This window comes from Polyangiaceae bacterium (genome assembly GCA_020633235.1).
GTDB lineage: Bacteria > Myxococcota_A > Polyangia > Polyangiales > Polyangiaceae > JACKEA01.
In genome coordinates this window covers 1-44,090 of sequence record JACKEA010000013.1, presented here as the reverse complement: position 1 = coordinate 44,090, position 44,090 = coordinate 1, and the positions used below count along the sequence as shown (strand labels likewise).

Sequence of the window (44,090 nt, the reverse complement as noted above, 5' to 3'; positions counted from 1 at the left end):
ACGACCGATCCCCCCTGATCGGCGAGCTCGAGCGGGGCCGGAGAGAGAGCCTGAAAGCGAAGCTCGAGCACGCCCAGGATCTGATGAGCCACGTGAGCCGGGAGCTGGAGGTGGTGGTCGAACGGGCGCTGGATGCGCTGATCCGCGAGCTTTCGAACAAGCGCTGGGGCAAGACGGACAAGCCGCGCCGCTCCCGGGGACGAAGCCTGCGCGCGGGCTGATTCCGCGCCGAACCGACAAGCTGCCAGGTGGGAAGATGCTCCGCTGACCCAGCCGCCGCTTTGCGAGAGGACCGATTCAGGCGAGCACTGGGATTAGAGCCCGGAGCTCGTGATCCCGTGGTGCACCGGCGGTTTGCCGGTGGGGGTCGGCGCAGCGGTGGTCGGCGGTTTGTCGGCGGTGGTCTTCGCGACGGGCGGCTTCCCACTGTGCGGCTTCACCGTGGACGGCCTCGCGCTGGGCGGCGCCACTTCCGCGCTCGCCGTCGCGCTCGTGTCGCTGTCCGCCGACGGCTCCACGCTCGGCGCCGGGGCTGCCGCGTCCGGCGCGCTCGCCACCGGGGCCGTCGTCGTCGCGACGAGCGCGGCGGCATCCGCCGCCCCGCTCGTGCCCTCGGACTCGGGGCCCGCGGGCGCGCGGTTACGCATCCACGCGAAGCCCCCCACCGCCATCGCCCCGAACACCCCCAACACGGAAATCGCCAGCACGGCGCGGGACGCTCTCCGCTGCGGAATGTGGATGCTCTCCGGCATTTCCCGGGTCTGCTCGGCGCTCGTCGCGTCCACCACCCCCGGCGTGCTGCGCGGCACTTCCATCGCCCCCGTCGTGCTCGATCGGGGACGCGGTCCGACGGGTAGCGGCTTGCCCGCGAGCAGCGCGAAGAACTGTGCGTCTCCGCTGCGCTCGCTCAGCAGCGGGCGATGGCCGAGCTCGGCCATCACCCGCTCCAGCGCATCCGCCAGCTCGCCGGCCTCCGCGTAGCGCTGCCCGCGCTCTTTCGACATGGCGCGCTGGACGATGTCGCACACGCTGGCCGGCGTCCCCGGCGCGGCATCTGCGAGACGCGGCCGCGCCTCTTGGATGATCTGCACCATGAGCAGGCCGTACGTCTCCGCCAAGAACGGCGGCTTGCCCACCAGGCACTCCCACAACATCACGCCCAGGGAGTGCACGTCGCTGCGCGCGTCGATGGTCTTGTCCCCGGCGGCTTGCTCGGGGCTCATGTACAGCGGTGAGCCCATCACGGCTCCGGTGCGTGTGGTCACACCCAGCGAGGGAGACTCCGTGAGCACCTTGCTGATGCCGAAGTCGAGCACCTTGGGCACCAGCGCTCCGGTGCCGATGCGATGCAAGAACACGTTGGACGGCTTCAGATCGCGATGGATGATGCCCTGGGCGTGGGCCAAGGCCAGCGCGCGAGAGATCTCCGCGATGATCTCCACGCTCAACCCCACGGGCAGCTTTCCGGCGCGGGCGATGGCGTCGTCCAGCCCCACGCCGTCCAGGAGCTCCATCACCAGGTAGGGCGAGTCGTCGAGCTCGGGGTCGGTGCCGGCGTCGAAGATCTCGACGATGCTCGGATGCCGCAGGCGTCCCGCGACCTTCGCTTCCTGGAAGAAACGCTTGAGCTGCGCTGCGTTCGCCGCGCCGGGGTGCAGGAACTTGATGGCGAACTCCCGCTCCGTGACCTCGTTGCGGGCCAGCCACACGGAGCCCATGCCGCCCTCTCCCAGCTTGCCCAGGATGCGGTACTTGCCCCCCACCACGAAGCCGACCTGCACGGAACGTAGGGTAGTCCAGGGCGCGGTGCGCGTCATGCACGCCCGCCCGGAAGCGGTGGTAGCCTGTCGGCGATGCACGCGGTTCGAGGGATTTTCGTCGCGCTCGGCCTGTCCCTGGTCAGCTTCACCCTGTCCTCGCCGGCGCGGGCCCAGTCCGCCGAGGCCATCGCCGCCGCCAAGAAGGACTTCGCCGACGGCATCGCTCTGGAAGAGCAGGGGAAGTTCGCCCAGGCCCTGGTGAAGTTCCGGAGCGTCGCCAAGGTCAAGGAGACGCCCCAGATCTTGTTCCACGTGGGTCTTTGCGAGTCGAAGACCGGCGCGCTGGTGGAAGCAACGCAGACGCTCCGGCGCGCCGTCGACACCGCGCACGCCGAAGGCAACGACAAGGTGGAGAGCGCCGCCCAGGGCGAGCTCGACGCCGCCACCGCGCGCCTGCCGCGCTTGGTGCTCGCCGTCGTGGGCCAGCCGACGAGCGTGGAGGTCGACGGCCAAACGGTAGTGATCGATCGCCCCGTGCCGCTCAATCCCGGATCGCACCAGATCGTCGCGCATTACGCTGACGGAGACGTGACGACGAACGTGACGGTGGCCGAGGGCGCCACCGCGAAAGTCGAGCTCGCGCCGCCCGCGGCCGGTGGCACTGCCGAGCCGACGGGCCCCGTCGTTTCCGCGCCGAGCCAACAAAATCAAAATCCGGTCGCGGCGCCGCACCCTGCCCAGGTAGATCGCGGCACGCCGAAGACTCACGACGACACTCTTGCCTGGGTGCTCGTGGGTGGCGGCGCGGCGCTGGTGGTGGGCGGCTTCGTCACCTGGAAGCTCCGGGGAGATCAGATCGACACGTTGGATTCGATCTGTCCCGCGTCCGACCAGTGCCCACGGGCGCGCGAGTCGGAGGTGGAAGACGCCAAGAGCAAGGGCAGCTTGTACAGCACGCTCAGCGTGGGGCTGTGGGGCGTGGGCGCAGCGGCGCTCGGCACCGGCGGCTACTTGTTGCTCGGCAGCTCGAGCGACAGCGCGCGCGTCGCACCAGCGGTGGCCCCCGGTGTGGCCGGCGCTCAGCTGAGCGGACGGTTCTAAGCGAAGCAACGCGCGTGCCGGGCAGAATCTGCTCTGGTGTGCTCGGTGTGCGCAACTCTGGCGCGGATCACCTACATGCGTGATGCCGTAAGTCCATGAACCTGTGAGAGAAGCCGCTGTCGCAGGCGTGCGGCATGGCTCTTGAACGGGTTTTGACAGGAGTCATCAGGAAGGGAGGAGTTTCATGGCCGCCCTCGCTACGCCGCAAGAAAACTTCGACGCGGAGATCGCAAAGTCGATCCGCACCATCGAGCATCAGCGCAACACCAAGCGCGTGGCCGTGTTGGCCGCGGTGGTGTTGGCCCTCATCGCGGGTCTCGCCGCGACCTACCTCGCATACAGCGACACGCCGGAAGCCGCCAAGACGCTGCAGATGTAGCTACGGCTGCTTCACGGTGCGCACGCACCGAAAGCCGGCGTCGTTGAAGAACTGGTCGGCTGAAAACTGGTCGGGCACGTCGTTGCGCAGCTCTTGGGCGCCTTTCACGTGGATGAACGCGCCGCCGTTGCGGAAGTGTTCCTGGTTCAGGGAGGTGCTGCCCGTCGCCAGCGCGGGGCCCGTGTAGTCCACGGAGTCGTCCGGCGGGGCGTCCTCCCAATGCGCGTCCCACGCCCACTCGAAGACACTTCCGGTCATGTCTTCGACGCCGTCCACGGATGCGCCGTCGGAGGCCGTGCCGACGGCCACGGGAAAATTGCACTCGTCGTAGATGGCCGTGTCGCAGGTGGGCTCGGAGCTGCCATAGGAGTAGGGAAACTTGGTGTAGCCCTCGCCATCGCCCGTGGCGGCGTACTGCCACTCGGCTTCCGTGGGTAGGCGGCGACCTTGCCACGCGCAGTAGGCGACCGCCTGCGGCCAACTGACGCAGGTCATCGGCAGATCGTCGTTGTCGATTTCGAACGTGTTTTTCTGCAGTTGAACCACGCCGTCGCAGTCGTTCGCTCCGTAGTGCGCCTCACGCGTGGCGGCGGACCACGTTGGTTGCCACACCATCTGCTCTTCATAGGGACCTCCCGGGTCCAGCGAGCAGGTGGTGGTGCCGTCGTCGCAGGGCAGCGGCATCCCCGCGTCCAGCCATGCACGGTAGCGACCGACGGTGACCTCGTGGCCGTCCATGTCGAAGCTGTGCGTGAAGCTCACCGTGGCCGTCAAACCCTGAACGCTGACGTCGAAGGCGTCCTTCGCGGAGTACACGCGCTCCGTATCCGGGGCGATGGGCTCGTGCTCCGAGTACGAGTAGTCCGGAAAACAGGCGCTGGTGAGTGCCAGCACCAACGCTCCCGCAGGCAGGATTCGACGTTGCATTGCCCTTCGTTGGGTTTTCGCTCGCGCGGGTCGGCGCGTCAATGCGAACGGATGGACCGATGATATCCTGCGTCGTGGCAGCCCATGCCGCGACCCAAGCACAGTGACCCTGCCAAGACCTTCGCGGCCATCGTGGATGCAGCGGTGGTGGTGCTCCAAGAGCAGGGCCCGAACCACGTCTCCCTCCGGCGCGTTTCGGAAGCGAGCGGCCTCAGCATGGGCACGCTCACCTATTACTTTCCCAATCGTCAGGATCTGGTCGAAGCCTGCCTGGACGTCCACTACCAGCACATCTCGGCCGGCATTCTCGAGTTCCACGCGGCAGTGACGGAGGGACCCGTGGATGCGGCCTTGATTCGACACCACGTGGGCCGGCTGGTGGACATCGCCTTCGCCGATCGGAGCTTCCTCCAGCTCCGCGCGCTGGTGATGGCCGAGGCGCAGCAGTACCACCCGGGCCGTCTGAACGAGCACTTGCTGCCAACCCTGGACCTGGCCGTGAAGAGCTTGGCCGAGGCTGTGGGCGTGGAGCCGCAAGAGGTTCGCCTGGCCGCCCTCACGTACAACTACGCCGTGGCGCGCTACGCGGTGCTCACCGACGAAGAGCTCACGGCGTTCACGGGCATCGACACGCTGGACAAGGCGCGCGCCCGGGTCCGCGAGCACATCGCGGAAGGCGTGTGTCGCGCCTTCCGCTTGGCGTAGCTTGCGACGCCCTCGAAAGGGCGCCGCAAGCCGCCGCGCGGGTCACGGGCTCGTGATGTCCAGCGTGTACGAGCCGGTGGTGTTCGACGTGTTCGACCAGCCGTCCACGAAGATGTAGTACGTGGTGCCGGCGGTGAGCGAGGTGGTGATCGTCTCGGTGCACGACGTGCCGCAGTCGTCCACGCCGGCCACGCACGTGCTGTCGATGTTGCCGCAGTCAGTGGCGATGTACAGCGTCGCATCGAAGCCGGACACCGAAACCGTGTAGCTGCCCGTGGTCGATGGTGTGAACGCGTAGACCACGTCGCCCGAACCATTGCCCGCCTTGCTCGTGTTGCCTGGGCAGGAGTTGCTCGAGTAGCCGTAGTCCCCGCTCGCGAAGGTGGTCGCACCAGCGTCAGTGTACGGAACGCTGGTGACCACCGTGGCGCCGGCGCAGGTGTCGTTCGCCGGTGGCGTCACCGTTTCCACCACCAGATCGAAGCTGCCGTATTCGTAGGAATCGTAGCCATCCACGATGATGTAGTAGGTGGTGCCGGCCGTCAGATCCACCAGCAGGTTTTCCGAGCTAGAGGTGTCGTTGGCTCCCAAACAGGTGTTGTCCTCGTCCGCACAATCGGTGACCAGGTACAGAGTGCTGTCGAAGGACTGATTCGAAAGCCCGATGTGATACTTGCCGGTCGTGCTGGGGGTGAACGAATAGGCCACGTCCCGTGCACCGCTACCCGCTGAACCGCTCTTGCCCGGGCAGGTACCCGAGCTGAAGGAGTAGTCCGAGGTGGCGAAGGTCGTGTCACCGCTGGTGTTCCAGGGCAAGGCGCCTACGACCGTCGCGGTGCCACAGGTGTCGTTGGTCGGTACGGTGACCTGGTCCACCGACAGATCGAACGTGCCAAACTCAGTGGCGTCGTAGCCATCGACGATGATGAAGTACGTCGTTCCCGCCGTCAGACTGACCTGCAGGCTCTCCTGCGCGATTCCGTAGGCTTCGTCAGCGCCCACGCACGTCGTGTCCTCGTTTGCGCAATCCGTGACCAGATACAACGCGCTGTCGAAGGTCTGGTTCTTGAGCTGGATGCTATACGCCCCGGTGGTGGTGGGCGTGAACGCATACGCGAGATCGGACGCCCCGGTGCCGGCTCCGTAGGTTTCGCCAGGGCACGCGTTGTCGCCGTACTCGTAGTCCGACGTTGCCCACGTGGTGTCGCCACTCGTGTTCCAAGGCAGAGTCCCGACCACAGTGGCCGCACTGCACATGCTATTGGCGGGCGGTGGCGGAGCCGCATCCACCATCAAATCGTAGGTGCCGTAGTTGGTATTGCCAGCACTGTTCGAGTAGCCGTCGACCACGATGTAGTACGTCGTACCGGCGGTACCGTTGAACATCAGCGATTCATTGCCGCTGAAGGCTTCCTCGTTGGCCACCGCGCAGCTGTTGTCGACGTCGGCACAGTTGGTGATTACGTACAGGTTGGAGTCGTAGTTCGCGTCCAACGTCACGACGTACGTGTCGGTCGAAGTGGGCGTGAAGGCGTACACCTGGTCGTTCGCCTCGTTGCCCCAGCCGCTGCTCTCACCGGGACATGCGCCGCTGGAATAGCCGTAGTCATTGGTGGCGTTGGTGGTGTCGCCGCTCGCCGTGAAGGGCAAGCTGCCGATGACGAACGCGTTCGCGCAGGTGCTGCCGGTGCTTCCACCCGCGCCGCCCGCGCCCGCCATTCCGCCCGCGCCCGCCATTCCTGCGCTACCGGCCATGCCGCCGCTGCCCGCCATGCCCGCGGTGCCGCCGCTACCGGCCATGCCCGCAGTGCCGCCACTTCCAGCCATTCCGCCGCTACCGGCCATGCCCGCGGCGCCACCGCTGCCCGCCATGCCCGCGGTGCCGCCGCTACCGGCCATGCCTGCAACGCCGCCGCCGCCTGCAACGCCGCCGCCGCCTGCCGCGCCGCCGCCACCGGCCAGGCCGCCGCTGCCCGCCGCGCCGCCACCGGTACCCGCGGCGCCGCCGCCAGTTCCGCCGCTGCCGCCGGTAGCGCCCGTTCCGCCGGTCGCGCCAATACCGCCAGTGTTTCCGCCGCCGGTCGCGCCGAAGCCGCCGGTATTGCCGAATCCGCCGGCGTTTCCGAATCCGCCGGTCGCTCCGCTACCTCCGGAGCCACCGCCGCCAGTGTCGTCACTCCCGCAAGCCACCACGCCCAGGGACAGGGCGCAGACGATCGCCAAACGCTTCATTGAGCACCTCCCCTTCGGGGAGTACAGGGAGGCTGGACGCAGATCAACCTACAAATTCCCACATACACCTACGCGGACGTATCCGGACGGCGCACATTGCGGGATTTTCACGAGGTTCCGCGGCGGACCGACAAGCCCCTGCTGATGGCTTTTCTTTTGTTGGCGCAGCGCGGAACCTCGCGGTCAGAGCGCATGCTGCGTGCGCGGCGACGTCGTAGCCCCCAGGTCGTAGATGCCAGCGCTCGGGGCGTCGAAATCCAACAGCACGAAGCACGGATGCTGATCACGAACGAGGGTGCCGGCGTTCAGCAGCCTGAGCTCTGCGAAGGTGTGCAGGTGCGCGTGGTGCGTGTGTCCGCAGAGCACGAGCTCGTGCGAGCTCGCGCGGAGACCTTGTAGGGCGTCGTTCGCCTCCAGCGCGTAGCCGTAGTCGTCGATTCCGACCCTGGCCATGTCGTCGCTTCCCAGGCCGTGACAGAGGAGCACGGACCCCAGCGTCGACTCGAAGGCGAGGGTCGGTGGGAGCACGCGCAGGTAGTCGAGAGTGCGGTCGCTCAGCTCCGCTCGGCGCGTGGCGTTCGGAAGCGTGCGGAGCGTGCCCTTCGAGATCCAACGGTCGTGATTGCCACGTACCGTGAGCACGTTCCGCGCTTCCAGAAGCTCGCGGCAGCGCTCCGCGGAGCCTTGGCCATCCACGATGTCCCCCGTACACAGGATGGTTCGGGCGCCGAGCTTCGTCAGCTCGTCGAGCGCACGCTCGAGCAAGACGTCCTCGGCGTGGACGTCTCCGATGAGCCCGACGCGGCCGCCAAGCTCAGTCGCTGGAGGCATCCGTCGCGGCGTCGGCCGCTGCGTCCGTGGCGGCATCCGCGCTGGCGTCGGTGCCCGCCTCCACGCCGCCGTCCGTGCACAGTGGCGGCAGCGGAACGCACAGGCAGTTGGGGCTGCATACGATGTCGCCGGGATTCACCGCGTCGCTCGGGCACGCGAAGCAGGCGAAGACGTTGAAGCAGAAGCCGATCTGAAATGGCTGCGAGCTCTGCCCGTCGATCTCCGCTTGCGTGACGCACGCGTTGAAGCCGGAGGCGCTGCCGGCTTCGGCTTCCGGCGCGGCGTCCTTCACGCCGCCGTCGCTGCCGCCGACTCCGGCGCTGCCGCCGACGCCAGCGCTGCCCCCGGTGCCGCCCGTAGCGGCCGTTCCACCGGTGCCGCCGGTGCCGCCCGTAGCGGCCGTTCCACCGGTGCCACCGGTGGCGCTGCTCCCGCCAAAACCCCCGGTGCCGCCGAAACCGCCGCTGCCCCCGAAGCCGGAAGTGCCGCCCGTGGCGCCGCTCCCGCCGCCGACGTCATCCTCCGTGCTGGCGCAGCCCACGATCGCGGCGCACACCAAGAGTCCGACTGCGACCACCCGACGCATGACATCGTTTTACCATCGTAAGCCAGGCTTGGGGAGGATCACATGAAGACGCTTTCGGAGCTGCGCGGAGTGCGGTCGGCCCTGAGCGTCACTCGAACTCGAGGCGCCAGCGGATGTCGGCGCCGAGGTTGCCGAGGCTGGAGCTCGAGATGTCGTTCACGTTGTCGTAAGAACCTTCCACGCTGACGCGATTGGAGAGGCGCCACTCGATGTTGGAGCGGATCTCCCGCGAGTCTGCCAGGCCGCTGGTGACGTTGGCGCGGATGCGCTCCGCCAGCCGCTTGCCGATGGTCACGGTGGGCTCCGTGCGGCCGGTCCTGGACGAATAGGCGGAACCGAAACGGAACTCGTCGATCACCGGTACTGCCTTGGTGACGGCGCGGTCCGCGCCGCTCAAGGTGCCCAGCGCCTCCAGCGCCACGCTCTCCCCCACGCTGGCACTCTGTGCCTGGTCCAGCTCCGCGCGGGTGAGCCCCACGGTGAGCAGCAAGAAGATGTCGTCCTGCGCCAAGGCCGGATCGCTCGTCAGATCGATCTTGAGGTTCTCGGCGTCGCCGTGGGCGTGCATGGAGATGTGCCACAGGCCGCCCTGCGCAGCGGTGCTGCCGCTGCCGGTGCTGTCCGCGGCACCTCCGCCGGAGCCACTGTCCTTGCTGACGGACTCGGAATAGCGGCGGTAGTCGGTCACGGCGGTGACGTCCACCTGCGGTGCGATGCGGGTGACGTCGTCGAAGCGAACGAAGCCCTGACGGACCTCGAACTCGTTGCGGCGCAAGCGAATGCGTCCGCCCGGCTTCACGCGCACTTCGCCGCGCATTCCGAAGCGCTCGTTGGTGCCCGCCAGCTGGAGACCGGTGCGGTCCAGCGTCAGCTCCGCCTCGACCAGGTTGTTCTTGATGCTGAGGGCGCGGTTGGCGCGCAGCGTGACGTCGAACTCCACGAAGTCGTCGGCGGGGTCGTAGGCTTCGAACTCCGTGCGCTTGCCGCGCTGGGTGAGGGTGTTGATGTCCGCCGTCATGGTGATCGGGCGGGTGTACTCGAAGGAGCGAAACGTCACGTCGCCCGTCACCCGGGGCAGCGGAGGCTTTTCGGCTCCGTCGCTGGGCGGCGTGTAGGTGGCCACCAGGTTCGCGTCCACCGCGGCGCGCATTCCCTGCTGCAGCGGGAGCGAGAGGTCCCGAGCGGTGATCACCGCTCGGCCTTGCCCCAGCTCGAAGCCCCGAAGCGGTGCGCTGCCGGTGACGGAGAGCGTGCCGTTGCCGATCTTGGCCGTTGCGCGGCTGAGCCTGAGCTCGTCGTTGCTCAGGTCCAGCGCCACGTTGAGGTCCGACACCGGGGAGGGCATGCCCCGCACGAAGATCTCGCCGCCGCTCAAGGCGAAGCCGCCTTCGTAGCGTGGAGAGGCGAGCGGGCCGCGGACGGCGAGCTTGCCCGCCAGGCGCCCCTGCACTCGCTCCACCCGGGGCATGGTGCGGGCGAGCGTCGCCAGGTCGAGGGGACGCAGGGTGAGGTTCGCGTCCACCTCGGGCTTCTTCCCCAGCTTGCTCACCGTGCCCTTGACGTCGAACACCGCGCGCAGTCCGCGCGGCATGCGTGCCGACACCGTGAGGGTGGGGAACTTCAGCTGGCCATCCGCGAGGGCGATGGTGTGCGACCCAGGCAAGAGCTCCAGCGTCAGACCGCTCTTCTCCACCTCCAGCTCTTGGATGGCGAGCTTCCCCCGCGCCTTGGACGGCGTTTCCATCGGCAGCTCGTCGATCACCAGGCTGCCGCTCAGCGTGCCGTGGGGCTTGTCCCCGGAGAGCGCCACGCTGGGAGACAGCTCCGCCAGGGAACCGACGTCGAGCTCGTCGAACTCGATGGTGCCTTTCACTGTCTTCGCCCGCTGCCGGGTGATGGACAGATCGTTCATGCGGATCTGGCCCCCAAAGGCGGCGCCGCTGACCAGGAACGTTCCTTGGGACTTGTCCTGATCGTACTCCGCGCGCACGAAGGGGGGCGTGATGGCACCGCCGCAGCGCGTTCGGCCGATCACCTTCAACGGCCGCTCGATGGGCTCGAGCCGAACGCGCACGTCACTGGCCGGCAGGGTGGCGGTGCCCATGCGCACCGGAGACACGTGCACCTGCGCGGCGAGCTCCAGGGCGTCCACGGTGCCGCTCACGTCCGCGGTGCCGTTGGCCTTGCCGTCCACCATCATGCCCAGCGCACCGGCGCTGTCGATCTTGGAGATGGGGACTCCGGACGCCACCACCTGACCGGTGAGCACGCCGCCCTTCTGCATGGCGAAGGAACCGAGCATGGTTCCGGTGCCTTTGGTCAACGTCACCGAGGGAACGTCCAGCTCTATGCCCAGGTAGCTCGCGTCCCGATCCAACCAACGAAAGTCGAAGTCGGCCCTGGCGGAGTCGTAGCGCTCCTCGAACAGGTTCACCTTGCCGAGGTCCATGTCGCCCTTGACCAGCAGCAAACCGCCGCCGCAACGGTCCTTCTTGCCGCCCAGGTCGTAGTGGACGCGCGCATCCACTTTGCCCACGCCTTCGATCTGATCGAAGCGCGGGTCGCCGTCGAACAGGAACATGGAGAAGAAGTCGCGCACGTCGAAGTGATCGCTCCGCACTTGGGCGTCGGCCCGTACGGAGGAGTCCGTGTCGAAGTCGAGGCGCGCGGTGCTGACGCGGAACTCGCTGCCGTTCTTCTTGCCGACCACGTCGAAGAAGTCGACCTTGAGGGGGCTGAAGCGAACCTTGCCGCTCTTGATGTCCCCCAATGGGAAGCCGCCGAACACCAGCTTGGAGATGCCCAGGTCTCCGGTGAGCAGGGGGTTGCCCGACTTGCCGTGCATGGCCACCTCCAGGTCCGCCAAGCCGGACCAGGGGATGTCGATCAGCGGGCTCACGTCCGCGAGATCGATGTGCGAGCCCTTGCCGATCTCGAGATCGATGTCGTTGGAGAAGCCGATGCTCACCAGCTTGGCGATGACCGCGCTCTTCCCGAAGGTCGAGCGGGTGTCGTAGAACTCGAGGGCGTTCGGCCGGACGCCCAGGCGTCCCCGCACCGTGGCCGCGTGGACGCCGATCATGTGGCGCCGCGCGGGATCACGAAACGACTTGTTGGTGACTTCGAAGTTTCGCGTCTCGGCGTAGAGGTCCGCGTCGATCTTGAGGGGGCTCAGCCGCCCATGCACTTTGGTGACCTTGGTCACGTCCAGGTCCCAAGCCACGATGGTGTCGTTCGTCACGCCCAGGTCGCGCATCAGGCCTGGAAACCGAACACCGCTGCCGTCCACGCGTTCGGCGGAGATGCTGCCGCCCTTCGCGAAGGGATCGATGCGGGCGTTCTTGACCACGATCTTCCCGTCGGCGAAGCGGTTCTCGAGCTTGGGAATGGTGATCTTGTCGCCGCTGACCTCCACGTCGGCGTCCAGCTGCTTGGCCAATGCGTAGACGTCGAGCTGGAAGTTCTCCGCATGCAGCTTGCCGCGCACCTCGGGTAGCCGCGCCCGGGCGTCGTAGCGAACGTCCCCGGCGAAGCCCACCCAGCCGGACATCTGGCCCATCTTCACGTAGCGATTCGCGATGGCGACGGGAGCTCGGAGCACCACGTGGCCATCGACCAGCAGCGGTTCGCCCTTCTTCACCGCCAGCCGCACCTGAGACAGCCGTAGCGCTACCTTGGCGGGATCCTCGTCTCCGGTGACGGTGCACGAGGGATCCGTACCTTGGGCGGGATCGAAGTCCGTGCGACCGAGCAGCGATAGCCGGCGCACCAACACGCTGCCGGGCTCCACGCGCGCCCGCAGGCTCAAGCGGCACACGACGTCCTCGTCCCAGGCGTCGAAGGTCACCGAGCGTTCCGGAGACGATTCGATGGCGCTCTTGTGCCCATCCGCCGTGATGGTCACCGGTCGCGGCTGGACGATCCGCGTCTCTGCCGCGCGCACGCCGATCTCGAAGCTTTGCCCGGTCTCGGCGAACACGTCCAGGTCGATGGGGCCGGCGTTCACCCGGCGGCCGTCGATGTCGAGGGAGATCTTCGCGTCCGTCACGCCCAATGAGGAAAACGGTGCGCGCTCCATCTTGGGCGCCGGGCCTTCGCGCTTGGGCAGGCGATAGCTGAGGTTCGCGAGCTTGCCGTCTCGCAGCACGATGCTGATGGTGGGCTTTTCGATCTCGATGTCGCCGACGTCCAGGCGCCCGGCGAGCAGGGAGAACACCCGCGGCTTCACGGACAGGTGGTCGGCGACCAACACCGGCGGACCGCCGTCGTTGGCGGGTACGACCACGTCGTCCAGGCCGATGGCCAGCGGCCACAGCTCCATGCGCACCTGATAGCGAGCTTCGACGCCGAGCTCCTCGTGCAGCACCCGCGCGGTTTCCGCCGATGCCCAGCGCAGCACGGGCTTCGAGCGCACGAGCAGACCGGCGGCGAGGGGCAGCGCACCGATGAGCGCGAACACCGCGCACAGCAGGCGCGCGAATAGCCGCCCGAAATCGCGCCGTGGGCGGCGCTTTCGCGGAATGTCGCCAGTCACCGGTCCCCAAATCGTATCGCGCCCCGCAAGAAAACGCCCGTCCCCAATAATTTCAAGGGCTTAGCGTCGCTCAGTTCACGAGATACGTGGCCAGCACCGGGGAGTGGTCGCTCAGGGCGTTCACCGTGCCGGAGTGGAGGATGTTCACCTTTGCGGGGTATTCCGCGTCGAGACCCCCAGCGGCGGTGCTGTCGATGATCTGGTCGTCGAACAGCATCTTGGAGCCGTAGTCCACGCTCCAGCGATCGGCGACAGGGATGATCTCCGTCGCGCTGACCAGGTCCGTGCCCTTCAGCGCCGCCATCTGTGGCGTGTCCTTGTCGGAGTTGAAGTCACCGAGAACGATGGAGAAGGTGGTGGGGTCGTCGAACTCCACCTGCTGGACGATCTTCTTCGTCTGCTCCGCTTCGGCGATGCGCTTGAGCTGGCTGTCTGCGTCCGTTCCGCTCTTCCAGTGGACACCGAAGAACACCACCTGCCGGCCGTTGATGACCATGTGGGCCTCGAGCACGTCTCGGGCGAAGACGAAGGTCTTGCTCGGATCCGTGCTGGCCTTGAAGAACTCGTCCTTGTGGGAAACGACCGAGGTGATGGGAAACTTGCTGAGGATCGCGATGTCGATGCCGCGGGGATCGTTGCCCTGGGTGATGTGGCGGTTGGGATAGCCGCCGAGGGCGTCGCCCAGGTCATCCATCACCGCTTGGTTCTCGATTTCCTCGATCACGATCACGTCCGGCGTCAGGCTGGTGAGCACGCCGGCAATTCCGGAGAGCTTCTGTTGATACTCCTGGGACGTGAGGATGATCTCGTCCGCGACCGGCACCTCGAGGCTGTCGCGCTTGTCGTTGTAGAAGTTCTGGGTGTTCCAGTTGACCACGCGCACGGGCACCGGCGGGCCGGCTTCCACGTTCACCGCAGCGTCCGGCACCGGCGTGTCCGCGTCCTTGTCGGGCACGCTGAAGTCGCGTGCGGTGCCTGGACAGCCCAGAAGGCCGAGGGCGGCCAGCAGCCCCAGGACGGCGATTTTGCGCATGGTCCCGCAGCATGACAAACCTCGTCTCCAAGGGCGAGGGTGGGGTGCAAACCTCTCAAATTCCCGACGACCTGTGCTAAGAGCCCCGCCTCCCAGCGGCCCTGAGCGTCGGGCTGCCACCATCACCATGCCTGAACGCTCCACCGCCCCTCAGGGGGACAAGAACCGTGCGATGAACGCCCTCGAGCGCGCAGCGGAGTGCGCCGAGCGCGGCGTCACGGCTCGGCCCGTCACGTTGGTGGATCCCGCGGACATGGAGCTGCTCAGCCCCGCGGACATGCGTCCCTGGCTCGACCGCGTGATGATGGGAGATCACCCGGACGAAGGGCTCGACGCGCTGCTCACCACCGGCGTGCTGGACGTGTTGTTGCCGGAAGTGAAGGCCCTGGTCGGCTTCGGAGATGGCGAGTGGCGCCACAAGGACGTGTGGAAGCACACCAAGCAGGTGGTGCTCCAGGCGGTGCCTCGCATCGAGGTGCGTTGGGGCGCGCTATTTCATGACATCGGCAAAGTGCGGACCCGCACCATCTCGCCCACCGGTGAGGTGCACTTCTTCGGTCACGCCGAGGTGGGCGCCCGCATGTTCGACAAGCTGAACCGGCGCAAGAAGTTGTTCACCGCCGACGAGACGCTGCTCAGGGAAATCCGATTCCTGGTGCTGCACCACCTGCGGGCCAGCCAGTACGACGGCAGCTGGACGGACAGCGCCGTGCGGCGCTTTGCCCGGGAAATGGGACCCTACCTGGAAGATCTGCTGTGCCTTTCTCGCGCGGACATCACCACCAAGCGACCCGAGAAGAAGCGCCGTGGCATCGCCATGATCGACGAGCTGGCGGTGCGCATCACGGAGCTGGCGCAGGAAGACGCCAAGGTCCCTCCGCTCCCCACCGGGCTCGGCAACGCGCTCATGGCCACCTTCGGCATTCCCCCGTCCAAGAAGCTGGGGGACATCAAGCGCGCGCTGGAGGCGGCGGTGGAGGCGGGGGAGATCCAGCCAGAACAGGACAGCGGCTACTACGTTCAGTACTTGGCGGAGAACAAGGAACGCTTCGGCATCGACTGATTGCCAACTCCTTGAGCTGGTGACCCGCGCCTGTCAAAATCGGCGGGTGAAGAAGAGCTTAGCGTTCTGGGTGCTTTTGGGTCTGGCTCCGGTCGCGTGCGGACGCGCGGGACTGGAGGACGATCTCTACGGAACCGGAGGCACCGGAACGGGCGCTACCGGAAGCGGCGCCACCGGGGGCGGAGCGACCGGAGGCACGGGCGGCATCGGTGGCATCGGCGGTGCGCCCGGCGGTAGCGGCGGCATCGGTGGCGGACCGGGCGGCAGTGGTGGCATGGGCGGCACGGGGGGTCAGAGCAGCTGCTGCATTCCCTCGCAGACGCCGGGCTGTGTCGATCCCAACGTCTCCTCCTGCGTGTGCGCGACGGACAGCTTCTGTTGCGAGCAGAGCTGGGACAACTTGTGCGTCGACGAGGTCACCAGCCTCGGCTGCGGCAACTGCGGCACCGGCGGCAGCGGTGGCTTCGGTGGAGGTCCTGGCGGCAGCGGCGGTATTGGCGGCTTCGGCGGAGGCCCTGGCGGCAGCGGCGGCATTGGCGGCTTCGGCGGAGGTCCCGGTGGCAGCGGTGGCATCGGCGGCTTCGGTGGAGGTCCCGGTGGCAGCGGTGGCATTGGCGGTTTCGGCGGCAGCGGTGGCACCGGCGGTGGGCCGGCCGGCGACTGCTGCGTCCCCACGCAAGCGCCCTCCTGCCTCGATCCGCAGATCGCCCAGTGCGTGTGCGCGACCGACGGCTTCTGCTGTCAGGTGTCGTGGGACTCGTTGTGCGTGAGCGAGGTCGATAGCCTCGGCTGCGGCAGCTGCGGCGGCACTGGCGGAACCGGTGGCATGGGTGGCAGCGGCGGCACCGGTGGCGCGCCCGGCTTCTGCGGCGACGGCATTCCCCAGCCCGGTGAGCAATGCGACCTCGGCCCCGGCAACGAAGATCGGCCGGCATTCCAGGCGCAGCGCGGCAACCTGGTGTTCGCCGTCACCCCGCTGGACATGGCGGCCACGGTGCAGAGCTTCTACGCCTACAGCTCCGCCAGCAGCCACACCGGCTTCGAGGCCTTGGGCGCCAGCCGCGCAATGCTCCAACGCAACGTGAACACCGGCCAGCTCAGTCTTGTGATGGTGCACGGCATCGATCAGAACAGCTCCGGTCAGAACCAGCCGCCCTCCGCGGTGAAGTGCCAGATGAGCGGACTTCCCTCGTCCACCTTCGTGACCGTCGCCGACGACACGCTCTCGGAGTTCAACAAGAACAGCGCCACTACCGCCATCGGTTCGTGGCAGTTCCAGTCCAACTCCGACGGCGGCGCCATCAGCTCCTTGCCAGTGCCCGGCAACTGGACGGTGACCGTGGACATGGGCTTCGGCTCCGGCATCAGCAGCTTCGCCTTCGTGAACGGCAACAAGGCCATCGTTGGCCTGGGCAGCGTCGCTTCACCCGCGCCGCTGGTGATTCGCGCGTTCAACACGCCGTCCAAGTGCCGCACCAGCTGCACCATCCCCAAGTGCGGAGACGGCATTCTGGATGGCGGCGAGGTGTGCGACGACGGAAACAACGTTTCCGGCGATGGCTGCTCTGCCAACTGCAAATCCTTGAACTGATGGATGTCGGGGCGGCGCGGAAACACCGCGCCGTGCGGCCCGCCGTCGGGCTCGTGTGTCAGGTCGTCGCGCTCGACAAGGCCTAGTTCGACCCAATTGTCGGCACGCTCTCGCGTCGGTCGCGCAAGGCGCTGGACGCCGGCCTGAAGCTCGTGCTCGATTGGACGTAGTCATGACGATGAGCGTGGAATGGCTGGGCGCCCTCGCCCGCTACAACCGGTGGATGAACGAAAAGCTGTATGGCGCCGCCGCCACGCTCAGCGACGAAGCGCGCAAGCGCGATGCTGGCGCGTTCTTCAAGTCCATACACGGCACGTTCAACCACATCTTGCTCGCCGACAGGGTTTGGCTCGCACGCTTCACGAACGTCCCCGTCCCGGACGGAGACTTCGGACCTGGGGGCATTCGCTCCCTCGATCAGGAGCTCTATTCCGACTTCGAAGAGCTCCGAAGGGAGCGTGCCGTCACCGACGACGCACTATCGGTCTGGATCGCCGAGCTCACGTCCGAGCAACTCTCGGGCGCCCTGGTGTACATGCGCCGCGGTCGACAGGAGCAGTTTCCGCTGTGGTGGGCGGTCTCCCACGTCTTCAACCATCAGACCCATCACCGCGGTCAGATCACGACGCTGCTCGTGCAGCAGGGATGCGACCCTGGGGTCACGGACCTGGTCGCCATGCTGCGTGACGAAGCCAGCCGTACGACGAAGAAGCTAAAACTGACGCCGTGATCGCGCTGTCGGCGCCTTGCGTCACATGCTTCGCGCCCGTCGCGGAGCCGAAACACCGAGGTGTGCCGGGGCGACAACGCTTCGCGTCACACCTGCGGCCAAGTATGCGAAATCACGGGTGGCACGCCGGCTGCACCAGGGCTTGTCATGAACATGAAGAAACTGCCTTTGGCTTCGCTCTTGGCTCTCGGTGCGCTGAGCTCGGCTTGTTCCGTGGGGGACTCCACCCGCGGGGATCTCGGACGCGTGGACTTCAGCTACGGCGCGTCGTGCTTCTTCGGATGCGGGACGGATCAGCCCGTGCTCAGTGAGTCGAGCGAGCGCATCGACGTCACCGGTCCCGGCAATGCCGAGGGCGTGTCGGCCATCTCCCTCGATCCCGCAATCGCGGAGATCGCCGTCCGTCGCAGCTGCGGGTGCGAAAAGCAGATCAGCGACTCCGAGGCGGAGGGCACCACGCTGCCCGCGAGCGGCGTGTGTCCGGAGGGCTTCGACGAGGTGTGCGACAACGCCTTCGATCTCACGACGCACGCTGCGGGGAACGTGAAGATCGAGCTGCGCGACGCAGCCGGGGATCTCGTCGATTCCACGACGCTGCACGTGCGTAGCGCGGATCGCCTGGAGCTGACTCAGCTGCAAGAAGGGACGGCCGACGAGACGCCGGTTTCCGCCCTCGAGGTGCCCCTCGGCGAGAGCGTCGAGCTCCGCGCGACGGCGTACGCCAGTGACGAGAAGCTCCTGGGTGCCGATGGCTTCGCGTGGAAGAGCGCAGAGCCGAGCATCGCCGCGGTGCACAGCGGCTCGCCCGTCGCTTCCGTGACGGCCAAGGCCGCCGGTTCCACGACGATCACCGTCGTGGCGGGCGAGACGAGCATCGAGCTGCCCATCGTGGTGAAGTGACGACGCGAGGTACCGCGCCGCCCCGACAATCAAATGCCCAAGGCTCGGACCAGGGTGGCCACGGCGTTGCGCAGGCCCAAGACCTCGCGGCGCGTGCCCCCTGGTCGAGCGATTTCTCGCGGGGGAAGCCAGCGTTCGGGGCCGCCCTGTTCGAGCACGCCGTCGAGGCTGTACACCCTGAGGGATTTGATGCCGGCGGCGCGGGCGGCGGCGGCGTCTTGGCGCAGGGTTTCGGGATCCGGATAGCGGCGGCCGGGATCGATGCCGATGCCGGCGCTGCCCACCACGCCGAGATCGAGACCCGCGCGCTCGCCGAAGCGAGCGATGGCGTCTTCGGCGTAGCTCTGTACCAGCGCGGGGCCGAGCCACTCGCCGACGAGCTGGGCGAACGCGGTCTGGTACACCATGAACGAGACTTCGTCCCACGGGATGCCGCTCACGGGAATGTCGAGAGCGTCTTCCAGGAGCGTGCTGCCCTCGGGTTGATCGAGCACCAGCGGCAGCGTGACGGCGTGGGCGAAGACATCCGCCTGGTGTAGGCGGTCCACGGTGTCGCTCAACACTTGCTGCGCTCGCGTGAACTTGTCGGCATGCAGGTGCTGCTTCATGAGCGGGAGCCAGCGAAACACCGGGGAATGTCGCAGCGTCTCGGCGTACTCGAAGTCCGGCTCCAGGTCGAAGGAAACACCACGCAGGGCGACGCCGTCGCGAGCACTGCGCCAGCGCAGGAGATCGAGCACGGCCTCGCGCACCTGCTCCGCGTTGGTCTCTCCGACCCAATAGCCGTGGGCGCGATCCAGGAGCAACCACGCGAACACGTCCACACCGTGGTCGGCGGCCTCACGGGTGAGCGCCGCGAGCCCGGCGTCGCCGAGGCGCGCGGCCGGCAGCGCCAAGTGGAGCCGAAGGCCCAGGCGACCGAGCTCCGGCAGCGCCCCGCGGACGGTGTCGTCGTCCGCGAACTCCGACCACAGCCCGAAGCTCATCGCCCGAAGACCACGGCCTTGCGCGTGCGGGACAGGGGTGCGTCGTCGCGCAGGCGCACGCCACCGTGCACGGGCACGACGCCCAAGTCGTGCCACAACCGCGGCAGGCTCACGTGCTTGCCACGATGCATGCGCGGCAGGGACAGCTTGGAGAGCGCGTCGTCCTGCGCGCCGCGATCGCAGACCTCGATCACCTGCGTCAGAGGCCACACTTCGCTGGCGTTGCCGCCGGCGGCGAGCACCGCGCGCAGGCCGTCTTCCAAACCGCGGGCGCCGCCGGAGTCCTTGCGCACCGAAACGTCCGTGAGCAGCGTGACGATGGCGCCGCCCCAGTAGATGTCGCGATAGCTCTCGCTCTCTTCCAGCCCCAAACGGGTCACGGCGCGCAGGCCCTGCGGCATCGCTCGCGCGAACTCCGCCCACACGTCGCGCTCGCTGATGAACCCTGCGCGCGCGCGGATCAGCGGCTCGTAGTAGGTGGCCAGGCCCTCGTCGAGCCACTTGCCCTCGCCGCTGAACGACGGCACGCCCAAGTGGAAGAGCTCGTGCACCAGCACCCAGTCGTCGTAGAGGTCCTTCTTCTCGGTGTGCTCCCCGATCAGGATCACGATGCCGGGTGAGCTCTCGGGCAACACCTTGCCGAACAGCACCCCGCTGCGATCCTTCACCGGCAGCACGCTGATCATCACCCGCCGCACAGGAAAGCCGTGCCAGAACTCGCCCACGGCCTTCACGGAGTCGTGCACCCAAGCGCCGACGACCTCGCGAGGCGTGTCGAGATCGCCGTCGGCAAATTCCAGATCGATCTCCGCCTGTGGGGCGTTTTCTTGTTGGTCCGCCGCGAGGGCAAAGGGTCCGGGCACGCGCTCCACGTGGGACGACAGCTTCCCGAACAGGGCGTAGGTGGCGACCGGCAGCTCGTGGCCCCGAAGTCGATATACGTCCCCCACGCGCTCGAGCCCGGTGGCAAAGCTCTGCCCGGGCGGCGTGGTCACGCTCAGGGAAAGTCGCGTCTCGGAGCCCGACGGCTCCGGGCTGAGCATCCAGGTGGACGCCGGCGCGATGATGCTGTCGCCATAGCGCGCCGCTACATCGAAGCCATCCACGTCCCGGGCCACGCCGTCGAGGTCCACGCGGTAACGGAGCTCCACGCTGGACGGCGCGCCGTCCAGCACCCAGCGCGCGCCGTCGTGCCGCAGCGCGTGGCCGTCCGCCCGCACGGCGGAGATGTACCCCACGCTCTTCGGCTCCGTCGCGCGGAAGTGCGTGAGCCGCGCGCCGCTGCAGTGCACTTTCACGTCCAGCGTCGCGGGCGTCATGCTCGTCAGCTTCACGTCGTAGTGGCACGCTTCCACGTGCGCTTGCTTGCCCTGGGCCGCGGACGGCTCCGGCGGCCGTGCACAGCCGCACATCAGACACGCGAGGACGAGCCCACGTCTCATGACGGTGGCGGGCTCGGGCTCGCGGTGGACAGACCCCGCGCAAAGGCCTGCGACGCGTACGGCAACACCAATCCCGGCAATCCTGCCTTGGGCGCCAAGGTACCCACCAGACCGAAGAGCAGCACCAAAGTGCGCTCCACGTAGAAGTACCCCTCCGGATACTCCACGCTGCGCATGATGTCCCGAAGCTGCCCGCGGATTTGCTCGTAGCCGGAGAGCTTCTCGATGGTGTCGCGATCCAGCTGCGCGAAGTTGGTGATGTTCACGCTGGCCAGCACCTTGAGGTACTCGCGCCCCACCTTGGCCAAGAGGTCCCGATCGCCGTCGGCGGCCACGAAGCCCATGCGCTCGAGCCCCGACAGAATCTGCTCGTCGTCCCGCGTGATGGCGCCGAGCACGACCATCTTCATGCCTTCCGCCAGCGCGTCGGTCACTTCTTCCACGGCGCCGTAGTCCAAGATCACCAGCGTGGGGCCCGGCCGCACCAGGAAGTTCCCGGGGTGGGGATCCGCGTGGAACACGCGGTGCTCCAGCAGCATGTTCACGTAGCACTCCACCAGCAGTCGGGCGACGGCCTCCCGGTCGATACCTTCGCGCTCGAGCGCTTCCACGTCGGATATCTTCACGCCCTCTTCGAAGGTGAGAGTGAGCACGCCGGCAGCGGTGAGCTCGCCGACCACGCGGGGCACCACCACGTTTTCCTTGTCCGCGAACACCTCGCGCATGCGTTCGATGTTCCTGCGCTCGTTCTCGTAGTCCGTCTCTCGCGAGAGCATGGCTTCGAGCTGGTCGAGCACGCGCTCCATGCGGGAGATCGGGAACAGGCGGCGCACGACGGGAACGATCGAGCGGATCACTGCCAGGTCGCGACGGATCAGCGTTTCGATTCCGGGGTACAGCACCTTCACGGCGACGGGCTCGCCGTCGCGGGTGGTTGCGCGATGCACCTGCGCCAAGGACGCGGCGGCCAGCGGCTCGCGATGAAACGTTTCGAAGTGCGACAGGGGATCGTCCCCGAGGGCCTCGGTGAGACGCCCTTCGATCTCCGAAAATGGCCGCGGGGGAACCTTGTCCTGCAGCGATTCGAGAGCCTTGCCGTAGGCCGCCGGGAGGAACGTGCCGATCACGCTCAGCACTTGACCGACCTTGATGAACACACCGCGGAGCCGCGTGAAGCCCTGCGCCAAGCGGCGCGCGTTCTTGACGTGCACGCGCTCCATCCGCGCGGCGAGACGCTTCTGCCCGAACACGTGGGCGAGCAGCCACTGCACCCCGTACGACGCGAAGATCGTCCAGAACATGAGCAGGGCGCGCAGCGATCGAATCACGAGGGGTTCATCAGGGTAGCTTGGTTGGCGCGAGACCGGGGCGGCGAGAAATTCCAGTGAAAACGAAATGTGACCTCTGGCATTTCCATTGGCCTGCCGATCACTACACTTGGGCCCGTGACCTCGCCGCGGAAGACGTCGGGGCCCAGCGACGGTGCAATCTACCGGCGGGCCCTGAGCATCGGTCTCGCGGGGCTCGGCTTGGTGGCCGTGCTCGTGGGCATGGGCTCGCGCTCGAAAGGTAGTGAGCGACTCGAGCGCGTGGCGGCACCGACGGTGGATGCGGAGCTCATCAAGCCGGACGTTCCGGAGCTCGAGCCCGCGCCGTTGACGGACGCGCTGCGCAAGAAGGGGTTTCACGAGTGCAACCCCCACGACCCCATCGGGCTCGGGCCCTACACGGCCTACAAGAACCTGTACATGGGGCGCATCGCCATCCCCCAGAAGGGCGGCCACACCGACGACATGGGGTACGACGTCGTCATTCACTTCCATGGTCACTCCGCCGTGCGCAAGACGGTGGTGCAGGTGGCGCGGGGCGTGGCCTACGTGGGGATCGACAAGGGCCTCGGTAGCGGCAAGTACTCCAACGCCTTTCAGCGGCCGGACATATTTCCGAAGCTGTTGTCGTCCATCGAGAGCGCGCTCAAGAGCTACACCCACGACGACGGCGCCCACATCCGCCACGTGCTGCTGTCCGCCTGGAGCGCGGGTTACGGCGCGGTGAACGAAATCTTGAAGCACGGTGACGATCGCGTGGACGCCGTGGTGCTGCTCGACGGACTACACGCGGCGTGGAACCCGGCGCACCCCAGGCACGATGGCACCATCGCGTCGCTCTCGTCTCAACCCCTCGAGCCCACCTTCCGTTTCGCCAAGAAGGCGTTGGAAGGGGAAAAGATCTTCATCTTCACTCACTCCGACGTGGATCCAGTGCAATACCCGTCCACGCACGCCACGGCGGATTTGCTGCTCTCCGAGCTGGGCCTCACGCGCACGCCGCTGGGCACTACGGACGATCCCTTCGGTGAGGTGGCGCGCGTGGATCAGAATGGCTTTCACCTGTGGTCCTACAAGGGTCGCAACGAAGCCGCCCACTGCAGCCACATCTCCCACATCACCGAAGCGCTGCACTTGATTGAAGGCGCGTGGGACACGCCGGCCATGGATCGCAACGTGCCCTTCACGCCTGCGCCCAAGCTCGGCCACGGTAGCTCCGAGGAAGAAGAGGGCACCCCCGCCATCGAGCTCGAGCCGGTGGCGGAAGAGGGCGGCGACGCCGGGGTAGCGCCCACCGGCATCGAGACCATCGACAAGCTGGCGAACCCGGCGGCGGCGCTTCAGGTACCGGAAGCGGTCGAGCTGCTCAAAGGGCCGGCGCCGAAGGCAGAGCCCACGGCTCCGCCGGCGCCGCCTCCCGCGCCGTCAGCTCCCCCGAATGGCATACAGCCAGCCCTCCCCCGAGCCAACGAATAGCGTGCCGTCTTCGGCCACGGCGGCTGGCGAGTACAGGGGGAAGCCGCTGGGGACGTCCCACTCGCATCCCGACCCTGCGGCGCGCTGTGCTCGACCGGCGGACTTCTTGTCGCCGAGATAGAGATCCCAGAGCTTCTTGCCGCTGGCCGCACGCACCGCATACACGCTGCCGCCGAAGCGCGGTACGTACACCACGTCGCCGGCAGCAGCGGGCGAGGACCACTGGGGGAAGTAGCAGGGACCGACGGTGTGTCGATACACCATGCGCCCGGTCGACACCGTGATGCCCACGATGTCGCCGGAGTAGGGCTCGGCGTACACCAACATGCCAGCCACCAACGCCGGCGTGGTGCGTACGTTGCCCCAGTCCCCGGGACCTTTCGCCCGCCAGCGTTCCCGGCCGTTCTTCTTGGCCAGGGCGACGAAACCCGGGACGTCCTTGTAGTAAGTGTCGCGAGAGAACGGCAGGATCAGGAGATCTTGCGCCACGATCGGCGGAGCGTAGATCTCGGTCGGCAGCGGGCGACCTTTGCCGCCCCAGGGGGGGCGCATCACGGTTTGGCGCCACGCCTCCTTGCCGTCGTGGGTCAGGGCCACCACCTCGCCGCCTTGAGACGCCGCGTAGATGAAACGCTCGTCCGCCGAAGCTCCACCGCGGATGGCACCCGTGAGCTGCGTCTTCCACCGCTCCTTGCCGTCGGCCTGGGCCAGAGCGTAGAGGTAGCCCCCCGCGTCGCCGACGATCACGCTGTCGCCCACCAGCAGTGGGTAGCTGTACACCTTGCCCTTGCCGGCCTGCTTCCACACCACCTTGCCGGTGCGCAGGTCGAGGGCGTAGGTGTTGCCGTCGTCGCTGGTGGCGAACACGCGACTCTGAGTCACGGCCACGCCGTTGGCGTCCTGATCGAAATGCGTGAACCAGAGGCGCTTGCCGGTCTTCTGATCCAGCGCCACCACGCCGTCTTTGGGGTCCGGTTGGTTGTGTGCCTTGCCGGAGCTCGGGACGATGACCAGCTGGCCGCCGATGGCGACCGGGCCATTCAGGTAGCCTTGGATGCCGACCTCCGCAGACCACGCGATCCGGGGGTTGGTGATCGCCGGCGCGGATACGGTCCCCGTGCGTGTGTTGTCGCCGTGGAAGGTGAGCCAGCCCGTGTTCTGGGTGACCTCCACCGCGGCGACGGTGCCGGGATCCTCTTCCTCCGCCACCGCCGGGGGCACCTCCACGGTGTTGGGCTCGCCGGTGGCGATGACCTGAGGCGTCGGTGTGGGCGGTGGTGGTTCGGGCGGCGGAGCCGACCGCGGAGCCGGTGCGGGTCCACAACCAAGAATGGCCAGCGACACGAGAAATACGGCGCGTCTCATTTCGTGCCAGAGAAGGACTGCGGGTAACTCGCGTCAAGGGTGACGGTCAGGGAGTCCGGCGCTATCCTAATCGCTGGCCGTGAGGGGTCGGCTGACATGTACACGCTCTGCGGAAGCGGTGCCTCGACCGCATCGGATACGAGGAAGGCGGTTGCGGAGGCGCTGGAGCAGGCGCTGGCCAAGTTCGGCGGTCGCACGCCGTCCCTCGGCTTCCTGTTCGTAGCGCCGGAGCGCGGCGTCGCCGGGGCCCTGTCCGTCGCACGAGAACGCTTGCGCGGGATCGACTTCGTCGGTTGCAGCACTGCGGGTGAGATCACCGAACGCGGCTTGTCCCACGGTGGCGTGGCCTGTCTGCTCGTCGGTTGGGGCAAGGCGCGGCATGAGTTGTCGATCGTCCGTAAGATGGACGCTCCCGCGAAGGACATCGCGCAGGAGATCTGCGATGCCTTCGATGCCAGTGCGGAGGGACATCGCGTGTCCGGGCGGGGCGTGTCCACCTGCCTGATCTTGGGGGATGGTCTCTCCCCCAACTTCGAGAAGCTCGTCGTCGAGATCCGCCGCAAGGTCCCTGAAGAGCAGCTGTTCGTCGGCGCCGGTGCTGCGGATGAAGGGCATCTGGCGCGCACCGTAGTGGGGGCCAACGGCCTGGAATTCAGCGGTGGCGTCGTGGCGCTCCACGTCTACTCCCAAGATCGTTGGGGTGCGGGGGTGGAGCACGGTCTCGAGGTGGTGTCGCCGCGTATGACCATCACCAAGGCCGCCGGCAACGTGGTGATGGAAATCGACGGAAAGCCGGCCCTCTCCGTGTACAAGAAGTTCGCGCGGGAGCGCGGCGTCGAGCTCAAGCCGGAAGACGTGCCGCGCTTTTTGATGGAGCACGAGCTCGGCGTGCTGCTCTTCGAGCAGGTAGTGCGCGTGCGCGCGCCCATTCGCGTGGAGCCGAACGGTGCGTTGTTCTTCGCTGGCGAGGTCCCCGAGGGCTCCAACGTGTGCGTCGTCCGCGGAGAGCCGGACGCCATGACGGAAGGCGCGCGCGTCGCCGCACGGACGGCAAGAGAAGAGCTGGGAGCGTCCGAAGCCGCCGGCGTCTTGGTGTTCAGCTGCATCTGTCGAGGCACGACCTTCGGTAGTCGCTACGACGAAGAGATCGCGGCCATTCGCCAGGTCTTCCCGGAAGCGCCCATCGCCGGGTTCTTGAGCTACGGCGAGGTCGCACGCAGCCCGGGCAAGCTCGATGGCTACCACAACAATACTGTCGTGGTGGTCGCCATCCCACGCGGCGCGTGAAGCCACGCGCGCGCGGGCCTACACTGCGTGGTGGTGGTCGACGATTCGAACGAGCCGGTGACGCTGTACGACGTCGAGATGGAAGATCTCGACGCCGACGATCTCGTCGGCCTCTCCCTGCGGGACACCTACACGCTGACCCGTCTGCTGGGCGAGGGCGGCATGGCGCGGGTGTACGAAGCTCGCCATACCCGCATCCCCGCCAAGCGCTACGCGATCAAGGTGCTGCGCATCGACATGACGGCCCACGGGGAGATCGCAGCGCGGTTCGAGCGCGAAGCGCACGCCATCGCCAGCGTGGTCCACCCGAACATCGTCGACGTCATCGACATCGGGCTCACGCCCAGCCGCCGGCCGTACATCGTGACGGAATATCTGGATGGTACCGATCTGGCGGGCCTGTTGCGGGAGGTCGGGACCTTGCCGCCGCCGCTCGCTACCCACATCGCGCGTCAGGTGTGTCGAGGCATTTCCGCGGCGCACGCCTGCGGCGTGATCCACCGCGACCTCAAGCCGGAGAACGTGTTCCTCACCGGTGATCGCAAGGCGCCCCGCGCCAAGGTGTTGGATTTCGGGCTGGCACGCATGGTCGAGACTCGCGACATCACCCTCACGCGCAGCGGCATCGTGATGGGGACGCCGGCCTACATGTCCCCGGAGCAAGCCCGCGCGGAGCGCGCGGACGAAAGGAGCGACGTCTACGGCATCGGCGCGCTCCTGTACGTCATGCTGACCGGCAAGCAGCCGTATTCCGAAGCCACTCCCCAGGCCACCGTCCTGGCGGTGATGGCCGGAGAGCCTCCCCGGCCGCGGTCTCTCGTGTCGTCCATTCCGCAGCGCTTGGAGGGCATCGTGCAGCGCGCCATGGCGCGGGATCCCGCGGAGCGCTTCGCCACCGCACTGGAGTTGGAAGCCGAGCTCACGGCCTACGATGTCGACACCCACGCCGCCGAGCTGCGCATGTCGGCGCCCCCACCCTCGCTCAGCGGAGCCACGCAGGCCAGCGAGCACGACCGCACGCGCTTGGTGGCCGTGGCGGCGTTGGGCGCCGGGCTGCTCTTCTTGTGGCTCGCGATGGCCGCGAGCACCGGGCTCCGGATGTACGTGCTGCACCGTACGCCAACTGAACTGGAGCTGTTGCTCGTCGCGCTCACCATCCTCGGCACCGTCGCGACCCCCGCGTTGCTCTTGTTGCGCCACTTCCGCCGCCGGATCTGGAACAACAGCGCGCGGATTGCCGAGCTGTTGATGAGAACCCGCGCGGTCGTCTACTCGGCGATCGTGGCGTACGGCCTCTCCGCGCTCGCCGTCCGCGCTCACGATTTCTGGCGCCTGCCTCGCGCCGCGACCGGCGGCGCGGCCTGGGACGTGCTCCTGTGCGGGGTGGCAGTTCTCGTTGGCGCTGCTGCCGCGCTGCGGGGCGTGGTGCTGGGCAAGCGACCTGGACGGTTACGGCGTTTCGTCGCCGGTCCGGTCATCGGCGTCGCCACCTTGACGGCGGCGGTCTTCATCGTGCGGGCCGGCTTCATCGCCACGCCCGCGGCCAGCTTGGCGCCAGCGACGGCGCCGCCTCCACCAGCGCTCAGCACGGCGCCCCCACCAAACACGCCCCCGACGCCCAGCTCACCGCCGAGTGCGAGCGCGGTGCTCGAAGCGCCGGACGCCGCACCGGAGCCCGAGCGCGCGACCATCGCAGAGCTGGAGGCCGCCAAGCAGAGCGGCTTGTCCGGCTGGCGGCGGCTCGTCCAGCGCTACCCCGCCGACCCCCACGTACTGCTGCCGCTGGCGCTGGCCTACGGCGAGAAGCCCGACAGCTACGCGGACGCCGTTGGCACTTTGAAAAAGCTGTTCGCCGTGGACCGCGTGACGGCAAAAGACGAGAAGGTCCGCACCTTGCTCGTCAAGCTCGCCTTCAGCGATGGGCAAACGGAGCAAGCCCTCGCGTTGATGGCAGAGGACATGGGCGCCGCGGGGCCCGACCTGCTCTACGATCTCTACGTGACCGCTCCGGCGGTGCGCGGGCGTGCGCGCGAGCTCCTGCAGCGAGCGGACGTTCGCGAGCACGCGACCCCCGCGCTGCTCGTCGCCTTCGACGTTCGCTCGGCAGCGAGCTGCGAGGCCCGGCTCGCCGAGCTGCCGCGTGCCGAAAAGGATGGCGACGAGCGCACCATTGCCGTCCTCACCATGCTGAGCTCCAACACGAAGAAGGGTTGCGGCTGGAAGAAGCGCCGTCCTTGCCCGCCGCCCTGCGCAAAGCAGGCTGCGGCCTTTCGCGACGCCGCCGCCCAGATCCGATCGCGCCTCGAGAAGTGACCGCGGGTCAGGGACGCTTTGCGCGCCAGATCACGCCCGTCGCTTGATCGCTCACGTACACGTACTGACCATCCAGCGCGATGCCTACGGGCTTCTGTAGACCGGTAATCAGATCCTTGGTCGTCGCGGTGGACGCCACGCGGCCATCCCCGCTGCCCGTGCCGCGGTCGATCACGAAGACACTATCGTTCTGCGTCGCGCGCAGGTCGCCCAGATCCGTGTAGCCATTGTCGAGCTCGCCGGAGCCGGAACCGGGAACGGACTTCCACACGCTCCCGGTCGTGGTCGTCGAATACACCGTGCTGCCGAACACCACGATGCGGCGAAAAGAGGCGTTGGAGTTCAGGCTCACCGTGGGTTGTCCCGGCTGATACTGGTCGATGGACGCGTTCACGTAGTTCCAGAACACGCTGGTGCCGTCACTGGCGATGCTGCCGATGGGGCTTGCCAAGTCGTAGTCCACTTGCTCCCGGGTCGATCCCGCGGCGCGCGCGATCTTCCAGACGCTGCTGGAGCTCTCGCCGCACGGGTACACCACCGCGGCCGGAGTTTGCGTCGCCACACCAAGGCCGGCGATGTTGCACGGTCCGACCGTCAGATCCACGCCGGTGTTGGGGTCGACGCGGACCACGGCCCGGGCGGCATCGTCGCTGCCCACGATCACGGCTCCGTCGGTCTCGTCGATGAGCACGTCGCCCACCTGCACGCCGGCGTTCACGTCGGCACGAAGCACCGCGGCGCAACCGCCGCCCTTCGGCGCCTTCATCAGATCGAAGCCCGCACTCTTGGCGTTCACCCAGTAGATCGAGGTGGCGTCCACGGCGAGGGCTCCGGGATGGAGCTGGCCGCTGACGATTGGAAGTTGGCAATCGCCACCGCCCTCGCAGCTCGGCGGCGAGCTGCAACCGGCGTCGTTGGTACTGCCACCACTACCGGCCGAGCCACCACTACCGGCCGAGCCACCGCTACCGGCCGAGCCACCACTACCGGCCGAGCCACCGCTACCGGCCGAGCCACCGCTACCGGCCGAGCCACCACCGGCGTCGGTGTTGTCGATGACCTTGGTCTTCGAGCTCGATGAACAAGCACCCAACCCCGCGGTCAACAGCACGACCATCCACCACTTGTCCGTCATCGCGTCCTTCCGTAGTGGAACCAAAGCCGAATCTCAATCTCAGAAGGGCAGCGCGTCCAGGTCCACGTTGCCGCCGGAGAGCACCACCGCCACGCGCCGCGCGCCGAACAGCTCCGGCCGCTCGAGCAGGGCGGCCACCGGCGTGGCGGCGCTGGGCTCGATCACGATCTTCATGCGCTCCCACACGAGACGCATGGCGCCCAAAATGGCGTCGTCGTCCACGACCAGCACGTCATCTGCGAGGTCGCGCACCGGCGGCCAGGTGAGCTCGCCGATACCCGCCAACAGGCCGTCCGCCACGCTCTTCGGCGCGGGCAGCGCGATGCGCTCCCCAGCCTTGCGGGATCGCGCCGCTTCGTCGGCCCCCGACGGTTCCACGCCGATGATGCGCAAGCTCGGTTTTAGCGCCTTGCCCGCGATCGCGACGCCGCTCAGCATGCCGCCGCCCCCCAGCGGCATCACGATGGCATCGAGCTCCGGCACCTGTTCCAAGATCTCGAGGGCCAGCGTGCCCTGGCCGGAGATGACGTCGGGGTGATCGAAGGGCGGGATCAGCACCGCGCCGGTCTCCTGCGCCACACGGTTCGCCGTCTCTTCCCGCGCCGGCAGCGTGGGTGCGCAGGTCACCACGCGCGCGCCGTAGCCTTCCACGGCGGCGCGTTTCACCCGTGGCGCCGTCTCCGGCATCACCACGTGGGCCGCGATGCCTCGCGTCTTCGCCGCGAGCGCCAGCGCTTGTGCGTGGTTTCCGCTGGAGTGCGTCACCACGCCGCGTTCAGCATCCACGCCGGAGAGCGAGAGCACGGCGTTCATCGCGCCACGCACCTTGAAGGCGCCCACGCGCTGAAAGCACTCGCCCTTGAAGAACAGCTCGCGCCCAGCGCGCTGGTCCAGGGTGCGGCTGGTGAGGATCGGCGTGACGTGCACGTGGGGTGCGATGCGCTCGCGCGCCGTACGAATCGATTGAAGGCTTGCCGCGTAGCTCACGCCGGGAGCGTGGCTCACGCCGCGGCGTTTGGAAATGGCCGAGCCGCCCCGGGCGGCATTGCCCGGGGCGGCGGTGGCGGAAGCGCCTCGAGGAGGAGGTGGGGTCAGCGCTTCGGACCTCTCTTGGCGCCGCGGCGTGCGGCCAGCAGCTTGGCCTGCTCACTGGGCTTGAGGATCTGCCCCAGCGCCGCGAGCTCGCGATCTTGGATGCCCTGCATCTTCTTGCGTGCCGCGTTCAGCGAAGAAAGCGCGGTGCGATAAGCGTTCTCGTCGCTGCTCTTGGACTGGATCAGCTTCTTCAAGGCCTGCCGCGAGGAGCGCGTGCTCTCCGCCACGGCTTTGCGCTCGGCATCGAACTTCTTCATCGTTCCGAGCGCCTTCTGGGCGCGGGCGTCGTCCACGCCGGCGGCCTTCAGGCCGGCGAGGCGACGCGCATCCCGCTTTGCGGGGTCGGCCTTGTGCTTGGCGGCGGCATTCGGGCGCTTGGGCCCCGCGGGGGCCGCGAAGGTGGGGGCAGCGAGGAGGCTCAGGCCAATCACGCCGGCGAGTAGGGGGATGCGTCGCATGAAGGTCTCCTTTTGGTTCGTGTCGCGCAGCATTCAGACCTCGGATGCCGGTCGCCGGCGCCGTGTTAACGGCGCTATGCTCCCGGCCCCATGTCGAAGGCGGAGAAGCTCCAGCGCCTGGACCAGGGTTTCACCCAGGCCATCCCCCACAATCGCGCGCTGGGCTTGCGCTTCATCGACTTCGACGCCGGCACCGCGACGCTGTTGCTCCCCTGGAAGGAGGAGCTGGTCGGCAACCCCGAAACCGGCGTGCTCCACGGCGGGGCCGTCACCAGCATGTTGGACGCGGCCTGCGGCGCCGCCGTGTTCCTCAAGCTGGGGCAGCCGGCGCCCATCGCCACCTTGGATCTGCGCATCGACTACTTGAAGACCGGCGCCGCCAAACGCGACGTGGTCTGTCGCGCCGAGTGCTACAAGGTCACGCGCCACGTAGCGTTCGTACGCGGCGTGGCCTTCCACGACGAAGACGACCCCATCGCGTCCGCCGCGGGCACCTTCATGATCCAAGGCAAGGGCAAGCCCATTCGTGGAGCCGACGGCCGATGAGCGACCTGGTTTCCGCCATTCGTCGCGCCAAGGAGGCCGGTGACTTCTCCGAGCTGGTGACGGCGATCCCCTATTGGCGCTTCCTCGGCATCAGCGCCGAGCTCGCCGACGGCGAGATGGTCGCCAAGCTCAGCTACGCCGATCCGCTGATCGGCAACCCGGTGTTGCCCGCGCTGCACGGCGGCACCATTGGTGCGCTCTTGGAATCCGCCGCGGTGTTCGAGCTCTTCTGGCAAGCGGAGACGGTCGTCTTGCCCAAGACCATCAACATTACCGTGGCGTACCTGCGCTCCGGTCGGCCGGTGGATACTTTTGCCAAGGCCGTGATCACCAAGCATGGACGGCGCGTGGCCAGTGTTCGTGTCGAAGCGTGGCAGGAGGATCGCGCGCGGCCCATTGCCAGCGCCAGCGCGAATTTCCTCGTCACTCCGTTACCAGACTGATTTTGTCGCTTCGGCGCGGAACCTCGCGGCCGCGCGGTTCCGCGCTGCAGCGGCAAATCAAACCATCACAAGTACGAGCACATCGAGCACTCGTTGCCCTGACAGATGATCGCCGGATTGAAGGCCGGCCCGCCGTTGTTGTTGGAGACGGCGCAGTCCTGAACGCACTGACCCGCGGTGTCCGTAGGGTCGGGGCACTTTCGAGCGCACTCCACCATGCCCTTGCAGTCCTGGTCCGCCTCGCAGGCGGCGCCTTCGGTGCAGCACTTGGTCTTCAGGCAATCCTGACACGCGGCGTCAGCGCCGAAGTTGCCACAGCTCGCGCCGGCAGAACCCGCGGAACCCGCAGAACCCGCTGCGCCTGCGGTGCCCCCGGTCCCGCCCGTGATGGCGCCGCCGGTGCCTCCCGTGGAGCCCCCACCGCTGCCGCCGGAGCCGGCGTCGAAGGTGCTCTCGGAAGCGTCGTCGCTGCCGCAAGCCACCAAAAATACTGCGCTCAAGGCCAGGGCTGAACGCCAATACATTGCCATTTCCGCTCTCCTCGCAGATCTGGGAGGGTAGCCGGCGCCGCATTCCGGGGCCAGTTCCTCCGTTCCTGTCGCCCATCATCGAGGGCGGCCGAAAGCGCCCCAAGCTCTCCAAATTGAGCTATGGAAGCAACGCCGGCGCGCCCAGCTCGGGCGGCGTGCTGCTGCTCTTGGCTCGATCGCAGCGCTGGCGGTCAGTTTCGATGAAAATCGCCATCCCGAGAGAGGTGCGCATCGGCGAGCGTCGCGTAGCGGCGACTCCGGAGACCGCGGCGCGCTTGCAAAAGTTGGGCTTCGAGGTGCTGGTGCAGAGTGGCGCCGGCGACGGAGCCTCGTTCTTCGACGACGCCTACGAGAAGGTCGGTGCACGCATCGTGAAAGACGTGCCCGAGCTGTGGAGCGAAGCCGACATCGTGCTCAAGGTGCAGCCACCGGACGAGCTGCCCGATGACGACAAGAGTCGCCACGAGGTGGATCTGCTGCGCGAAGGTGCCACGCTGATCTCGTTCATCTGGCCGGCGAAGAGCGAGGCGCTGATCCAGCGGCTCGCTGAGCGCAAGGCGACGGTGCTGGCCATGGACCAGGTGCCACGCATCACTCGCGCTCAGAAGATGGACGCCTTGAGCAGCATGGCCAACATCGCCGGCTACCGTGCGGTGATCGAGGCTGCCAGCTTCTTCGGGCGCTTCTTCACTGGGCAGATGACTGCCGCGGGCAAGGTGCCGCCAGCCAAGGTGTTGGTGATCGGTGCCGGCGTCGCGGGCCTGGCGGCCATCGGCGCTGCCCGCGGTCTGGGCGCCATCGTTCGTGCCTTCGACACTCGCCCCGAGGTCAAGGATCAGGTGAAGAGCATGGGGGCGGACTTCCTCGAGGTGGCACTCGAGGAAGATGGCGCGGGCGAAGGCGGCTACGCCAAGGTGATGAGCCCCGCGTTCATCAAGGCGGAGATGGAGCTGTTCGCCGCCCAATGCAAGGACGTGGACATCGTCATCACCACCGCGCTCATTCCCGGGAAACCGGCTCCGCAGCTGATCACCCGCGAGATGGTGGAGATGATGAAGCCGGGCTCGGTGGTGGTCGACCTGGCCGCAGAGGCCGGCGGCAACTGCCAGGTCACGCGCCCGGGGCAGGTGATCACCCACGAGGGTGTGACCGTCATCGGCTACATCGACTTGCCGAGTCGCCTCGCCCCCACGGCCAGCCAGCTGTACGGCTCGAACCTCTATCATCTGCTCGCGGACATGGGCGGGGCCAAGAGCTGGCACGTGGATCACAACGATCCCGTCGTTCGCGGCGCGTTGGTGCTGCACGACGGCGAGCTGATGTGGCCTCCGCCCAAGGCGGAGCCTCCGCCGGCACCCAAGAAGCCGAAGATACCGAGCACCGTGCCGCCGGCTCATCGCGACAAGCTGGCGGAGCCTCCCAAGAAGGGCAACGCCGGCGCCATCGGCATGCTGCTGGCGGCCGTCGCGCTGGCCGCCTTGGGCATGGTCGCACCCGCCGGCTTCCTCACTCACCTCACCGTGTTCGTGCTGGCCGTGATCATCGGTTGGCAGGTGATCTGGAACGTGACGCCGTCGCTCCACACGCCGCTCATGAGCGTCACGAACGCCATCAGCGGTATCATCTTGATCGGCGGCATGCTCCAGATCAGCGGGCCGCTCCAGTCGCCCGTCACCATTCTGGGTGCGGTGGCCGTGCTCATCGCGACCATCAACGTTGCTGGGGGATTCCTCGTGACGCAGCGAATGCTGCGGATGTTCCACAAGTAGCCATGCCGCACAGCCTCGTCACCACCGCCTACCTCGCCGCCGGCGTTCTCTTCATCCTGAGCCTGAGTGGGCTCAGCAAGCAGGAGACGGCGCGGCGGGGAAACACCTTTGGCATCGTCGGGATGCTGATCGCCCTCGGCGCCACCGCCGCGGGCGGCAGCGTCACGGGGTATCTACCGCTTCTCGGCGCAGTGCTCGTGGGCGCGGTGATCGGCGCCACCCTCGCCGCCCGCGTGGCGATGACCAGCATGCCGGAGCTCGTCGCCATCTTGCACAGCTTCGTCGGCGCCGCTGCGGTGCTGGTCGGCATCGCGAGCTACCTCGATCCATCGAATCAGCTCGTGGGCGCGGAAGCCGTGATCCACGAGGTGGAGGTGTTCGTCGGCGTGTTCATCGGCGCCATCACCTTCACCGGATCGATCATCGCCTTCGGAAAGCTGCGCGGAATGATCGGAAGCAAGCCCCTCTTGCTCCCGGCGCGCCATCTCATCAACCTGGGCTTGGTGGGTGGGAGCGTGGCCCTCGGCGCGCAGTTCCTCGCTGCCAGCGCCCATGGAGGCCTCACTCCGCTCTTGATCATGACTGGGCTCGCTTCTGTGCTCGGCATCTTGCTGGTGATGGCCATCGGCGGTGCGGACATGCCCGTGGTGGTGAGCATGCTCAACAGCTACTCCGGGTGGGCCGCCGCCGCCGCGGGCTTCATGCTCTCGAACGATCTGCTCATCATCACCGGTGCACTGGTCGGCTCCAGCGGCGCGATCCTCTCGTACATCATGTGCCGCGCCATGAATCGCTCGTTCCTGTCGGTCATCTTCGGTGGCTTCGGCGCCGCCGAGGGTTCCGCGCCCGCCCGCAAGGAGGGCGAGCCGCAGGGCGAGGTGGTGAGCATCACCGCGGACGAGACCGCGGGCCTCTTGAAGGACGCAAAGAGCGTGATCGTGGTGCCTGGCTACGGCATGGCCGTGGCACAGGCGCAGTATCCGCTGTGGGAGGTGGCACGGGTGCTCAAGGAGAAGGGCACCAACGTGCGCTTCGCGATTCACCCGGTGGCCGGTCGCCTGCCCGGGCACATGAACGTGCTCTTGGCGGAAGCCAAGGTGCCGTACGACATCGTGCTCGAGATGGAAGAGATCAACGAGGACTTCCCGGAGACGGACGTCGTGCTCGTGATTGGCGCCAACGACATCGTGAACCCCAGCGCCCTCGACGACCCGCAGAGCCCCATCTACGGCATGCCCGTGCTCGAGGTGTGGAAAGCGAAGACCACCATCGTGATGAAGCGCGGTATGGCGAGCGGCTACGCCGGCATCGAGAACCCGCTGTTCTTCATGGAGAACACGCAGATGCTGTTCGGGGACGCGAAGAAGACGGTGGACGCCATTCTCGGTCAGCTCAAGAGCGACGCCGCCAGCGAAGCCGCCTGAGGTCGGGGCGGCGCGAGCCCGCTGAGGAACCCCACCCCTTCGGATATCGCGCAGCGCGTTCGAAGGAGGGGCACGCCCGGGCAGAGTTGCCCGCGTAGCGGGGGGGTGGCGATCGCCACTCGCGAAACGGAAACGTTCAGGGTATTGAGCGGCGCATGCCCGAGTTCATTTTCACGATGCAGGAGGTGACCAAGGTTCACCCTCCGGACAAGAAGGTGCTGGAGAACATCACCCTCGCCTTCTTTCCCGGCGCCAAGATCGGCGTCATTGGCGTGAACGGTTCCGGCAAGAGCTCCCTCCTGCGCATCATGGCAGGGGTCGACACGGAGTTCTTGGGCGAGGCGCACCCCCACCCCGGGACCAAGATCGGCTACTTCGCGCAGGAACCGGACCTGGGAGACGCGAAGACCGTGAAGGAGGCCGTGGACGTCGCCGTGGCGGACGTTCGCGCGCTGCTCGAGCGGTTCGAGGCGGTCAGCATGAAGCTGGGGGAGCCGATGAGCGACGACGAGATGACGAAGCTCCTCGACGAGCAGGCCAAGCTCCAGGACCAGATCGACGCCGCGGACGCCTGGACGCTCGACAACCGCGTGGAGGTGGCGATGGAAGCCCTGCGCACGCCGCCTCCGGACGCCGAGATCGACAAGCTCTCCGGCGGTGAAAAGCGACGCGTGGCCCTGTGCCGCGTGCTGCTCGGCAGGCCGGACATGCTGCTCTTGGACGAGCCCACCAACCACCTGGACGCCGAGAGCGTGGCGTGGCTCGAGCGCTACCTACAGGAGTATCCGGGGACCGTGGTGGCCATCACTCACGATCGCTACTTCTTGGACGACGTCGCGGAGTGGATCCTGGAGCTCGATCGCGGGCGCGGCTATCCGTACAAGGGCAACTACTCCGGCTGGCTGGAGCAGAAGTCCGCGCGGCTCGCCGTGGAGGAGAAACAGGAGAGCGCTCGCCAGCGCAAGCTCAAGCACGAGCTCGATTGGGTGCGGGCGTCACCCCGCGCGCGGCAAGCCAAGAGCAAGGCACGCCTCGCGGCCTACGACGAGCTCGTGGAAAAGAGCAACAAGGGTTCGAGCGACCCCACGGAGATCAGCATTCCGCCCGGGCCTCGCTTGGGAGACTTGGTCATCGAAGCCAAGAACCTGAACAAGGGCTTCGGGGATCGTCTGTTGGTCGACGATCTTTCCTTCAAGCTACCGCGGAGCGGCATCGTGGGCGTCATCGGACCCAACGGCGCCGGCAAGACCACGCTGTTCCGCATGCTCGTGAAGCAGGACACGCCGGACTCGGGAGAGCTCGTCGTGGGCGACACGGTGCAGGTGGCCTACGTGGATCAGAGTCGCGAGGCGCTCTCGGGCGACAGCAGCGTGTGGCAGGAGATCAGCGGCGGCGAAGATCGCATTACCCTGGGCAAGCGCGAGGTGGCGTCCCGCGCCTACTGCGCCTGGTTCGGCTTCAAAGGCAGCGATCAGCAGAAGCCCGTCGGCGCGCTTTCCGGTGGCGAGCGCAACCGCGTGCACCTGGCCAAGCTCCTGAAAGAAGGCGGCAACCTGCTGCTCCTCGACGAGCCGACCAACGACCTGGACGTGGAAACGCTGCGCGCCCTCGAAGAGGCGCTGCTGGACTTCCCCGGCTGTGCCGTGGTCATCAGTCACGATCGCTGGTTCCTCGACCGCATCGCCACCCACATCCTGGCCTTCGAGGGGGACAGCCACGTGGAGTGGTTCGAAGGGAACTACCAGGCCTACGAGGCGGACAGAAAGCGTCGCCTGGGCGTGGATGCCGATCAGCCGCACCGGATCAAGTACAAGCGTCTGGAGCGCTGACGCACCGCGGGCTATGCTCGCAGCGTGAAAATCGGGATCCTTGTCTTGTGGAGCGCCTGCGCGCTCGCCGCTTGTTCCTCGTCCTCCAAGAACACCGTCACCGGTAGCGGCGGAACGGGCGCTGGGGCGGGCAGCGGCGGCGCCGCGGGCATTGGCGGAACAGGTGGCGCCGCGGCAGCGGCGCTGCGGCGGGCAGCGGTGGCGCGGCGGGCGCAGCGGGCAGCGGTGGCGCGGCGGGCGCAGCGGGCGCGGTGGCGCAGCGGGCGCGGCAGGCAGCGGGTGCGGCGGGCAGCGGTGGTGCGGCGGGCAGCGGCGGCGTGCCGGGCACCGGCAAGTGGCCGGATTCGGCAACCACGTCCTGCAGCGATGGCGTCACGTTCGGGGTGAGCTGTCCGGGGGACGGCGCCGACTACTACGGACAGGATGGGAACTTCGAGATCGACAAGCCGACGTATTCCGTCAATGGCGCCGTCGTCACGGATTCCGTGCTTGGGCTGGCGTGGCGCTTGGGGAACGCTCAAACGTCTCACTCGGGAGCGAGCGCGGCGTGCCAGGGCTCCGGCTTTGGCTGGCGCGTACCAACGTTCCTCGAGCTGTTGTCGCTGATGGACTACGGAGCGTCGATTGACGCGGTACCAGCTACCTTCGCCAAACAAGGGCCTTTCTGGGCAGCGGAGACCGCTCCCGAGGCCGGAACCGGGTGGACCTTCACGGCGGATACCGGCCTGCCGATTCCCGCGCCTGGCAGCACCTTGGTCAGCGTGCTGTGCGTTTCTGGTCAGCCGATCAGCGGCGCCATGGGCAAGCCGTTCAACGGAACCGTTCAAGACGGTCGCACCGGGCTCCACTGGCAAACGGGCACGACGCCTGCCGAGACGTGGAAGGATGCGCTCAAGTATTGCAAGGGCGCACAGGGTGCGGGTTTCGCTACCGGGTGGCGTCTGCCGTCCGTCAAGGAGCTCCTCACCATCGCCAAGACGGACTCGAAGAACGCGATTGACCTCAATGTGTTCAACTCCGCCGTACCGGTCTGGACCTCGTCGCCGGTCGCGACGGACGGCTCCAAAGCTTGGCTCGTGGACTTCAACCCGTTGACGGTCACTGCCACCGCCGTGACGGCGACGGCCGAAGTCCGCTGCGTGCACGGCCCGAGCTGAGACGGGCATCGCGCCGAGCCAACATCAAGATCGTAGCTCTCCGAATGGATGTTGGTTCGGCGCGGAACCTCGCGGCTCACTTCTTCTGCAACGTCTCCGTCCCGATCTTGGCCGCGCTCGCTTGAGCCCAGCGTCCGTCGAGGGTGCTGCCTTGCACCTTGTAGGCGACGACGCCAACGTCCGCGGGGCCCCAACCCACCACCAGGGTGTTGCCTTCCTTGAGCCCCACGCCGGAGTAGGCTTCGCCGCTGGTGAGGCGCCAGTCGATCTTGTAGGTGTCGCCGTTGGGGTGGATGTTCACGGTGCCGGCGTAGGTGCTGCCCTTGCTGGTTCGGGCGCTGGTGATCTTGTAGCTGCCGTCCAATCCGGAGGGGCCGGACAGGACCTCGGTACCGACGCTGTTGTCGGTATCCGTGATCCAGCGCCCATCGAGATTGCCGCCACTGATGGTGTACATCACCACGCCGTAGCCTTGCTTGCCCCAGCCGACGCCAAGCACGCCGTCGCGCTCCAGCGCGACACCGCCGTAGCTCTCGCCGGTGCCCAGCGTCCACTTCAGCGTGTAAGAATCGCCGGAGCTGGAGATCTCCACCGTGCCCGAATAGCTGCCGCCGCCTGGGTTTTGGCCCTTGCTGATGCTCCAGCTTCCCGCGAGCCCGCTCGTCGTCGTCGTAGCAGGAGCGGTTGCGGCCGGCGCCGCGGGGACGGGTGTCTCCTCGGCCTGCTTCTTCTTGCAGGCGAGCAAGGCGGCGGCGGAGAGCGCGACGGCGGCGAAGATGGTGGTGTTCGTGGGTTTCATGTTCTTCCTTTCAGCGTGCGCGCATCAGTTGCTCGTTCTGCACGCCTGGCGCGGAGCGGCCGAACTGCACCCAGCCGATGGGGGTGAGGATGGCACCAGCGACCATGCCGCCGAGCCCGAGCACGGCCAAGTTGCTGCCCGAGTCGCTGTTCTCGTCCAGGCTTTCTCCGATGCCCGCCAAGAGGGCGATGCTGCCCACGAAGAGCAACACGATGCCGCTGACACCCAGTGTGAGCCCCGTGGAGCGAGCGCTCTTGGTCCTGGGATCCACGACCAGGCGCGAGGGCCCGTCCACGCTCACCTTGCGGCGCCCCGCGAGCGTATCCGAGCTCTCACCGACCGACAGCCAGTACTCGTTGGGCGTCACGTAGACGAGGCAGCGATCCGGACAACGCACGACGGGGCGCTCGGCCTTCCTGTCGAGGGACAACGTGAAGGAGAGCCCCGGCTGCGAACCCTCGAGGACGAGCGGTACGTAACCGGGCGGCGGGTAGGGCGAGTAGGGACGTAGATAGCCTCCGGGAGCGGGCTGCACGGGCGTAGCGCTGGGTGCGGGCGTGCTGGGTGCGGGCGCGCTGGGTGCGGGCGGGGGAGCCGTGGTGACGTCCACCACACCGCCGTCCGTCGCGGTCACCGGTTGTGGAGCCTGCGCCAGCGCAGACTGGCACAGGAGTAGAGTGGAGAAGAGCGCCGCCCCCGCTCGCCGCACGTGCATCACGCGGCGAGCCTACAGCGTCACTGCTTGTCGATCCAGACCAGGTCCGTGACGAACGCCGTGCCGCAGTCCCGGACACGTTTTGGTGCGCCGGCTTCGGAGCCATCCACTGCCACGGTCTCGATGTGATTGCAGCTCTGGGTTTCTCCGTACAGATAGGCAATGCGGCTGCCGTCCGGCGAGAAGCTGGCGTTGGTGCCCGGGTGGCTCGTGACTTGCACGGCGTTCGCGCCGTCGACGTCCGACACGTACAGCGTGCCCTTGTCCAAGTGGTTCTGGTACAGGAGCTTGGTGCCGTCCGGGGACAGGTCTCGCAGCGTCGCGCTGTCCACGACCTTCGTGGGGGTACCCGTGGGCAGCGTGGTCTTCACGATGCTGCGACTCTGCGTGCCGCCCTGGATCTCCACCACCGTGTAGTAGATCTCGGACTCGTCCGCCGTGGGCTCGGGCGAGACCTCGAGCTTCATCACGGGTTCGGGGGTCAAGAACTCGAACGCGCCGCTGGCCACGTTCATGCGACCCAGCTGATAGCCCTTGTTGCTGAACTGCGGTCCCGGCAGCTCCTGGAAATCGTAGCGACGGCACACGTACAACGTGTCGTCCTTCTGGTTGAAGGTGTGGCATTCATCGTTGATGTTGCCGAAGGAGAGGACCTTCGCAGTCTGGGCGCTGGTGTCGTAGAGCCAGGTGTTCTGGATGGCGTCGCCCAAAGCCAGGCCATAGTGCTCGAGCTGAAGCGGATCCCCGCAGGCGAAGGCGACGGTGTTTCCATCGTGCGATGCGCCGAGGCTCCACACGCGGTACGCCTGGAAGATCTCCGTCTCTCCCGTGCCGTCCGGGCGGATGCTGAGCACCTTGTTCGGATTGGCGTTCCAGTCATCGAACAGCAGCGACAGCCCCGTGGGGATCGGGTTCTTGGCGGCGAAGGAAATGTGCTCTGGGAGGGGATCCGGGATGTATCCGTCGGGGGTAAAGGCGGCGTCGCCATCGTCTGAGGCGTCCACGCCGGCGTCGACTCCCGCGCCCCCTCCGACGGCCGCCGTACCACCCGCACCGGCGCTGCCCGCCGTGCCCCCGGAGCCGCCGTTGGAGCTGTCGTCACTGCTGCAGGCAGCGAAGCTCGCGCACACCGAGAACACCGCCAGCAGCGAAACGAAGCGAAGCGTCATGGCGGCGGAGCGAAGCATGGGGCGGAGACTCGCGCAACCCGCCCCGACACCTGTATCCTCCGCTGCCGGAAGGGGTCATGACCGAGACGTCACGTAAAGGAGTGCTGTCGGCGCTGGGTCCCGGCTTGCTGTTCGCCGCCGCGGCAGTGGGCGTGTCGCATCTGGTGCAGTCCACCCGCGCCGGTGCCGTCTACGGCCTGGCTCTGGTGGGCATGGTGATCCTCGCCAATGTCGTGAAGTACCCCGCGTTTCGTTTCGGCCCCTACTACTCCGTGGCCACGCGCACCTCGATCCTCGAGGGCTATCGGCGGCAAGGCACGTGGGCGCTCGTGCTCTACGGCCTGCTCACCCTGGGCACCATGTTCACCGTGCTCGGCGCCATCGGCTTGGTGACCGCCGGGCTCGCGATGGCGACCTTCGGGTTCAAGGCCAGTCCCCTGGGCGTGGCCACGGCCTTGATCGGCGTCTGTGCCGTGCTCTTGGCCGTGGGCCACTACCACTGGCTCGACCGCGTGGTGAAGGTGCTGGTCGGCGTGCTCACCGTTTCGACCATCGTCTCCACCGTGATGGCGATCCCCCGGGTGAATTGGGCCGGCGCCCACTGGTGGCTCACGCCCAGCGAGCTCGATCGCCCGACGATCTTCTTCGTGGCTGCGCTGGTCGGATGGATGCCGTCGGCGATCGACGTCTCCGTTTGGCAATCCTTGTGGACGCTGGCGCGGAGGGAAGACTCCGGCCACGAGGCCACGCTGAAAGAGTCGTCCATCGATTTCCACATCGGCTATCTGGGGACGGCCTTCTTGGCGCTGTGCTTCGTGCTGCTCGGCGCGGGTGTGATGCACGGCAGCGGCCAGAAGTTTGCGGACACCGCGGGCGGGTTCGCGGCCCAGGTGATCACCCTGTACTCCGACAACTTGGGCGCCTGGAGCCGCCCCATCATCGGCACGGCGGCCTTCGCCGTGATGTTCTCGACCCTTTTGACCGTCGTGGATGGCTTTCCGCGGGCGCTGGCCGTCCTCGTCGCCCGTTTCCGCGGGCCGGAGACGGGCGCGCGCTACGAGCTCGGGGAGCCCGCCCAGCGGCGCAGCTACTGGGTCGCGCTGCTGGTGCTCTCCGCGGGGGCGCTGCTCATCATCAGCCTGCTCATGAAGTCCCTCAAATCGCTCGTCGACATCGCGACCACGCTCTCGTTCCTGTCGGCGCCGTTGCTCAGCGTGCTCAATCACCGGGCGGTTACGGGAGCGGAAGTCGAAAAGAAGCTTCGCCCGCCGCGTTGGCTCGTGAACATGAGCCTTGCCGGCATCGCCTTCCAGGGGCTCTTTGCCGTCTACTATCTGTGGGTCCGCTACGGTTGATGCCCTTGCACACACGGTAGGTGTCGTGGCCACCTCCTCGCGGAGGACAAAACGGCGCTACACTCACCTGGATGCGTTCTTTCCGAATCTTGCCCTTGGTCGTAGTGCTCGCAGCGGGCTGCGCCCTGGACACCGAAGGGGTGGGGAATCTGTTCAACGGCGATGCCGGCGTTACGGGCGGCGCTCCGGGAGGAGGCAGCGGCGGTAGTGGCGCCTACGCCACTGGCGGGCTGGGCGGAGAAGGCGCGACGGCCGCCCAAGGCGGCGTCGGGGGCGAAGCTGCGACAGGAGGTGTCGCGGGCGGCACGGGCGCGACCGGCGGCACGGGCGCGACCGGCGGCACGGGCGCAACTGGCGGCACGGGCGCAACTGGCGGCACGGGCGCAACTGGCGGCACGGGCGGCATCATCACCGATGGCGGCACTGCCGACGGTGGCGTCAAGTCGCTCACCGTGGACGACGATGGCGGCTGCGGCTGCCGCACGGCCCCTGCGCGAAGCCCGAGCTACGGAGCCCTCGCGTTGGCCGGCCTCGCGCTGGTGCTCGGTCGACGCCGTCGCCGACGCTAGCGGCGGCGCGGCCATGCGAAGAAGAGTCGCAGGCACGCTGCCCATCGTTCGCCTGAGTCGCGAGACGCCTCGCGTCACGGCTCGATGAAAACGCGCGGGCTGACCTTGGCGTCATCCCGCTACGTCCTTCTCGTCTTTCATGACGGCCAGGGCAGTTTCGAGTGCAGGAAGCGCCATGCGTCCTTCTCGCGATTTGTGGCGCGCTTGCTTACGACGATGCGTTCGGGCGGAAGCACCTTCAGGAGTACGCCGTCGACGTCAACTTCGGCGGCGGCTCCCAGTTCGGCGCTGAAGTCCCGCAGGCCGTGACAGTGGGTGACGACGTCGAATCTGTCCTCCAGCTCGTCGCCGCCAATGCTTGGAGGCATCATTCCGAAGTTGCCGGAGATCGAGATGCCTCCCGCCGAACGCACGGCCTGTCCGATGCGCGGGTCGTCCGTGCGTTCGAACCAAAGATGGATGTCTTCGGTCATCCCTCAGGCGCCTTGCACCAGCGCCGCGCTCATCTCGACGACCAGATAGCGCACA

Annotated in this window: 38 protein-coding genes; 19 read left to right on the top strand and 19 right to left on the bottom strand. The window is 67.4% G+C overall.

The window, feature by feature from the left end; translation table 11 throughout:
* On the top strand, positions 1–221 hold a 221-nt coding region (locus tag H6717_42010; protein MCB9583684.1), incomplete at its 5' end, for a hypothetical protein.
* 93 nt (positions 222–314) lie between these two features.
* On the opposite strand, the gene H6717_42005 is transcribed toward H6717_42010, so the two are convergent.
* The gene (locus H6717_42005; GenBank protein ID MCB9583683.1) at positions 315–1,781 is read right to left on the bottom strand and encodes a serine/threonine protein kinase; all 1,467 of its coding nucleotides are present in this window, start codon (positions 1,779–1,781) and stop codon (positions 315–317) included.
* A gap of 72 nt (positions 1,782–1,853) precedes the next feature.
* Here H6717_42005 and H6717_42000 point away from each other — a divergent pair, with 72 nt between their 5' ends.
* Both H6717_42000 and H6717_41995 read left to right on the top strand, forming a co-directional pair.
* Positions 1,854–2,861, top strand: coding sequence for a hypothetical protein (locus H6717_42000; protein ID MCB9583682.1), 1,008 nt, complete (start codon positions 1,854–1,856; stop codon positions 2,859–2,861).
* 184 nt (positions 2,862–3,045) lie between these two features.
* Positions 3,046–3,240 (top strand): hypothetical protein, encoded by a 195-nt coding sequence (locus tag H6717_41995; GenBank protein ID MCB9583681.1) that lies wholly within the window; start codon positions 3,046–3,048, stop codon positions 3,238–3,240.
* On the opposite strand, the gene H6717_41990 is transcribed toward H6717_41995, so the two are convergent.
* Positions 3,241–4,167: an SUMF1/EgtB/PvdO family nonheme iron enzyme gene (locus H6717_41990; protein MCB9583680.1), complete on the bottom strand. Its 927-nt coding sequence runs from the start codon at positions 4,165–4,167 to the stop codon at positions 3,241–3,243.
* An 84-nt stretch (positions 4,168–4,251) separates the two neighbouring features.
* Between H6717_41990 and H6717_41985 the strand changes: the two genes are divergently transcribed.
* Complete coding sequence (locus tag H6717_41985; GenBank protein ID MCB9583679.1) at positions 4,252–4,872, top strand: TetR/AcrR family transcriptional regulator; 621 nt, start codon at positions 4,252–4,254, stop codon at positions 4,870–4,872.
* Between the two features lie 42 nt (positions 4,873–4,914).
* Here H6717_41985 and H6717_41980 read toward each other — a convergent pair whose 3' ends face one another.
* The 5 genes from H6717_41980 to H6717_41960 form a co-directional block, all read right to left on the bottom strand.
* Positions 4,915–7,104, bottom strand: coding sequence for a hypothetical protein (locus H6717_41980; GenBank protein ID MCB9583678.1), 2,190 nt, complete (start codon positions 7,102–7,104; stop codon positions 4,915–4,917).
* Between the two features lie 183 nt (positions 7,105–7,287).
* Positions 7,288–7,935, bottom strand: a complete 648-nt coding sequence (locus H6717_41975; protein MCB9583677.1) for a metallophosphoesterase family protein — start codon at positions 7,933–7,935, stop codon at positions 7,288–7,290.
* Entirely contained in the window at positions 7,919–8,521 is a 603-nt protein-coding gene (locus H6717_41970) for a hypothetical protein (protein MCB9583676.1), read from the bottom strand. The genes H6717_41975 and H6717_41970 overlap by 17 nt, the downstream gene beginning before the upstream one ends.
* A gap of 88 nt (positions 8,522–8,609) precedes the next feature.
* Positions 8,610–13,055, bottom strand: coding sequence for a translocation/assembly module TamB domain-containing protein (locus tag H6717_41965; GenBank protein ID MCB9583675.1), 4,446 nt, complete (start codon positions 13,053–13,055; stop codon positions 8,610–8,612).
* Between the two features lie 70 nt (positions 13,056–13,125).
* The gene (locus tag H6717_41960; protein ID MCB9583674.1) at positions 13,126–14,088 is read right to left on the bottom strand and encodes an endonuclease/exonuclease/phosphatase family protein; all 963 of its coding nucleotides are present in this window, start codon (positions 14,086–14,088) and stop codon (positions 13,126–13,128) included.
* Between the two features lie 127 nt (positions 14,089–14,215).
* Here H6717_41960 and H6717_41955 point away from each other — a divergent pair, with 127 nt between their 5' ends.
* The 4 genes from H6717_41955 to H6717_41940 all read left to right on the top strand — a co-directional run bounded on the left by H6717_41955 (position 14,216) and on the right by H6717_41940 (position 18,372).
* On the top strand, positions 14,216–15,151 hold the full coding sequence (locus H6717_41955) for an HD domain-containing protein (protein ID MCB9583673.1): 936 nt from the start codon (positions 14,216–14,218) through the stop codon (positions 15,149–15,151).
* A gap of 46 nt (positions 15,152–15,197) precedes the next feature.
* Positions 15,198–16,742 carry a DUF4215 domain-containing protein gene (locus H6717_41950; protein ID MCB9583672.1) on the top strand — a complete coding sequence of 515 codons (1,545 nt, stop codon included), beginning with the start codon at positions 15,198–15,200 and terminating at the stop codon, positions 16,740–16,742.
* A gap of 172 nt (positions 16,743–16,914) precedes the next feature.
* Positions 16,915–17,472, top strand: a complete 558-nt coding sequence (locus tag H6717_41945; protein MCB9583671.1) for a damage-inducible protein DinB — start codon at positions 16,915–16,917, stop codon at positions 17,470–17,472.
* 147 nt (positions 17,473–17,619) lie between these two features.
* Entirely contained in the window at positions 17,620–18,372 is a 753-nt protein-coding gene (locus tag H6717_41940) for an Ig-like domain-containing protein (GenBank protein ID MCB9583670.1), read from the top strand.
* Between the two features lie 29 nt (positions 18,373–18,401).
* Here H6717_41940 and H6717_41935 read toward each other — a convergent pair whose 3' ends face one another.
* From H6717_41935 to H6717_41925, 3 genes are read right to left on the bottom strand one after another with little or no spacing between them, the layout of a single operon-like run.
* Positions 18,402–19,358 carry a hypothetical protein gene (locus tag H6717_41935; GenBank protein MCB9583669.1) on the bottom strand — a complete coding sequence of 319 codons (957 nt, stop codon included), beginning with the start codon at positions 19,356–19,358 and terminating at the stop codon, positions 18,402–18,404.
* Complete coding sequence (locus tag H6717_41930) at positions 19,355–20,800, bottom strand: hypothetical protein (GenBank protein ID MCB9583668.1); 1,446 nt, start codon at positions 20,798–20,800, stop codon at positions 19,355–19,357. The genes H6717_41935 and H6717_41930 overlap by 4 nt, the downstream gene beginning before the upstream one ends.
* On the bottom strand, positions 20,797–22,128 hold the full coding sequence (locus tag H6717_41925; GenBank protein MCB9583667.1) for an AarF/ABC1/UbiB kinase family protein: 1,332 nt from the start codon (positions 22,126–22,128) through the stop codon (positions 20,797–20,799). The genes H6717_41930 and H6717_41925 overlap by 4 nt, the downstream gene beginning before the upstream one ends.
* A 117-nt stretch (positions 22,129–22,245) precedes the next feature.
* Here H6717_41925 and H6717_41920 point away from each other — a divergent pair, with 117 nt between their 5' ends.
* Positions 22,246–23,604 carry a hypothetical protein gene (locus tag H6717_41920; GenBank protein MCB9583666.1) on the top strand — a complete coding sequence of 453 codons (1,359 nt, stop codon included), beginning with the start codon at positions 22,246–22,248 and terminating at the stop codon, positions 23,602–23,604.
* Here the strand turns inward: H6717_41920 and H6717_41915 are convergent.
* Positions 23,554–24,969, bottom strand: coding sequence for a PQQ-binding-like beta-propeller repeat protein (locus H6717_41915; GenBank protein ID MCB9583665.1), 1,416 nt, complete (start codon positions 24,967–24,969; stop codon positions 23,554–23,556). The two genes, H6717_41920 and H6717_41915, sit on opposite strands and share 51 nt — an antisense overlap.
* Before the next feature lie 96 nt (positions 24,970–25,065).
* Here H6717_41915 and H6717_41910 point away from each other — a divergent pair, with 96 nt between their 5' ends.
* Positions 25,066–26,256 carry an FIST C-terminal domain-containing protein gene (locus H6717_41910; protein ID MCB9583664.1) on the top strand — a complete coding sequence of 397 codons (1,191 nt, stop codon included), beginning with the start codon at positions 25,066–25,068 and terminating at the stop codon, positions 26,254–26,256.
* 33 nt (positions 26,257–26,289) lie between these two features.
* Positions 26,290–28,569, top strand: coding sequence for a serine/threonine protein kinase (locus H6717_41905; GenBank protein ID MCB9583663.1), 2,280 nt, complete (start codon positions 26,290–26,292; stop codon positions 28,567–28,569).
* Positions 28,570–28,576: 7 nt separating this feature from the next.
* Here H6717_41905 and H6717_41900 read toward each other — a convergent pair whose 3' ends face one another.
* The 3 genes from H6717_41900 to H6717_41890 form a co-directional block, all read right to left on the bottom strand.
* Complete coding sequence (locus H6717_41900; GenBank protein ID MCB9583662.1) at positions 28,577–29,704, bottom strand: hypothetical protein; 1,128 nt, start codon at positions 29,702–29,704, stop codon at positions 28,577–28,579.
* Positions 29,705–29,743: 39 nt separating this feature from the next.
* Positions 29,744–30,691: a pyridoxal-phosphate dependent enzyme gene (locus H6717_41895; GenBank protein MCB9583661.1), complete on the bottom strand. Its 948-nt coding sequence runs from the start codon at positions 30,689–30,691 to the stop codon at positions 29,744–29,746.
* Between the two features lie 104 nt (positions 30,692–30,795).
* The gene (locus H6717_41890) at positions 30,796–31,257 is read right to left on the bottom strand and encodes a hypothetical protein (protein ID MCB9583660.1); all 462 of its coding nucleotides are present in this window, start codon (positions 31,255–31,257) and stop codon (positions 30,796–30,798) included.
* 90 nt (positions 31,258–31,347) lie between these two features.
* On the opposite strand from H6717_41890, the gene H6717_41885 reads away from it, so the two are divergent.
* Together H6717_41885 and H6717_41880 are read left to right on the top strand one after the other, a co-directional pair.
* Positions 31,348–31,803 carry a PaaI family thioesterase gene (locus H6717_41885; protein ID MCB9583659.1) on the top strand — a complete coding sequence of 152 codons (456 nt, stop codon included), beginning with the start codon at positions 31,348–31,350 and terminating at the stop codon, positions 31,801–31,803.
* Positions 31,800–32,246, top strand: a complete 447-nt coding sequence (locus H6717_41880; protein MCB9583658.1) for a PaaI family thioesterase — start codon at positions 31,800–31,802, stop codon at positions 32,244–32,246. The genes H6717_41885 and H6717_41880 overlap by 4 nt, the downstream gene beginning before the upstream one ends.
* Before the next feature lie 65 nt (positions 32,247–32,311).
* On the opposite strand, the gene H6717_41875 is transcribed toward H6717_41880, so the two are convergent.
* On the bottom strand, positions 32,312–32,776 hold the full coding sequence (locus H6717_41875) for a hypothetical protein (GenBank protein MCB9583657.1): 465 nt from the start codon (positions 32,774–32,776) through the stop codon (positions 32,312–32,314).
* 200 nt (positions 32,777–32,976) lie between these two features.
* On the opposite strand from H6717_41875, the gene pntA reads away from it, so the two are divergent.
* From pntA to H6717_41855, 4 genes are all read left to right on the top strand, one after another.
* On the top strand, positions 32,977–34,545 hold the full coding sequence (gene pntA, locus H6717_41870) for a Re/Si-specific NAD(P)(+) transhydrogenase subunit alpha (protein MCB9583656.1): 1,569 nt from the start codon (positions 32,977–32,979) through the stop codon (positions 34,543–34,545).
* Between the two features lie 2 nt (positions 34,546–34,547).
* Complete coding sequence (pntB, locus tag H6717_41865; protein MCB9583655.1) at positions 34,548–35,969, top strand: Re/Si-specific NAD(P)(+) transhydrogenase subunit beta; 1,422 nt, start codon at positions 34,548–34,550, stop codon at positions 35,967–35,969.
* Between the two features lie 155 nt (positions 35,970–36,124).
* A complete protein-coding gene (ettA, locus tag H6717_41860) occupies positions 36,125–37,798 on the top strand; it encodes an energy-dependent translational throttle protein EttA (protein MCB9583654.1) in 1,674 nt (557 codons plus the stop codon).
* A gap of 251 nt (positions 37,799–38,049) precedes the next feature.
* Positions 38,050–38,955, top strand: a complete 906-nt coding sequence (locus H6717_41855; protein MCB9583653.1) for a DUF1566 domain-containing protein — start codon at positions 38,050–38,052, stop codon at positions 38,953–38,955.
* Between the two features lie 76 nt (positions 38,956–39,031).
* Here the strand turns inward: H6717_41855 and H6717_41850 are convergent, their stop codons facing one another.
* From H6717_41850 to H6717_41840, 3 genes are read right to left on the bottom strand one after another with little or no spacing between them, the layout of a single operon-like run.
* Positions 39,032–39,754, bottom strand: a complete 723-nt coding sequence (locus tag H6717_41850) for a hypothetical protein (protein ID MCB9583652.1) — start codon at positions 39,752–39,754, stop codon at positions 39,032–39,034.
* A gap of 10 nt (positions 39,755–39,764) precedes the next feature.
* Entirely contained in the window at positions 39,765–40,472 is a 708-nt protein-coding gene (locus H6717_41845; protein MCB9583651.1) for a hypothetical protein, read from the bottom strand.
* 17 nt (positions 40,473–40,489) lie between these two features.
* Positions 40,490–41,656, bottom strand: coding sequence for a PD40 domain-containing protein (locus H6717_41840; GenBank protein ID MCB9583650.1), 1,167 nt, complete (start codon positions 41,654–41,656; stop codon positions 40,490–40,492).
* A gap of 59 nt (positions 41,657–41,715) precedes the next feature.
* On the opposite strand from H6717_41840, the gene H6717_41835 reads away from it, so the two are divergent.
* Together H6717_41835 and H6717_41830 are read left to right on the top strand one after the other, a co-directional pair.
* Entirely contained in the window at positions 41,716–42,993 is a 1,278-nt protein-coding gene (locus H6717_41835; protein ID MCB9583649.1) for a divalent metal cation transporter, read from the top strand.
* Positions 42,994–43,064: 71 nt separating this feature from the next.
* Positions 43,065–43,562: an MYXO-CTERM sorting domain-containing protein gene (locus H6717_41830; protein MCB9583648.1), complete on the top strand. Its 498-nt coding sequence runs from the start codon at positions 43,065–43,067 to the stop codon at positions 43,560–43,562.
* Positions 43,563–43,699: 137 nt separating this feature from the next.
* On the opposite strand, the gene H6717_41825 is transcribed toward H6717_41830, so the two are convergent.
* Entirely contained in the window at positions 43,700–44,035 is a 336-nt protein-coding gene (locus H6717_41825) for a hypothetical protein (GenBank protein ID MCB9583647.1), read from the bottom strand.
* Positions 44,036–44,090 lie beyond the last annotated feature (55 nt).

What these genes read in the sequence shown, in the direction of transcription:
- H6717_42000 (MCB9583682.1), top strand. Translation starts at nt 1,854, where the DNA reads ATGCACGCGGTTCGAGGGATTTTCGTCGCGCTCGGCCTGTCCCTGGTC.
- H6717_41995 (MCB9583681.1), top strand. Translation starts at nt 3,046, where the DNA reads ATGGCCGCCCTCGCTACGCCGCAAGAAAACTTCGACGCGGAGATCGCA.
- H6717_41990 (MCB9583680.1), bottom strand. Translation starts at nt 4,167, where the DNA reads ATGCAACGTCGAATCCTGCCTGCGGGAGCGTTGGTGCTGGCACTCACC.
- H6717_41985 (MCB9583679.1), top strand. Translation starts at nt 4,252, where the DNA reads ATGCCGCGACCCAAGCACAGTGACCCTGCCAAGACCTTCGCGGCCATC.
- H6717_41980 (MCB9583678.1), bottom strand. Translation starts at nt 7,104, where the DNA reads ATGAAGCGTTTGGCGATCGTCTGCGCCCTGTCCCTGGGCGTGGTGGCT.
- H6717_41975 (MCB9583677.1), bottom strand. Translation starts at nt 7,935, where the DNA reads ATGCCTCCAGCGACTGAGCTTGGCGGCCGCGTCGGGCTCATCGGAGAC.
- H6717_41970 (MCB9583676.1), bottom strand. Translation starts at nt 8,521, where the DNA reads ATGCGTCGGGTGGTCGCAGTCGGACTCTTGGTGTGCGCCGCGATCGTG.
- H6717_41960 (MCB9583674.1), bottom strand. Translation starts at nt 14,088, where the DNA reads ATGCGCAAAATCGCCGTCCTGGGGCTGCTGGCCGCCCTCGGCCTTCTG.
- H6717_41955 (MCB9583673.1), top strand. Translation starts at nt 14,216, where the DNA reads ATGCCTGAACGCTCCACCGCCCCTCAGGGGGACAAGAACCGTGCGATG.
- H6717_41945 (MCB9583671.1), top strand. Translation starts at nt 16,915, where the DNA reads ATGACGATGAGCGTGGAATGGCTGGGCGCCCTCGCCCGCTACAACCGG.
- H6717_41940 (MCB9583670.1), top strand. Translation starts at nt 17,620, where the DNA reads ATGAACATGAAGAAACTGCCTTTGGCTTCGCTCTTGGCTCTCGGTGCG.
- H6717_41935 (MCB9583669.1), bottom strand. Translation starts at nt 19,358, where the DNA reads ATGAGCTTCGGGCTGTGGTCGGAGTTCGCGGACGACGACACCGTCCGC.
- H6717_41930 (MCB9583668.1), bottom strand. Translation starts at nt 20,800, where the DNA reads ATGAGACGTGGGCTCGTCCTCGCGTGTCTGATGTGCGGCTGTGCACGG.
- H6717_41915 (MCB9583665.1), bottom strand. Translation starts at nt 24,969, where the DNA reads ATGAGACGCGCCGTATTTCTCGTGTCGCTGGCCATTCTTGGTTGTGGA.
- H6717_41910 (MCB9583664.1), top strand. Translation starts at nt 25,066, where the DNA reads ATGTACACGCTCTGCGGAAGCGGTGCCTCGACCGCATCGGATACGAGG.
- H6717_41900 (MCB9583662.1), bottom strand. Translation starts at nt 29,704, where the DNA reads ATGACGGACAAGTGGTGGATGGTCGTGCTGTTGACCGCGGGGTTGGGT.
- H6717_41890 (MCB9583660.1), bottom strand. Translation starts at nt 31,257, where the DNA reads ATGCGACGCATCCCCCTACTCGCCGGCGTGATTGGCCTGAGCCTCCTC.
- H6717_41885 (MCB9583659.1), top strand. Translation starts at nt 31,348, where the DNA reads ATGTCGAAGGCGGAGAAGCTCCAGCGCCTGGACCAGGGTTTCACCCAG.
- H6717_41880 (MCB9583658.1), top strand. Translation starts at nt 31,800, where the DNA reads ATGAGCGACCTGGTTTCCGCCATTCGTCGCGCCAAGGAGGCCGGTGAC.
- H6717_41875 (MCB9583657.1), bottom strand. Translation starts at nt 32,776, where the DNA reads ATGGCAATGTATTGGCGTTCAGCCCTGGCCTTGAGCGCAGTATTTTTG.
- pntA (MCB9583656.1), top strand. Translation starts at nt 32,977, where the DNA reads ATGAAAATCGCCATCCCGAGAGAGGTGCGCATCGGCGAGCGTCGCGTA.
- pntB (MCB9583655.1), top strand. Translation starts at nt 34,548, where the DNA reads ATGCCGCACAGCCTCGTCACCACCGCCTACCTCGCCGCCGGCGTTCTC.
- ettA (MCB9583654.1), top strand. Translation starts at nt 36,125, where the DNA reads ATGCCCGAGTTCATTTTCACGATGCAGGAGGTGACCAAGGTTCACCCT.
- H6717_41850 (MCB9583652.1), bottom strand. Translation starts at nt 39,754, where the DNA reads ATGAAACCCACGAACACCACCATCTTCGCCGCCGTCGCGCTCTCCGCC.
- H6717_41840 (MCB9583650.1), bottom strand. Translation starts at nt 41,656, where the DNA reads ATGCTTCGCTCCGCCGCCATGACGCTTCGCTTCGTTTCGCTGCTGGCG.
- H6717_41835 (MCB9583649.1), top strand. Translation starts at nt 41,716, where the DNA reads ATGACCGAGACGTCACGTAAAGGAGTGCTGTCGGCGCTGGGTCCCGGC.
- H6717_41830 (MCB9583648.1), top strand. Translation starts at nt 43,065, where the DNA reads ATGCGTTCTTTCCGAATCTTGCCCTTGGTCGTAGTGCTCGCAGCGGGC.
- H6717_41825 (MCB9583647.1), bottom strand. Translation starts at nt 44,035, where the DNA reads ATGACCGAAGACATCCATCTTTGGTTCGAACGCACGGACGACCCGCGC.